Here is a 56,988-nt window from a genome sequence, read left to right as displayed (position 1 = left end):
CGGAGGCGTTCGCGCGCCGGCTGCGGGAGATCCTCGACGCCTGACCGGGCTCAGGCCCGGCGCACCTCGGTGAGCATCGCGGGATAGGGCCCGGCCGGTGTGCCGGGCCCGGCCTGGTCGGCGGGGACCACGTTCTCCATCCGCAGCCGCAGGACGGCCGGGTCGGCGGTGTCGAGGACGATCCGCCACTCCCAGCCGCCGCCGTACCCGGCGGTCAGCTCGACCGCCGCCGCTCCGCCCGCCGCGCCGGTGAGCGTCATCGGTGTCGGCTGCTGGTGCCACGAGTCGCCCCACCAGGCGACGAGCGAGCCCGGCCGGTCACCGGAGGCGATCACCAGCAGGCCGTCCTGCGGGCCGTCGTCGGGGTGGCTCCACGAGTACGACACGGTGGTCAGGTGCCCGCCGGCCGCGGTGGCGACGGTGAGCGCGGCCGGCGACTCGGCGAGCAGGTCGGCGGGCATCAGCCGGAAGCCGTTGGTGCCCGTCCAGGCTCCGGTGACGTCGGTGAGAAGCATCGCCCCAGGATAGGAACCACCCCCGACACTGCTTCTCCACGCAGGATCTCCGGTGACACCGGGTCAGGTGGAGAAGTCGTCGTCGGCGTCGCGGGCGTCCGCCTGGATGTGCTCGCCGGGGCGCTTGCCCCGGATCTCGTCCTGTTCGCGTACCCGGTCCGCTTCGGCGTGTTCGTCCTGGTTCAGGTCACCGAGCCGCGCCCGGGCCGGGCCGGCCAGGTCCTCCAGGTCGTTCTTCGCGCGCTCGACGCTCATGCCGCCTCCCCGGATCGTCGCGTGGCGGCGCTCGCCGCCTGCCGCGTCGCGTCCCCGCTGACCGCTACGGCAAACCGTCGCCGCCAGTCCGTCGTGCGGTCACGCGGGCGGCAGGGCGGTGAGCAGGTCCTCGGCGTGCCGCATCGTGTCGGCCAGCGCGTCGCGTGAACCGTCGTCCAGCGGGATCGAGCGCGCCTGCCGCACCAACTCCCGCGCGGACTCCGGCTCGTCGAGTTGCAGCGCCAGCTCCGCCCGGTAGACCAGTGCCTCCACGTGGACGGCCGGGTCGTCGGCGGCCCCCGGGCGGGCGAGCGCGCCGTCGAGGATCCGCGCGGCCTGCGTCGGATTGCCGCGCGAGTCGGCCTGCACCACCGCGTTGCGCAGCGTACGGGCCAGCCCACCCCTGTCGTCGGTCTCCGGCGGGGTGGCCCGGCCGACGAACCGGATCCAGTTGCCGCCGGGGTCGACGATGCTGAACCCGAAATGACCCTCCTGGTTGTGGCGGGGCCGGGGCCGGGTCATCCGGGGTACGCCGGAGACGAGCACCTTGCCGTATGCGGACCGCATGCCGTCGGCGAAGGCGCGGTGGATGTCGACCAGGTCGTCCACCACGACCAGGCAGGAGCCGTACGAGTCGGCGGGATCGAACTGCGGCATCCCGAAGAAGTGCAGGTGCAGATCCTCCCGCCGCAGCGTCACGTACGGGTTGGGGCGCTCCTGCCGGTACGTGACCTCGAAGCCGAGGGCCTGGTAGAAGGGCGCCACGTCGTCCAGGGACCGGCACGGCAGCAGCGGGATCGTCGTCTCGTTAGCCATGCTCCGAGCCTGGCGACCGGGGGCCGGCACGCGCACATGGAAATGGCCGATCGGCTGCCGGCGTCACCCGAACGGACACGGGGGCCGGTCCGCTGTGGACCGGCCCCCGTGCGGGGTCGCGCGTGGGTCAGGGCTTCCAGGACCCGGCGGGACGGAAGAGGTGCCGGTACTCGACGACGCCGTTCTGGTCCGTCACGTCGAAGATGAGCTGGCCGCTGCGCTTGGAACCCACGGGCAGGTTGGTGCCCGAGGTCATCAGCTTGCCGCAACCGGAGAAGGCGCCGCCGATGCCGCTCTCCTCGGTGCCGTCCGCGGCGACCCAGGTGAAGTAGAACGGGTTGATCGAGCCGGTGCCCTTGGTGATCTCGGCGGTCACGTCGGCGATCAGGAACATGCCGTTCTTCGGTCCGGGCATGACCTCGTTGCAGGCGGCGTTCCGGGTCCGGAAGTTGCCGACGGTGATCTCGATGGTGCCGCGGTCGTCGTTGACGACCAGCCTGTCGCCGGCCGGCATGTTGAACGTCTTGTCGTCGGTGTTGCCCGGCTGCGGCGTGCCGGTGGGAACGCCCGTCGGGGCGTCAGCCGTCGGCTGGCCGTAGGTGACGCCCGGGGTGGGCAGCGAGTCGATCGCATCCTGGGTCTTCTTCGCGCCGCTGTAGATGGCGAAGATGCCGCCACCGCAGCACAGCAGCAGCAGGATCACGGCGACGATGCCGATCGTGATCCAGACGTTCTTGTTCGACTTCTTCGCCGGCGGCCCGAACGGCGCTCCCGGCGGCGGGTACGCCCCACCACCCGGCGGCGGGTAACCGCCCGGCGGCGGATAGGCCCCCGGCTGCTGGTACGCCCCACCCGGCGGCTGGTACTCGGAGCCCGGCGGCTGGTAGGCGGCACCCGGCTGCTGGTACTCGGAGCCCGGCGGCGGGTACGCGCCGCTCGGTTGGTACGCGCCGCCCGGCGGCTGGTACTCGCTGCCCGGCGGCGGGTACGGCGCGCCCGAGGTGGGCGGCGGGGGCGGGAACGCCTCGGTGGGAGCGGGCGCGGGCGGGTACTGCTCGCCCGGACCCGGCTGCGGCGGATACGGCACCCCGGAGGCCGACGACTGCGGCGCGCCGGACACGGGCGGCTGCGGCGCACCCGAGGTCGGAGCGGGCGGCGGCGCGTACGGGCTGTCCGGCACCGGCGGCATCGGTGCGGTGGGGAACGCCTGGGTCGGCGGTTCCGGCGGCTGCTGGTTCGGGTCCGGTGAACCGGACGGAGGCTGAGGGTGGCTCACCGTACTCCTTGGGGCGCCTTCGGGATTTTCCGTCGCAACGACGGTACAAGCCGGGCACAAGCCGGCCGGTAGTGCCTCATCGACGTGGCAGGACGGCCGCGGTGCGGACCAGGTCGTCGTCCACGGCGAACCGTCCGGTGACCGCCGACGGCGGATCGGGCACCGGGGCGGCGGCGAGCCGGGCCGGTGCGATCTCGGCGTGGAACGTGCCCGCGTCCGGGTCCAGCGTGACGCGCGCGTCGGCGAAGCCCAGCCACGTACCGACCAGCGGGTGCCAGACCTTGTAGACGGTCTCCTTCGCGCTGAACAACACCGTCGGCCAGGGCGTGCCGGCCGGCAGCCGGGCCAGGTCCGCCTCCTCGTCGGGACGGCACACCTTTCGGCGTACCCCCGGGGAGAGCGGCCGGTAGCGTTCCGCGTCGATGCCGACGGCGCGCACGTCGGCGGCCCGGGCGGCGGCTGCGGCGCAGTAGTCCCGGGTGTGGGTGATCGCGCCGACCACGCCGGGCGGCCAGATCGGGGCCCGGTCGGCGCCGGCGGGTACCGGCGTGGGGGGCAGGCCGAGCGCGGCGAGCGCCCGGCGGGCGCAGACGCGCCCGGCGGTGAAGTCGCGGCGGCGGCCGGGGACCGCGCGTTCGCCGAGGGCGCTCAGTTCGGCCGGGAGCAGCTCACCGGTCCAATCGGCCGGGCCGGCCAGCGCGACGGCGACAGTGGCCGGGAGCAGATCACGCACGAGTGGTGGATGACGGGGACACGCGGTGAACGTACCGTAACGCTTGGGCGTGCTGCGGCGCTGAAGGAACGTTGCGGGGGAGCAACCGGTCCATCACCACCAATCCTGACTCGGAAGGAGCGGCCGATGACGCCTGGCGCGGAGGTTCCGGGGAGTACCGGCGGCGAACACGTGCCGGTGACCCCGGACTGGACCTGCGACTCGTGCGGTGACGAGTGGCCCTGTGCCACGAAACGTCACCATCTGCTGAGCGAGTACCAGGTGGACCGGGCGTCGTTGAGCGTCTATCTCGGGTCGTGCCTCGCCGCGGCGACGCAGGATCTGCGCTCCGTGCCGGTCACCGCGCTCCAGGACCGGTTCATCGGCTGGGTGCCGCGCGGTCCGCGTATCGCCGAGGCGTGAGCGCGTCCGGTGGCCGCCGCGTCGGGTTCGCGGCGGCCACCGGCTGCGGTCTCAGGGACGGCGGTTCTCAGGGACGGCGGTTCTCAAGGGCGGCGGTTCTCAAGGGCGGCGGGGCCGCCGGGTGAGCCCGAAGCCGACCACGCCGGCCACGGCGGCGAGCACGCCGCCCACAGTGGTCCACACCCAGCGCGAGCCGGCCTCGGGGAGCCAGCCGGTCAGGTCGATCTCCTCGTCGGCCACCGGTTCGGGCGTCGGCTCGGCGGCGAGCACGGTGCCGGCCCGGGTGTTCGGCACCAGCGGCGCGGCCAGTTCGCCGTCGTCGCCGGACGCGCCGCCCTCGTCGGTCGCGCCGACGAGCATCTCCACCTCGATCGGCAGACCGAGGTCGGGCTCGGGCAGGTCGGTGACGGAGAGCCGGATGTAGTAGGTGCCGGGCAGCGGGTCGCCCGACCAGGGTTCGGCCCACGGCCGTACCCGGCGCAGCGTGCAGCCGAGCGCGACGCTCGTCGCCGACGCGCCGGCGGTCGGGGTCTGCGCGCCCGCGGTGCACGCCTGCCGGCGGCGCAGCCCGTCGAAGACGTCGACGGTCCAGGTGGACGCGCCGCTGCGTGACTTCGGGAACGTGACGGTGGCGGTGATCTCGTGCACCTGCCCGGCGTCGGCGCGGAACGACCAGTACAGGTGGTCGCCTGTGGACGCGCCCACCTGCACCGGCTGACCGGCGGTGACGGTGGTGGCGGTGAGGAACGAGGTGCCGGCCTTGGTCACCGTGGTCGCGCCCGGTGACGGGCTGGGCGCGGCCAGGGCCGCCGCCGGGGTGAGGGCGAGACCGACGGCGGTGGTCGCCGCCGCGGCGCGGATCAGCGTACGCATGCTCAGTTCGTCCTCCACGTGTGCACCCACCAGCGGGTGAGCAGTCCGGCGACCAGCCCGGTGAGCAGTCCGGCGAGCGTGAGCAGGAGCAGCAGCACCCAGCCGCGGCCGAGGTCCGGCCCGTCCGGCGCGGGGGAGGCGGCCACCACGTCCACCGTCAGCTCGACCGGCATGCCGGGCCGGGCCTGGGTGCCGGGCTTGGCCGCGAACGAGTTGCTGACCACCAGGCAGACGGTCCGTACGGCCTGCTCCGTGCCCGGCGTCGGCTCGGCGCTCGGGCCGTCCTCCTTCTCCTCTTCGGCGGCCGACCAGCGCAGCCCGGCGGAGACCACGTCGGTACGCCCGCTGCCCGCGTCGACGCCCCGCACCAGTTCCCGCCCGTCCGGCGCGGTGGCGCGCAGGAGCACGCCGTAGTCCGGGTTGACCGGGCGATCCAGCGCCACGCTGACCGAGGCGCGCAGTTCCTGCCCGGGGCGCACCGGCACCCGGTACCAGCGGTGCTCGGAGAACGCCTCCCGGTCGCTGTAGACGCCGGGGGCGAGCAGCGGCGCGCCCTCGCAGGCCGAGCCGCCGCCGACCACCGCCGGGGCGGCGGTGTACGTGTCCCGGGCGCGGTCGACCAGCTGCTTGATCCGGCCGGTCAGCTCGTCGGCGCTCTGCGCGGCGGTGTAGGTGCCCCCTGTCGCGCCGGCGATGCACAGCAGCTGCTTGCGTACCTTCTCGTCCGGCGCCAGGCCGAGCGTGTCGACGACCAGCCGGGTGCCCTGGGCGGCCAGCTCGCGCGCCACCTCGCACGGGTCGGGCGGGGCGCAGGTGTCCTCACCGTCGGTGATCAGCACGATCCGGCGGGCGGTGCTGCCGGTGCCCAGGTCCTGCGCGGCGGAGCGCAGCGCCAGCCCGACCGGGGTGAAACCGGTCGGGCGCAGTCCGGCGACGGCGGCCTTGGCCTGGGTACGGTCCACCGGGCCGACCGGCACGATCTGCTGGGTGTCCAGGCAGCCCTGCTTCTTGTCCTTGCCCCGGTAGGTGGCGCCGAGCACCCGGATGCCGAGCTGTGTCTCGTCCGGCAGGGCGTCGACGACCTCGTTGAACGCCTGCTGCGCGACGGAGATCCGGCTGCGCCCGTCGATGTCGCGGGCCCGCATCGATCCGCTGACATCGAGGACCAGCTCGACCTTGGGTGGTTCGGCGACGGGTTCGGTGGTCTCGTCGTCGGCCCCGGCGGGGCTCGGCCCGATCATCGCGGCCGCCGCCAGCAGTCCGATGAGGACGGCCGTCGATCGTCTCTTGTTGATCACCGGGCGAAGTGTAGTGAGATCCACTTTGGAAGATCATCCGGGTCGCGGGTGCCCGCCGGAGGCCCGTTTCCGGCGTCCGCCGGGGCCGTCACCGTCGCGCTCGGCCACCCACCGTTAGCTGCACCATGTAAACCTTTCGGCCGGTGGTGCACTCGTCGGAAATCTGACCGGCCCGCACCCGTTGTGCCGTTGCCGGAGTGTGGTTAAGCTCTGTCTTGCGCGCCCCAATCGCCCGCTTCCCCCGTGGCAGGCGATCGGGGCGCGCTTTCTTTGTGCCCGGCGCCGGGCAGTGCCGGGCGCCGCGCAGGCGCCCGGCGCCCCGCCTCAGATCCAGCGGCCGTCCAGCCACATCCGCGCCGACCAGTCCGCGTACGGCAGCACCCGGCCCACGAAGATCGGGTAGAAGTAGGCGAAACAGAGCGCCACGAGCAACACGTACGCGCCCGCGATGATCCCGCCCACCAGCCGCCTGTCGTGGACCTGTTGCGGGTCCGGTGGCGCGGCCGTGTTCGACACCGGCGCGGGAGTGGCGATCGCGCCGAGCACGTAGACCACCGCGAGCACCAGGAACGGCACCGCCGGGGCGGCGTAGAAGGAGAACATCGTCCGGCCGTCGAGGGCGAACCAGAACCACGGCAGCAGGCCGGCGGCGGCGCTGAGCAGGATCGCGCCCGCCCGCCAGTCGCGCCGGGCCAGGCCGAGCCAGGCGGTCGCGGCGATCGCCGGCAGGAACGACCACCACAGCAGCGGCGTGCCCAGCAGCAGCACCTCCGAGGCGCAACTCGGCGCGCCGCAACTGCCGTCCCCGGACCAGTGGAACGCCACCGGGCGGCCGAGCAGCAGCCACTGCCAGGGCCAGGACTGGTACTTGTGCGGATCGTCGAGCTGGGTGTGGAAGCCGTACGCGGCCTTGTGGTACTCCCACAGATTGATCAGCGCCCCGATGAACGGGGTGTCGCTCAGCTCCGGGTTGTTCGGGTAGCGCTCCGCCAGGCGGTAGTAGCCGTCCTGCCCGAGCAGCCAGCCCGACCAGGTCGCCACGTAGGTCACGACCATCAGCACGCCGGCGGCGAGCAGCCAGGGCAGCTCGTCGAGCACGGCGTCGCGCCACGGCCGGCGTACCCCGGACGAGCGGCGGACACCCACCTCCCAGAGCAGCACCAGCAACGCGAACGCCGGTACGAAGTAGAGCGCGCTCCACTTCACCGAGCAGGCGCAGCCGAGCAGCACCCCGGCCGCCAGCCGCCACCACGGCCAGTCCCGCCAGCCCGACGACGGCCGGCCGGCCCGGCCCGGCTGCGTCGGGTCGAGCCCGCCCTCCAGCGCCCGCGCCCAGCGCCGCCGCCGGGCGTCCCGGTCGAGCACCAGCGCGCCGAACGCGGCGAGCACGAACAGCAGCAGGAAGATGTCGAGGATGGCCGTGCGGGACAGCACCAGGTGGTAGCCGTCGAGCGCGAGCAGCAGGCCGGCCGCGCAGCCGAGCACCGTGGAGCGGAACATCCGCCGCCCGATGCGGACAAGCAGCAGCACCGACAGGGTGCCCGCCACGGCCGCGCCGAAGCGCCAGCCGAACTCCGGCGAGGTGGTGATCAGGTGGCCCGGCACCGAGACGCCGCTGTCCGCGTCCTGGTAGCCGAAGGCCCACTCGCCGATGCCGATCATCCACTTGCCCAGCGGCGGATGCACCACGTACGAGGGGCCGTTGTCCTTGTAGTTCCACTCGAAGCCGCGGTCGATCAGCCCGTACGCGTCCTTGGCGTAGTAGGTCTCGTCGAAGACCTTCCCGGGCGGGAAACTGAGCCCCACGAAGCGCAGGATCGCCGCGACGCCCACCACCACCGCTGTCGCCAGCCACGCCTGACCTCGGCCGATGCGATCATCGACGGTGGCGAGGCGGCGCCGCACGGCGGCGGGAAGCCCGCGCCCGGAGCCGTCGCCCCGGTCGGTGGTGGAAGGGTCCGGGTTCGCGCTCTGTGCTGTCGACGCACTCGTCACCCGGCGATCGTAGGCTGCGAAGGTGCCCGGTGGCGTCTGTCGTCTCCGAAATTGGTACGACCGTCGATGAAGGAGCGCACGTCGTGGGGGAAATGTCCGAGGTAGGGCGGCTCGTGTTGCTCGGCGCGCCGCTCGGCAACCCGGCCGACGCGTCCGCCCGGTTCCGCGAGGTGCTGGCCGCCGCCGACGTGGTCGCCGCCGAGGACACCCGGCGGCTGACCCGGCTGGCCCGCGACCTGGACGTGACCGTGCCCGGCCGGATCGTCTCGTACTTCGAGGGCAACGAGGAGCGGCGCACGCCGGAACTGGCCGAGGTGCTCGTCGCCGGCTACACGGTCGCGCTGGTCACCGACGGCGGCATGCCGAGCGTCTCCGACCCCGGCTACCGGCTGGTCCGGGCCGCGCTGGACGCCGGAGTGCCGGTCACCGCGGCGCCCGGGCCCAGCGCCGTGACCACCGCGCTGGCGCTGTCCGGGCTGCCCTGCGACAGGTTCTGCTTCGAGGGCTTCCTGCCGCGTACCCCCGGAGCCCGCCGCTCCCGGCTGCGCGCGCTCGCCGCCGAGGACCGCACGCTGGTGTTCTTCGAGGCGCCGCACCGCATCGCCGGCGCGCTCGCCGACCTGGCCGAGGCGTTCGGCGCCGACCGGCCCGCCGCGCTGTGCCGCGAGCTGACCAAGACGTACGAGGAAGTGGTCCGCCGGCCGCTCGGCGAGCTGGCCGAGTGGGCCGCCGAGGGCGACCCCCGTGGCGAGATCACGCTCGTCGTGGCCGGCGCACCGGCCACGCCCGCGGTCCGGCCGGACGACGAGACGCTGCGCGCGGCGGTGGCCGAGCGCGAGGCGGCCGGGCTGTCCCGGCGGGACGCGATCACCGAGGTCGCCACCGCGTACGGGCTGCGGCGGCGCGAGGTGTACGCGGTGGTGCACAGCTGAGGCGCCGGGCACCTACCAGGCGGCGGCCAGGAAGCCGACGGTGATCAACGCGGGCCCGGCCAGCGCCAGGCCGACCGCCCAGCGCCGCTGCCGTTCGTCAGCGAGCCGGGTCGCCCCGGTCCACCTGGCGATCCCGGCGGCGCAGCCGGCCACCAGGGCCAGCCCCAGCAGCCAGCGCAGGTGCCGCCCGACCCCGGTGTCCGCGTAGGCGGTGGACCCGTCCGGCCCGGTCATCCGCGCCCGCAGTGAACTACCCGTGTCGGTGCGCCCGGCCGGTACGCCGCTGACCCGTACCCCATGGGCCTGGAACCGGTCGCCGTCGGCGGAGAAGATGCCCCGGCAGCGCTGGGTGAGCCCGCTCCCCGCGCATTCGGTGATCATCACGGTGCCGCCGGTCGAGTGACCGGCCGCCAGCCAGAACGGCCCGGCGCTCACCCAGGCGAAGAACGCGGCGAGCAGGCTCAGCGTCAGCAGCACGGCCAGCCCGGCGGGCGGACTCGGCGGCGCGACCGGGCGGATGCGTTCCCGCCGCGCCGGGTGCCGGGCGGGACGTGGGCGCGGCTCGTCGCGCAGCGGCGTGCCGTCCCAGTGCACCTCCTCGATCGGCGCCCAGCCGCCGGACGGGGCGGACTCCCGCTGCCAGCGCGGCTGGCGTACCGGCACGCGGTTCGGCACCGCGTCCACCGGCGCTCCGGTGGTCGGCTCCACCTCCACCGGCGGGTCCGCCGGGTCCAGCCGTGGCTGCGGGGCGACGGGCCCGCCGGGCGGCGCGGGCCGCGCCGCGCGCCGGGTGGCGGCGGCCGACGGCTCGGGCGCCGCTGGTCTGCTGGTCACGATGTTCATTTCACACCGGTACGTCGGGCTTGTCGGGCAGCTCACGCCGCGTGTCGGCGACAAATCGGACGTACGGTCGGAGCGCGCACCCCATTGGTTCGCGGCGCACCCACGGCAATCACTAGGCTTGCTGCTCATGAGTCACGTTCTCGCCGCGGTCGCCTGGCCCTACGCCAACGGCCCGCGCCACATCGGCCACGTATCCGGATTCGGCGTTCCCTCCGACGTCTTCGCCCGGTACATGCGGATGGCCGGTCACGACGTGCTCATGGTCTCCGGCACCGACGAACACGGCACCCCGATCCAGGTGCAGGCCGACGCCGAGGGGGTCACCCCGCGCGAGCTGGCCGACCGCTACAACCGGGTGATCGCCGAGGACCTGCGGGCGCTGGGCCTGTCGTACGACCTGTTCACCCGCACCACCACGCGCAACCACTACGCGGTGGTGCAGGAGCTGTTCACAGGTCTCTACCGCAACGGCTACATCGTCCCGAAGGTCACCACCGGCGCGATCTCCCCGTCCACCGGCCGGACGCTGCCCGACCGCTACATCGAGGGCACCTGCCCGATCTGCGGCTACGACAGCGCGCGCGGCGACCAGTGCGACAACTGCGGCAACCAGCTCGACCCGATCGACCTGATCGACCCCAAGTCGAAGATCAACGGAGAGACGCCGGAGTTCGTCGAGACCGAGCACTTCTTCCTAGACCTGCCCGCCCTGGCCGAGGCGCTGCGGCAGTGGCTGGACACCCGCGACGGCTGGCGCCCGAACGTACTGCGGTTCTCCCGCAACCTGCTCGACGACCTCCAGCCCCGAGCCATCACCCGCGACCTGGAGTGGGGCGTGCCGATCCCGCTCGACGACTGGCGCGACCGCCCGGACAAGCGGATCTACGTCTGGTTCGACGCGGTCATCGGCTACCTGTCCGCGTCCATCGAGTGGGCCCGGCGTACCGGCGACCCGGAGGCCTGGCGCAAGTGGTGGTCGGCGGACGGGGAGGGGAAGGACGCCCGCTCCTACTACTTCATGGGCAAGGACAACATCGTCTTCCACTCGGTGATCTGGCCGGCGCTGCTCGGCGGCTACTCCGGTGAGGGCACCCGCGACGGCGAGCCGGGCGAGCTGGGCCGGCTCAACCTGCCCACCGAGGTCGTGTCCAGCGAGTACCTGACCATGGAGGGACGGAAGTTCTCCTCCTCCCGCAAGGTGGTCATCTACGTCCGGGACTTCCTGGAGCGCTACGACGCCGACGCGCTGCGCTACTTCATCGCGGTGGCCGGCCCGGAGAGCAACGACACCGACTTCACCTGGGCCGAGTTCCTGCGCCGCAACAACGACGAACTGGTCGCCGGCTGGGGCAACCTGGTCAACCGGTCGGTGTCGATGGCGGCGAAGAACTTCGGCGCCATCCCGCCGGTCGACCCGGCCGGGCTCACCGAGGCCGACCAGGCGCTGCTGGACACCGCGAAGGCCGGCTTCGGCGTGGTCGGCGACCTGATCGCCCGGCACCGGCAGAAGCAGGCCATCGGCGAGGCCATGAAGGTCGTCGCCGAGGCCAACAAGTACCTCTCCGAGCAGGCGCCGTGGAAGCTCAAGGGCGATGACGACAAGCCCCGGATGGGCACCATCCTGCACGTCGCCCTCCAGGTGGTCAGCGACGCCAACACGCTGCTCACCCCGTTCCTGCCGCACTCCGCCCAGAAGATCCACGAGCTGCTCGGCGGCACCGGCACGCACGCCCCGATGCCGGTGATCGAGGAGGTCGACGACCTCGACGGCGGGCCGTCGTACCCGGTGCTGACCGGTGACTACACGGTCGGGGCGCGCTGGGAGTCCGTACCCCTGGAAGTGGGCCGGCCGCTCGCGGCGCCGAAGCCGGTGTTCCGCAAGCTCGACCCGTCCATCGTCGAGGAGGAACTGGCCCGCCTGGCCGGCTGACCACGCACGTGTGACCGCGGCCCCGGGGAGATCCCCGGGGCCGCGGTCGTCCGCCAGGTCAGGCGGTCGCCATGCTCGGCTTGCCGATGAACTCCATGATGGCCTTGTTGACCTCGGTGGGATGGGTCCACGGCGTCCCGTGCGGCGCGCCCTTCAGCGTGACCAGCTTGGCGTCGGACAGCATGTTCACCAGCCGCTGGCCCGTCACCGGGAACGGCAGCACGTTGTCCTTGTCGCCCTGGATGATCAGCACCGGCACGTCGATGTTCGGCAGGTCGGCGCGGAAGTCGGTCTGCCAGGCGTCCACCGAGTCGTGGGTGCCCTTGGCCGACGCCTGCGCACCGATCTGCCAGTGCGCGTGGTACGCCTCGTCGCTGACCAGTTTCCCCCGGTTCTCGCTGGCGTTGAAGAACGCGTCGCAGAACTGGGTCAGGTAGGCGAACCGGTCCTGGATGATCGCCTTCTGGAACCCCTCGAACATGCTCTTGTCGACGCCCTCCGGGTCGTCGGGCGCCTTCAGCAGGTACGGCGCCAACGGGGCCATCAGGACCGCCCGGTCCACCCGGTCCGACCCGTACGCGCCCAGGTAGCGGGTCACCTCGCCGGTGCCCATCGAGTGCCCGACCAGGATGGCGTTGCGCAGGTCCAGCTCGGTCATCAGCACGTCCAGATCGGCGGCGAACGTGTCGTAGTCGTAGCCCATGGCCGGCTGGGCGGAGTTGCCGAACCCTCGCCGGTCGTACGTGATCACCCGGTATCCGGCGTTCAGCAGCGGACCGCTCATCTTCTCCCAGGTCGCCCCGTTGAACGGGAAACCGTGGATCAGCACGATCGGCTGACCGGAACCGTGATCCTCGTAGTACAGGTCGATGGGTGCGGAGTTCTCCGTACCGACGGTGACGAAAGGCATGTCGGGATTCCCCCTCGCGCGGGCTTCTCGGACCCACCACGCCTTCCCGACCTGCCCTCGTCTATTCGTGGCGGGCCGGATAGGGCAGGTCCACCACCCGGTCGTCGGTCAGCTCGGCACCCGGCGCCCAGACCTCGTACACGCCGCGTTCCAGACACTGCGCGCCGGTCGCGGCCACCCCGTCCGGATCCGGGCGGCGCAGCCGCAACCGCAGCCAGCCGCCCTCCTCCCGCAGCACCAGGCACGGCACCCCGCGCCAGGCCGCCGTGCGTACCCGGCGGGCCGGCGCGTCCACCGGGTACCGGGCCGCCCGGGTCATCGCCAGCACCCGGAACCCGCCCGGCTGGTCGGCCACCGCCTCGTACTCCGAACCCGCGTACGTGCCGACGAGCCGGGTGGAGCGCGGCGCGTCGCCGGTCGGCACGTACTCCTGGTCGGCGGCCAGACCGGGCACCGCGGCGAGCAGGTGCCGCCACTGCGGCCCGGCCAGGCGCAGCCAGCCCCGCTGCTCCGCCTGGTAGGTGTAGAGCACCACCTCCACCCCCTCGGCAGGGTAGGCCAGCAGCGTGGCGTTCGCCGGCATCGGCAGGTCGGCGAACTCCCGGGTGACGAACTCCGGTACGAGCTGCCCGTTGCTCGGCACGAACCCGGTACCCAGCACCGGCGGCCCCAGCCGGTCCCGGGGCGGCAACGCCATGAGCCCTTGGTGCGCCGGGCCCACCGGCACGTCGTAGTCGGCCGGGTCGGCGGCCCGCCAGCGCAGCGCGTACGCCACGTCGCCGCCCTCGGAATCGCCCCGCAGCACCGCCATCCCGGCCGGTGTCCGCAGGTGCGCCACATCGTGCTCCCGGTAGCAGAAGCCGTGCGGCAGCACGCCCCGCACGTAGCCGGCGAGCTGCCGGGCGGAGAGCACCTTCACCATCCGGGTACCGGGCCGGACCACCGCCGACGCCCGCACCGCGGCGAGCGTCGGATCGGCCGCCGCGCCCGGCTGCTGGCTGAGCCGGTGTACGTACGCCCAGCCGCGGTCCCGGTGCACCGGCATCAGCAGCGGCGCATCCGTGTCGTCGCCCGGCCCGGCGCCCCCGTCCACCGCGTCCACCTCGGTCGCGTGCACGAACCGGCGCCACGGATAGCCGCTGCCGGGCCGGGGACACCACTCGAACCCGGGTGCCTCGTCGGCGCTGAACAACTCGTACGCCGCGCCCCGGGCGATCTCCTCCGCCGGATGCACCCGGCCGCCGTACGTCACGCGCAACCCGGCCCGGTCGGAGGCGGGCCCGCCGGCCTGGTCGGTGACTGTCACTCCGGGACGCTAAGCCCGCCAGATGTGGGGCACGTGAACAGCCGGTGGCGGTCCGGGAACGCCGTACCGGGCCGGTGTGTGATGCTGGCCGCGATGACCGAGAAGACCGAGACCCGCAAGCAGCGCGCCGCCCGCCGGGCCGGGGAGTTCCCGCCCGCCCCCGAGCCGCTGCCCGTGCCCGTGCCGGACAGCCACACCCACCTCGACATCACCGTCGGCGAGTTCGGCACGCCTCCGGGCGGCGCCCCCGGCGACGACCCGGTGGCCGCCGCGATCGACGTCGCCGCCAGGGCCGGCGTGGACCGGCTCGTCCAGGTCGGGGTGGACGTCGACTCGTCCCGGTGGGGCGCCGACGTCGCCGACCGGTACGCCCCGGTGCTCGCCACCGTCGCGCTGCACCCGAACGAGGCGCCCCGGCTCGCCGACCTGGACGAGGCGCTGCGCGAGATCGAGACGCTCGCCGGCCGGGACCGGGTCCGCGGCGTCGGCGAGACCGGGATGGACTTCTTCCGTACCGGCGACGACGGGCGGGCCGCGCAGGAGGAGAGCTTCCGGGCGCACATCGCCATCGCCAAGCGGCACGGCAAGGCGCTGGTCATCCACGACCGGGACGCGCACGCCGACGTGCTGCGCATCGTCGACGACGAGGGCGCCCCGGACACCGTGGTCATGCACTGCTTCTCCGGCGACGCCGGCTTCGCCCGCGAGTGCGTCCGGCGCGGCTTCCTGCTCAGCTTCGCCGGCACCGTCACGTTCGGCAGCGCCGCCGCGCTGCGCGAGGCCGCCGCCGTCACCCCGCCGGAACAGATGCTCGTGGAGACCGACGCGCCCTACCTGACCCCGATGCCGTACCGGGGACGGCCGAACGCGTCGTACCTGATCCCGCTGACGGTCCGCTTCCTCGCCGAGACCACCGGCACCGACCTGGACGAACTCTGCGCCACCATCTCCGCGACCGGCGACCGCGCGTTCGGGCCGTGGTGAGAGGATGCCCGGCGTGACCGGACTCCTCGGCCCGGCGGAGATCCGGGAACTCGCCGCGCGCCTCGGCGTCACGCCGACCAAGAAGCTCGGCCAGAACTTCGTGCACGACCCCAACACCGTGCGCCGCATCGTCACCACCGCCGGGCTGACCCCCGACGACGTGGCACTGGAGGTCGGCCCGGGGCTCGGCTCGCTCACGCTCGCCCTGCTCCCGGTCGCCGCGCACGTGCACGCTGTGGAACTCGACCCGGCGCTCGCCGCCGCGCTGCCGGAGACCGCCGCCCGCTTCGCCGGGTCGGCCGCCGAGCGGCTCACCGTCCACCCGGCCGACGCGCTGCGGGTCACCGCCGCCGACCTGGCCGGCCCGGCGCCGACCGCGCTGGTGGCGAACCTGCCCTACAACGTCGCCGTGCCGGTCGTGCTGCACCTGCTCGCCGAGCTGCCCACGCTGCGCCACGGCCTGGTGATGGTGCAGAAGGAGGTAGCCGACCGGCTCGTCGCCGGTCCCGGCTCCAAGGTGTACGGCATCCCGTCGGTCAAACTCGCCTGGTACGCCCGCTCCCGCGCCGCCGGCAAGGTCCCGCCGAACGTGTTCTGGCCGGTGCCGAACGTCGACTCCGGCCTGGTCGCGTTCACCAGGCGCGAGCCACCCCGGCCGGACGTACCCCGGAAGGCCGTCTTCGCCGTCGTCGACGCCGCGTTCGCGCAGCGCCGCAAGACGCTGCGCGCCGCCCTCGCCGGCTGGGCCGGCGGCGCGGACCGGGCCGCCGCGGCGCTCACCGCCGCCGGCGTGGACCCGTCCGCGCGGGGCGAATCGCTCACCGTCGAGCAGTTCGCCGCCATCGCCGCGTCGGCCCCGGACGCCCCCGGCGGCGAGCAGTAGGCTGGCGCCGTTGCCCGACCCCTCGCCGAGGAGCTGACCGTGCCGAAGCCGCTCGACATCCGCCCACGTCCGGTGGAGTCCACCCGGTGACCGAGGCATGGCGACCGGGGGACGAGGACGGGCAGCGGCGCGGGTCCGGCGGCCCGGTCAAGGTGCGGGTGCCCGCCAAGGTCAACCTGCATCTCGGGGTCGGACCGCTGCGGCGTGACGGCTACCACGAGCTGAACACCGTCTACCACGCGATCTCCATCTACGACGAGCTGACCGCCCGTCGCGGCGACACGCTCACCCTCACCATGGAGGGCGAGGGCGCCGGCGAGCTGGCGCTGGACGACACGAACCTGGCGCTGCGCGCCGCGCACGCGCTCGCCGGTTACGCGGGCGTCGCCCCGCACGCCCGGCTGCACCTGCGCAAGCAGATCCCGCTCGCCGGCGGGCTGGCCGGTGGCAGTGCCGACGCCGCCGCCGCGCTGGTCGCCTGCGACACGCTCTGGGGCACCGGGCTGTCCCGCGACGAACTCGCCGGCATCGCCGCCGACCTCGGCTCCGACGTGCCGTTCCTCATCCACGGCGGCACCGCGCTCGGCACCGGCCGGGGCGAGGCGGTCAGCCCGGTACTGGCCCGCCCCACCTCCTGGCACTGGGTGGTGGCGATCGCCGACGGCGGCCTGTCCACCCCGGCCGCGTACCGGGAACTGGACCGGCTGCGCGACAGCGGAGCCGCCGGCACGCCGCTGGGCAGCACCGACGCGCTGCTCGCCGCGCTGCGCCAGCGCGACCCGCGGGTGCTCGCCGCCACGCTCGGCAACGACCTCCAGGACGCCGCGCTGACCATGCGCCCGTCGCTTGCCGAGACGCTCAAGGCAGGCGAGGCCGCGGGCGCGCTCGCCGGCATCGTCTCCGGCTCCGGGCCCACCTGCGTCTTCCTCGCCACCGGCGAGGCCGACGCGGTCCGGATCGCCGCCGAGATCACCGCCGCCGGGGTGTGCCGGGAGGCCCGCGTCGCGCACGGTCCGGTCGCCGGCGCCCGCGTGGTCTGACGCCCCGTACCCTTGACTCAGGCGTCCCGGGCCCCCGGGACGCCTGAGTCGTGAGGGGTGGGTCAGTGGCCAACATCGTCAACCTGGACCGGGTGTCCAAGGGGTACGGCGCCGCGGGGCCGCTGCTCACCGACGTCTCGCTCGGCCTCGACGACACCGACCGGGTCGGTGTGGTCGGTCTCAACGGCGCCGGCAAGTCGACGCTGCTGCGGCTGCTGACCCGTACCGAGGAACCCGACGACGGCCGCGTCACGCACCGCCGCGACCTGCGGGTGGCCTGGCTGCCGCAGCGCCTGGACCTGGCCCCCGAGCTGACCGTGCGGGACGTCGTGCTCGGCACCGCCTGGCTCGGCGAGAGCATGGGTGCCGAGCACGAGTGGGCCGGCGACGCGGGTGTGCGCGCCATCCTCGACGGCCTCGGCATGCCCCACCTCGGCCTGGACACGCCGGTCGGCCCGATGTCCGGCGGGGAACGCCGCCGCGTCGCGCTCGCCGCGCTGCTGGTCCGCGACGCCGACCTGCTCGTCCTCGACGAGCCCACCAACCATCTCGACGTCGGCGGCGTCGACTGGCTGGCCCGGCACCTCGTCACCCGCAAGGGCGCGCTCGTCGTGGTCACCCACGACCGCTGGTTCCTCGACGCCGTCTGCACCACCACCTGGGAGGTCGCCGACCAGACCGTCCGGGCGTACGAGGGCGGCTTCGCCGCGTGGACGCTCGCCCGTGTCGAACGGCAACGCGTCGCCGCCGCCACCGAGGCCCGCCGGCAGAACCTGCTCCGCAAGGAGATCGCCTGGCTGCGCCGGGGCGCCCCCGCACGCACCTCCAAGCCCAAGTTCCGCATCGACGCCGCGAACGCGCTCATCGCCGACGTGCCGGAACCCCGCGACACCATGTCGCTGCAACGGCTCGCCACCGCCCGGCTCGGCAAGCAGGTGTACGACCTCGACCACGTCCGGCTGCACGCCGGCCCGAAGGAGATCCTGCACGACACGACCTGGCAGGTCGGTCCCGGCGACCGGGTGGCGATCCTCGGCCGCAACGGCGCCGGCAAGACCACGCTGCTGCGGATGCTCGCCGGGGTGACCGGCCCCGACGGCGGGCGCTTCGCCGCCGGGCAGACCGTCCGGCCCGCGTTCCTGTCCCAGGAACTCGCCGAACTCCCCGGCCACCTGCGCGTGCTGGAAGCCGTCGAGGAGGTGGCCCGGCGCGTGCAGTTCGGCGACCGGGAGATCAGCGCCGCCCAACTCGCCGAGATCTTCGGCTTCGACGACAGGCGGCTCTGGACCCCGGTGAGCGACCTGTCCGGCGGTGAGCGCCGCCGCCTGCAGATGCTGCGGCTGCTCGCCGGGGAACCCAACGTGCTGCTGCTCGACGAGCCCACGAACGACCTGGACACCGACACGCTCGCCGCGCTGGAGGACCTGCTCGACTCGTGGCCCGGCACGATCGTCGTGGCCAGCCACGACCGCTACCTGATCGAGCGGGTCACCGACGTCGCGTACGGCATGTTCGGTGACGGCCGGCTGGTGCACCTGCCCGGCGGCGTCGACGAGTACCTGGTGCGCGCCGCCGCGTCCGGCGGCCCGGCGCCCGCCGATCTCACCCCGGCCACGGCGGCGCCGGCGCGCGAGGGCATGTCAGCGGCCGAGGTACGCGTCGCGAAGAAGGAACTGAACCGGCTGGAACGGCAGATCGCCAAGCTCGAACAGAAGGAGGCGGGCCTGCACGAGCAGCTCGCCGCGAACGCCACCGACTACGCCCGGGTCGCCGAGCTGGACGCCCAGCTCAAGGAGGTACGAGCCGAGCGGGACCGCACCGAGGAGACCTGGCTGGCCCTCGCCGAGGAGCTCCCGGGCGGCTGACCTGCCGCCGGGGTGGGGGGTGTGCGGCGTCACTGACCGGCGTACGGGACAATCACCGGTGGAACCCTCGTCCGAACGGTCTTTTGGAGACGCAGAGATGGCCCACACCCCCGTCAACCACCCCGCGCGGCCGATCTACCGGGCGATCGGCGGGCTCGTTGGTCTGTACTTCGTCGTCTTCGGCGGCCTCGGCATCATCGCCAGCGCCGGCAACGACTTCCTCGCCCAGGACGACACGAAGGTCCTCGGCCAGGGCACCAACATGGCGTTCTCGCTGCTGTCGGTGCTGGTCGGCGTCGTGATCCTGGTCGGCACCGCGATCGGCCGCAACCTCGACGTGGCGATCAACCAGTGGCTGGCCTACACGCTGATGGTGATCGGCCTGGCCGCCCTGGCGTTCCTGCAGACCGACGCCAACATCTTCAACTTCTCGATCATGACCGATGTCGTGGTCCTGACCCTGTCGCTGGTGCTCCTGATGGTCGGCATGTACGGCAAGGTCGGCTCCGACGACGAGCACGAGGCCTGGCAGAAGGCCCGCCTGGTGCTCTGATCCCGTCTCGTACCCGAAGGCCCGGCGCGCTGCGCCGGGCCTTCGGTGTTTTCCGGACGCCGACGGACATCCCAAGCGACAATTGGCCCGAATCAGTCACACGGCTGGAGGGCATCATGGCGCACTTCCCGGTGAACCACCCCGCACGGCCGCTCTACCGGGTGCTGTCCGGGCTCATCGGCCTCTACATCCTGGTCTTCGGCGTCTTCGGCGTCTTCCAGACCTGGGGCGAAGGACTGTTCGGCCGGGACAGCGACTGGGCGCTCGGCCTGCGCACCAACCTGGCCTTCTCGCTGGTCTCGGTGGTCTTCGGCGCGGTCCTGCTGGTCGGGGCGTCCCGCCGCGACAACCTCGGCCACTACATGAACCTCACCGCCGGCGTGGTCTTCCTGGTCACCGGCATCCTGATGATGTCGGTGCTGCAGACCTCGGCGAACTTCCTGAACTTCTCCATGTCGACGGTCATCGTGTCGCTGCTGTTCGGGCTGGTCCTGCTCGCCACCGGCCTGTACGACAAGGTCGGCACCGCCGAGCACGCCGAGGAGGAGCGGCAGCGCCGGTACCACCCGATCGGCGAGCGCTGACGCGGCTGTTGCGCTGACGCGGCGTCAGCCCCGGGGAATCGGCCCCGGTTTCGACTCCAGGTGCGACAACCCGTTCCAGGCCAGGTTCACCAGGTGCGCCGCCACCGTCTCCTTGCGCGGCTTGCGCACCTCCAGCCACCAGCGGCCGGTCAGCGCCACCATGCCCACCAGCGCCTGCGAGTAGAGCTCCGCCAGCTTGGGGTCGTAGCCCCGGATGGAGAACTCGCCCGCCAGGATGTGCTCCACCTGGTGCGCCACGTCGTTCATCACGCTGCTGAAGTTGCCCGTCGCGGACATCAGCGGTGATTCGCGGACCAGCACCCGGAAGCCGCTGGTCTCCTCCTCGATGTAGGTCAGCAACGTCAGCGCGGCCTGCTCCAGCAGCTCCCGCGGGTTGCCCGCGGTCAGCGCGGTGGTGATCCGGTCCAGCAGGGCGCGGACCTCCCGGTCCACCACCACCGCGTAGAGGCCCTCCTTGCCGCCGAAGTGCTCGTAGACCACCGGCTTGGAGACCTTGGCGCGCGCCGCCACCTCCTCGATCGAGGTCGCGTCGAAGCCCTTCTCGGCGAAGATCTGCCGGGCGATCGAGATCAACTGCTCGCGTCGCTGCGTCGCGGACATCCGTACCCGGGAGGGCTTCGCCGCCGGCACGGGCCGCCGCCGGGCGCGGTCGCTGCCGGAAACGTCGGTCACCCGTCCATCCTGCCAGGCGCGACGCTCACGGTCAGACCGGCCACTGTCGTACGTACGTCCTAATCTGCGCGGGTGACCGTCGGTGATGAGTCTGGTACCCGTCCGCCGTCTTATCGAGGGTGGAAGCCGGAGCTGCATGCGCGGGCGCTGGCTCTGCGGCGAGCCGGCTCACCGGTGGGGGAGATCGCGCGGGTGCTCGACGTCTCGAAGTCCACGGCATACCTGTGGACTCGGCATCTGCCGCTGGATCCGGCGCTGGTGCGCCGGCGGCGGCGGGTCGCCCAGCAGGCGCGTGCTGACGCGCAGTGGAGCGCGCACCGGGCGGCGCGGGACGCGGCCCGGGCCGAGGTGGTGGCCGCGTCGGCGGACTGGGTTCGGTGCCTCGACCGGCGCGAGTTGTTGCTGATCGGCGCGGCGATCTACTGGTGTGAGGGTGGCAAGGCGAAGCCCTGGCGTCCGAACGACTGCCGGATCAAATTCGTCAACAGTGATCCGTTGCTGGTGATGCTCTTCCTTCGCTTCCTGGACGCCGTCGAGGTGCCGGTCGAGGACCGGAGGTTTCGGGTGAGCATCCACGAGACGGCGGACGACGCGGCTGCGGTGCGGTGGTGGGCGGCTCGGGTGGGCGTGCCGGCGGAGGACTTCCAGCCCACCACGATCAAGAGGCACCGGCCGCTGACCAGGCGCAAGAACGTCGGGGCCGACTACCACGGCTGCCTGACCGTGCACGTCGTGAGTGGAACCCGTCTCTATTGGAGGATCGAAGGGATCATGAAAGGAATGAGCAATGAAGATCCACGTCGTGACCGGTAAGGTGTAGGCAGCCGGCGGGCGTAATACTATTTGCCCGTTTTCGACCATCCCGGGTCGTCTAATGGCAGGACGTCAGGTTTTGGTCCTGATTATAGGGGTTCGAATCCTCTCCCGGGAGCTTCTGCTGTTTGCCCTCCGTCGCGTGGTTAGCATGACCGCGAGACTGTCGCCGTCCCGACGGGAGCCACGTCGTGTCCCAGCCCCACCTCCGCACCGTTGTCGTGCTCGCCGCCGGTGAGGGCAAGCGGATGAAGTCGTCCCTGCCCAAGGTGCTGCACCCGCTGCTCGGCCGTACCCTGCTCGGTCACGTCCTCGCCGCGGCCGGCCCGCTCGGCGCGGACCGCACCGTGGTCGTGGTCGGCCACGGCGCCGACCAGGTCCGGGAGCACCTGACCGAGGTCGCCCCGGGTGCCACGCCGGTGCTCCAGGAGCGCCAGCTCGGCACCGGGCACGCGGTCCGCATCGCGCTGGACGCGGTGCCCGACGCGACCGGCACCGTCGTGGTGATCAACGGGGACGTGCCGCTGCTGCGGCCGGAGACGGTCCAGGCGCTCGTCGAGGCGCACGAGGACGCCGCCGCGGCGGCCACCGTGCTGGCCGCCGAGGTGCCGGACCCGACCGGCCTGGGCCGGATCGTGCGGGACGTGCAGGGGCACCTGGAGCAGATCGTCGAGGAGCGCGACGCCACCCCCCAGCAGCGCGCGCTGCGGGAGATCAACGCGGGCATCTACGCGTTCGACGCGGCCCGGCTGCGGGAGGCGCTGGGCAAGCTCTCCACCGACAACGACCAGGGCGAGGAGTACCTGACCGACGTCTTCGCGCTGCTGCGCGACGCCGGCGAGCCGGTGGCTGTGCACTGCGCCGCCGACCACGTGGAGACGCTCGGCTGCAACGACCGGGTCGAGCTGGCCGCGCTGCGCCGGCTGCTGCGCGACCGGGTCAACGAGGGCTGGATGCGTACCGGCGTCAGCATCCTCGACCCGCACACCACCTGGATCGACGTGACGGTGACCGTCGAGCGGGACGCGGTGATCGACCAGAACACGCAGCTCCAGGGCGCCACGACGGTCGGTGAGGGCGCGCTCGTCGGCCCGGACACCACGCTCGTGGACACGGTGGTGGGGGCGGGCGCGAGCATCGTGCGCAGCCACGCGCTCGGCGCCGAGGTGGGCCCGCAGGCGAGCGTCGGCCCGTATGCGTACCTGCGGCCGGAGTCTCGGCTGGGCCGCAAGGCGAAGGTCGGCACGTTCGTGGAGACCAAGAAGGCGTCGATCGGTGACGGCTCGAAGGTGCCGCACCTGTCGTACGTGGGCGACGCGACGATCGGTGACCACAGCAACATCGGCGCGGCCACCGTCTTCGTCAACTACGACGGGGTACGCAAGCACCACACCACCATCGGCAGTCACGCCCGTACCGGGGCGGACAACATGTTCGTGGCGCCGGTGCGGGTGGGCGACGGCGCGTACACGGCTGCGGGTTCGGTGATCACCGGGGACGTGCCGCCGGGTGCGATGGCGGTGGCGCGTGGTCAGCAGCGCAACGTGGAGGGCTGGGTGCTGCGCAAGCGCGCCGGTACGGACGCCGCGGAGGCGGCGCGGCGGGCCGGTGAGGGTGCGTCGGACACGGGCGGCGCCGCAAGCGAAGGTGACTGAATCCACGGGGATCGCCGGGCCGTGGGTGGATCGCTGAACCGGGGGCATACTGCAACCGAACAGTCCCCGGCCCCACCGCCGCCGGGCACCACCGACATACGGGAGCAGACGGGCCCATGGGCAGCATCGTCGCCGAAAACCGCAAGAGCCTGATGCTCTTCTCCGGGAGGGGTTTTCCGGAGCTGGCCAAGGAGATCGGTGAGGTGCTCGGCGTCGCGCCGACGCCGGCCGACGCGTACGACTTCGCCAACGGCGAGATCTTCGTACGGTACAAGGATTCGGTCCGTGGTTCGGACGCCTTCGTGGTGCAGTCCGTGACGCACGGCGTGAACACCTGGGTCATGGAGACCCTGATCATGGTCGACGCGCTGAAGCGCGGCTCGGCCAAGCGGATCACCGTGGTACTGCCGTTCTACCCGTACTCGCGGCAGGACAAGAAGCACCGCGGCCGGGAGCCGATCTCGGCGCGGCTGATCGCCGACCTGCTGAAGACCGCCGGCGCGAACCGGATCCTGACCGTCGACCTGCACACCGCGCAGATCCAGGGCTTCTTCGACGGCCCGGTGGACCACCTGTTCGCGATGGACGTGCTGGCCGAGTACGTGGAGCACAAGTACGCGGGCCGGCCGATGACCGTGGTGGCGCCGGACTCGGGCCGGGTACGCGTGGCGGAGCGCTGGACCGACCGGCTGGGCGGCTGCCCGCTGGCGTTCATCCACAAGACCCGCGATCCGCTCAAGCCGAACCAGGTGGTGGCGAACCGGGTGGTCGGTGAGGTCGAGGGCCGGGTGTGCCTGATCGTGGACGACATGATCGACACCGGTGGCACGATCACCAAGGCGGCGGACATCCTCAAGGAGCAGGGCGCGGCGGAGATCGTGGTCGCCTCGACCCACGCGCTGCTGTCCGACCCGGCGACGGAGCGGCTGAAGAACAGCCCGATCAGCGAGGTCGTGGTGACTAACACGCTGCCGCTGCCGTCGGAGAAGCAGCTGGACAAGCTGACCGTGCTGTCGATCGCCCCGCTGCTGGCGCGGGCGATCCGGGAGGTCTTCGACGACGGCTCGGTGACCACCCTGTTCGGTGGCCTGAGCTGAGCGTGCGGTCCGGTCGCCGGGGGTTCCCGGCGGCCGGGCCGATGCCCTGCGGAACCGGCGGGGCGGTGATATGGGGGACTGCCGGAGAGCCGGGAATCCCCTCGGGTAGACTGGTGCGGTTGCCACGGCGAGGGTGCCCGGCGGGCTGCTGACAAGCACCGCACGGAGGCGCCGTCATCGACGCGGTGCTCCGGGCGGTCGTTCATGACCCTAGCCCCAGCGAGCCCCTCGCCCCAGCACCGCCAGACGACAAGCCGCCGCAGCGAAGCATCAGGAGTTTCCCCGTGTCCGAGGTAAAGATCAGCGCCGAGCCCCGTACCGAGTTCGGCAAGGGTGGTGCCCGTCGTACCCGCCGGGCCGGCAAGGTGCCCGCCGTGCTGTACGGCCACGGCGAGAAGCCCAAGCACATCGCGCTTCCGGCGCGGGAGTTCGCCGCCGCGATCCGCAAGGGCGGCGCGAACCAGCTCTTCGCGATCGAGGTCAGCGACGGCACCCAGGTGCTGGCGCTGCCGAAGGCGATCCAGCGTGACCCGATCAAGGACACCTTCGAGCACGTGGACCTGCTGCTGGTCCGCCGCGGCGAGAAGGTCACCGTCGAGGTCCCGGTCCAGCTGACCGGTGAGGCCGCGAAGGACACCCTGATCGTGCACGACCACGACACGCTGTCGGTGACCGCCGACGCGACCAAGGTGCCGGACCACCTGGAGGCGTCGATCGAGGGCGCCGAGGTCGGCACCCAGATCACCGCCGCCGACGTCGAGCTGCCGGCCGGCGTCGAGCTGGCCACGGACGCGGAGACGCAGGTCGCCTCCGTGACCGCCGCCCCGACCGCCGAGCAGCTCGAGGCCACCCTCCCCGAGGTCGAGGAGGCCACCGAGGAGGCCGAGGCCGAGGCCGGCGAGGAGACCGCCGAGGGTGCCGAGGGCGCTCCGGCCGCCGAGGGCGAGGAGGCCCCGGCCGAGGCGAAGACCGAGGCCTGACCGGTCCGCAAGGCTGTGCGACAGGCGTCCCCGGTGCCCGGGGGCGCCTGTCGGCGTATCGGGACGGCTGGTCGGGCGAGCGAGCGGGAAGGGGCGTCGGGTGACGGACGAGGCGGGGCCGTGGCTGGTGGTCGGCCTGGGCAACCCCGGCCGGGAGTACGCGGGCAACCGGCACAACGTCGGGTTCATGGTGGCCGACCTGCTGGCGGCCCGGGTGGGCGCGAAGTTCGGGCGGCACAAGCGCGCGATGGCCGAGGCCGCGGAGGGGCGGCTGGGGTTCGGCGGCCCGAAGCTGGTGCTGCTGAAGCCGTTGACGTACATGAACCTCTCCGGCGGTCCGGTGGCCGGGCTGGCGCAGTTCCACAAGATCCCGCCGGCGCATGTGATCGCGGTGCACGACGAGCTGGACATCGCGTACGGGCAGGTGCGGGTGAAGTGCGGCGGCGGCGAGGGCGGGCACAACGGCCTGCGCTCGATGTCGAAGTCGCTCGGCACGAAGGACTACGTACGGGTGCGGTTCGGCATCGGCCGGCCGCCGGGCCGGCAGGACCCGGCTGACTACGTACTCTCGGATTTCTCCCCGTCGGAGCGCAAGGAGCTGGAGTTCCTGGTGGATCGCGCGGCGGACGTGGTGGAGTCCGTGGTTCTGAAGGGCGTGGAGCCGACGCAGAACCTGTACCACGGGGGTTGACCGGCGGGGCGGAGCCCGGCCGGTAGCCTCGGGCGGCGGGAGCGAAGGCGGGTGACGGGAGCATCATGGGCAGTCCTCCGATGATCGACGGCGGGTTCGCCCGGTGGCTGGCGTCCCGGGCCGGTCAGGCGCTGACGGCCCTGCGCGCGGAGATGGGCTTCGCCGACGTGGGCGCGCTCCGGTCGGCCGGTGACAAGGTCTCGCACGATCTGATCCGCACCGAGCTGGCGAAGTGGCGGCCGGCGGACGCGGTGCTGTCGGAGGAGGACGAGGGTTCGCGGCTGGCCTGGACGGCGGAGGTGACGGACGCGGCGTTGTCGCGCCTGAACGCGGACCGGGTCTGGATCATCGATCCGCTGGACGGCACCCGGGAGTACGCGGAGGAGGGGCGCGCGGACTGGGCGGTGCACGTGGCGCTGTGGTCGCGTAACGCGTCGAGGCCGCACGGTCTGGTGGCGGGCGCGGTGGCGCTGCCGGCCCAGCACCGGGTGCTGGGCACGGACCACCCGCCGGCGTACCCGCCGATGACTGTGGAGGCGGCCACCGGGAGCGGAGCGCGGGTCATCCGGTTGGCTGCCAGTCGTAGCCGTCCGCCGGTTTTCCTGACCGACCTGGCAGAGGACGTCGGCGCTCATCTGGTTCCGATGGGCTCGGCGGGCGCGAAGATCGCCGCCGTGGTCACCGGTGAGGTCGACGCGTACATCCACGCGGGCGGTCAGTACGAGTGGGATTCGGCCGCTCCGGTCGCTGTGGCGACGGCCACCGGTCTGCATGCTTCCCGGATCGACGGTTCTGCGCTGAAATACAACGGGGCCGACCCGCGTCTACCGGATCTGCTGGTCTGCCGCAAGGATCTCGCGAGTCGGTTGCTTGCAGCGTTGCAGCGGCATTCCGGGTAACCTGAGCGTTCTTCTTCACGAGTCCGACCTGAAAGGTCTGGAATCCGATGTACGGATCCGTGCGAATCGAGTTCGTGTCATGACGTCCCCCGCCGCGTACCAGGTGTCGCACCTCGACGCGCTCGAGGCGGAGAGCATCTTCGTGATGCGCGAGGTCGTCGCCGAGATGGAACGGCCGGTGCTGCTGTTCTCCGGCGGCAAGGACTCGATCGTGATGCTCCGGTTGGCACAGAAGGCGTTCGCGCCGGCCAACATCCCCTTCCCGGTGATGCACGTGGACACCGGGCACAACTTCCCCGAGGTGCTCGACTACCGCGATCAGCGGGTGGCCGAGCTGGGCCTGCAGCTCATCGTGGCGAGCGTGCCGGAGGCGCTGAACAAGGGCCTGGTCCGCGAGTCGGCCGACGGCATGCGCAACCGGATCCAGACGCCGGTGCTGCTGGAGGCGGTGGAGAAGCACCGCTTCGACGCGCTGTTCGGCGGCGCCCGGCGCGACGAGGAGAAGGCGCGGGCCAAGGAGCGGGTGTTCAGCTTCCGCGACGAGTTCGGCCAGTGGGATCCGAAGAACCAGCGTCCGGAGCTGTGGGCGCTCTACAACGGCCGGCACCACCCGGGCGAGTCGATCCGGGTGTTCCCGCTGTCGAACTGGACCGAGCTGGACGTCTGGCACTACATCGAGCGGGAGCGGATCCCGCTGCCGTCGATCTACTACGCGCACGAGCGCGAGGTGATCGAGCGCGACGGCATGCTCTACGCGGTGAACGAGTTCTTCCGGGCGCGCGCCGGTGAGCAGCCGTTCAAGGCCCAGGTGCGGTACCGGACCGTGGGTGACGCCTCCTGCACCGCGGCGGTCCGCTCGGACGCCGACACGGTGGAGAAGGTGATCGAGGAGGTGGCCGCCACGCGGATCACCGAGCGCGGCGCGACCCGCGGCGACGACCGGGTCAGCGAGGCCGCCATGGAGGACCGCAAGCGAGAGGGCTACTTCTGATGAGCGTCGAGACCCTGGCCCCGGCCGAGAGCGAGACCGCGCGGCCGATGGACCTGCTGCGGTTCGCCACCGCGGGCAGTGTCGACGACGGCAAGTCGACGCTGATCGGCCGTCTGCTCTACGACACCAAGTCGCTGTTCAGCGACCAGCTCGCCGCCGTCGAGGCGGTCAGCGCGGCCCGTGGCGACGAGTACACGAACCTGGCGCTGCTCACCGACGGCCTGCGCGCCGAGCGGGAGCAGGGCATCACGATCGACGTGGCGTACCGCTACTTCGCCACGCCGCGGCGGAAGTTCATCATCGCCGACACCCCGGGGCACATCCAGTACACCCGGAACATGGTCACCGGCGCCTCCACCGCCGACCTGGCGCTGATCCTGGTGGACGCGCGTAAGGGCCTGGTGGAGCAGTCCCGCCGGCACGCGTTCCTCTGCTCGCTGCTGCGGGTGCCGCACCTGGTCCTGTGCGTGAACAAGATGGACCTGGTGGACTGGTCGCAGGAGGTCTACGAGCGGATCGCGGACGAGTTCACCGCGTTCGCCGCGAAGCTCGACGTGCCGGACCTGACAGTGGTGCCGGTCTCCGCGCTGCAGGGCGACAACATCGTCACCCGCTCGGAGAACATGCCCTGGTACGAGGGCCCGTCGCTGCTGCACCACCTGGAGCGGGTGCACATCGCCTCGGACCGCAACCTGGTCGACGTGCGGTTCCCGGTGCAGTACGTGATCCGGCCGCAGTCCACCACAGTCACCGACTACCGGGGTTACGCCGGTCAGGTGGCCTCGGGTGTGCTCAAGCCGGGCGACGAGGTGATGGTGCTGCCGTCGGGCTTCACCAGCCGGATCGCGGCGGTGGAGACCGCCGACGGCCCGGTGGACGAGGCGTTCCCGCCGATGTCGGTGACGGTCCGGCTGACCGACGAGCTGGACATCTCCCGCGGCGACATGATCTGCCGGCCGAACAACGCCCCGATGGCCGTGCAGGACATCGAGGCGATGGTCTGCTGGATGGACGAGACGCGGCCGTTGCAGGTCGGCGGCAAGTACGCGATCAAGCACACGACCCGTTCGGCGCGGGCGATCGTGCGCGGGCTGCACTACCGGCTGGACATCAACTCGCTGCACCGCGACGAGTCGGCCGGTGAGCTGAAGCTCAACGAGATCGGCCGGGTCCGGCTGCGCACCACGGTTCCGCTGCTGGCCGACGAGTACCGCCGTAACCGCACCACCGGCGGCTTCGTCATCATCGACGAGTCGACGAACCGTACGGTCGGCGCCGGCATGATCGTCGAGGCCGGCTGACGCACGTGACGAGAAGGCCCCCGGCGCTGCGCCGGGGGCCTTTCGCGTTCAGTCCAGGCGGGTGACGCCGCCGGCCGGGAGCACCGTGAGCGTGCCGGGGGCGGTGAAGCCGCGCTCGGCGTACGCCGCCGTGACGGCGGCGGCCACCGCGTCGGCGGCGTCCGCGTCGACGAGGGCGAGCACGCAGCCGCCGAAACCACCGCCGGTCATCCGCGCGCCGTACGCCCGGGCGGCCAGCGCCGCCTCGACCGCGGTGTCGATCTCCGGCACGGTGATCTCGAAGTCGTCGCGCATGGAGGCGTGCGAGGCGGTCAGCAGCGGACCGGTGTCGCGGACCCGCCCGGCGCGCAGCAGCGCGACGGTGTCGAGCACCCGCTGGTTCTCGGTCACCACGTGCCGGACCCGGCGGCGGGTCTCGTCGTCGAGGCGCGCCAGCGCGGCGTCGAGGTCGGCGACCGTCACGTCGCGCAGCGCGGTCACCCCGAGCGTCGCGGCTGCCCGCTCGCAGCTGCGGCGGCGGGCCGCGTACTCGCCGTCCGCGTGCCGGTGCGGCGCCCGGCTGTCGATCACCAGCACGGCCAGCCCGGCGTCGTCCAGGTCGAACGGGATCTGCTCGACCTCCTCGGTGCGGCAGTCGAGGAACAGGGCGTGCCCGGCCCGGCCGCGGATCACCGCGGACTGGTCCATGATCCCGGTGGGCGCGCCGACGTAGTCGTTCTCGGCCCGCTGGGCGAGCCGCGGCCACCGCCCGGCGGGCAGGTCGAGCCCGCCGAGGTCGACCAGGGCGGCCAGCACCGCCGACTCGATCGCCGCCGACGAGGAGAGCCCGGAGCCGACCGGCACGTCGGAGGCGACGGCGAGCCGCGCGCCCGGCACGTCGTGGCCGTCGGCGCGCAGCGTCCACACCACCCCGGCCACGTAGGCGGCCCACCCGTCGACCCGGCCGGGCTCGTCGGCCTCCGCCGCGCCGAACTCGACCGGTTCGTCGCCGAGCTCCGACCAGACGGTCCAGCGTGCGCCGGGGGCGGGCGCGGCGGCGACCACGGTACGCAGCGGCAGCGCGAAGGGCAGCACGAAGCCGTCGTTGTAGTCGGTGTGCTCGCCGATCAGGTTGACCCGGCCGGGAGCCGCCCAGCGGCCCGCCGGCTCGGTGCCGTACCGCTGCCGGAAGCCGGCGGTGGCGCGGTCGGCGACGTTCATGAGGGCTGTCCCGCGACGTGCTCGCGGTAGAACGCCCAGGCGTCGCCGACCATGTCGTGCAGGGTCGGCTTGGCCGGCGTCCAGCCCAGCTCGTCGCGGGCCAGCGCGGAGGACGCGACCAGCTCGGCCGGGTCGCCCTCGCGGCGGGGGGCCACCTCGACCGGCACCGTGTGCCCGGTGACCTCGCGGACCACGTCGACCACCTGCCGGTTGGTGAAGCCGTTGCCGTTGCCGAGGTTGTAGATGCGGTGCCGGCCGGGGGTGGCCGCGTCCAGCGCGAGCAGGTGGGCGCGGGCCAGGTCCTCGACGTGGATGTAGTCGCGTACACAGGTGCCGTCGACTGTGGGGTAGTCGTCGCCGAAGAGCTGGAGCTTGTCCCGCCGCCCGGCGGCCACGTCGAGCGCGATCGGGATGAGGTGCGTCTCCGGGTCGTGCCGTTCGCCGATGGCCAGCCCGTCGCGCAGGTACGCCCCGGCGACGTTGAAGTAGCGCAGCGAGACGGCGGCCAGGTCGTGCGCGATGGCCTCGGAGGTCAGCGCCATGTCGACGGCCAGCTTGGTGGCGCCGTAGGTGCTGGTGGGGGCCTTGACGGCGGTCTCCGGGATGGGCAGCTCGGTGGGGTTGCCGTAGACGGCGGCGGTGGAGGAGAAGACCATCCGGGGCACCCGGGCGGCGCGGACCGCGTCGATGAGCGCGATCGAGCCGACCGTGTTGGTGTGCCAGTACAGCTCGGGGCGGATCATCGACTCGCCGGCGGCGATGAGGGCGGCGAAGTGCAGCACGCCGTCGAACCCGGCGTCGGGGGTGAGCACCTGGGCGGCCTCGTGCACCGGCAGCTCGACGTGGGTGGCGTCGGGGGCGAGGGCTTCCCGGTGACCGGTGCGCAGGTCGTCCAGCACGGTCACCTGGTGGCCGTGGTCGAGCAGCATCCGGGTCACCACGCTGCCGATGTAGCCGGCGCCGCCGGTGACGAGCAGTTTCACGTCGGTCCTCCTGCCTGGGCCGCGTCCCGCGGCGGCCGTTCCGCGATCACCCTACGGCCGAGGGCTGTGTCGCGGCTGTCGAGTTGAGTCCGCCTCCATTCCACCATAATCCTTCATGATTGAACAGATCCGAACATCGGGCCGAGCGTGCGGTGGCCGCTGTCTACCATCCTTCTCATGCGGGAGGGTGGTGGTCCCGGGCCCCGGCGGCGACCGTCGGGGCGGCCCCGACGCGAACCCGGCCCGCTGGCCCGCACCGTGGCCCGTCTCGTGGTGCGCGGCGCAGACGGCGCCACCCGCCTGGTCACCGCCCTGCTCGGGGCCAGCCCCACCGCCGGGCGGGAACGGATCAGCGAGGCCGAGCTGCGGGACCTGGTCGCGGCGAACACGCTGCTCGACCCGGACGAACGGCGGATCATCGACGAGGTGCTGGTGGCCGGCGCCCGGCTCGTCCGCGAGGTGATGGTGCCCCGCACCGAGGTGGTCTTCCTCAGCGCGGCGCTTCCGCTGACGCAGGCCCAGCGGCTGGTCCGGGACGACCCGCACACCCGCTACCCGGTGGTCGACGGCACCCACGACGACGTGGTCGGCCTGGTGCACCTGCGGGACGTGCTGCTGCGCCCGGACGCGGACCGGCTGCTCCTGGTCGGCGACCTGATCCGGGAGGTGAAGCGCCTGCCGGACAGCAAGCGCGTGCTGGCGGCGCTCACCGAGATGCGCCGGGAGGGCCACCACCTGGCCGTCGTCGTCGACGAGTACGGCGGCACGGCCGGCATCGTCACCTGCGAGGACCTGGTCGAGGAACTGGTCGGGGAGATCCGCGACGACGAGCACGGCCCGCTCGAACCGGAACCCGCCGGCCTGCCCGCGGTCGTCGACGGCCGGCTCAACCTGACCGACTTCGCCGAGCGCACCGGGGTGTCGCTGCCCGCCGGGCCGTACGAGACGGTGGGCGGGTTCGTGATGGCCGCCCTGGGCCGGCTGCCGGTGGCGGGCGACGAGGTGCCGGTGGCTGTCGACCCGGCCACCGGATCGGTTCCGGCCGATCCGGCGGGCTGGCTGCTGCGCGTGCTCACGCTCGACGGCCGGCGCGTGTCCCGCCTGGCGGTCTCCGCCGCGCGGCTGCCCGAGCCCCGGCGTGAGGTGAACGGTCCGCTTCCGCCCGTACCCGCCCGATCCACCGGCCCGTCATGACGGACGCCGGGGCTTGCTGACAGAATTGCCGCCATGTCCGACGTACCCGCCCGCCCGCGCGTCTTCTCCGGCATCCAGCCGACGGCCGACTCGTTCCACCTCGGCAACTACCTGGGCGCGCTGCGGCACTGGGTGGCGTTGCAGGACAGCCACGACGCCTACTACTGCGTGGTCGACCTGCACGCGATCACCGCCGGACACGACCCCAAGGTGCTCAAGCGCCGCAGCCGGGTGGCCGCCGCGCAGCTGTTCGCGCTCGGCCTGGACCCGGAGCGCAGCACGCTGTTCGTGCAGTCGCAGGTGCCCGAGCACTCGCAGCTGGCCTGGGTGCTCGGCTGCATCACCGGCTTCGGCGAGGCCGGCCGGATGACCCAGTTCAAGGACAAGTCGCAGAAGCAGGGCAGCGAGCGGGCCAGCGTCGGCCTGTTCACGTACCCGATCCTCCAGGCCGCGGACATCCTGCTCTACCAGGCGAACGCGGTGCCGGTCGGCGAGGACCAGCGGCAGCACCTGGAGCTCTCCCGCGACCTGGCGCAGCGGTTCAACTCGCTGTTCGGCAGCACCTTCACCGTGCCCTCCCCGCACATCGTGAAGGACACCGCGAAGATCACCGACCTGCAGGACCCGACGGCCAAGATGTCGAAGTCGTCGTCCTCCCCGGCCGGCATCATCGACCTGCTGGAGGACCCGGCCCGCTCGGCCAAGAAGATCCGCTCGGCGGTCACCGACACCGGCCGCGAGATCGTCTTCGACGCCGAGGGCAAGCCGGGCATCACCAACCTGCTGACGATCTACTCCGCGCTCTCCGGCCGGTCCATCGACGACCTGGTCGCCGCGTACGACGGCAAGGGCTACGGCGACCTGAAGAAGGACCTCGCCGAGGTGGTGCGGGAGTTCGTCACGCCGATCCAGGAACGCACGAACGCCTACCTGAACGACCCGGCCCAGCTCGACAAGCTGCTGGCGCGGGGCGCGGAGAAGGCCCGGTCGGTGGCCGCGGGGACGCTGCGGGACGCGTACGAGCGGGTCGGCTTCTTCCCGCCGGTGCGGTTCGAGTAACGGCCCGGACGGGCGGAGACGGGTGACGCAGCCGGTGGCCGGAGGGGTGGCGCGCGACGTGGCGGGCAGTGACACGGCGCCGGGCGGCGCGGACACGATCCAGATCGGGATCGCTGTCGACGTCCCCGAGCCCTGGGGCGGGATGCTCACCCGCCGCCGGGTCGAGGCCGGCGACCCGCTCGCCGTCCCCGCGCACGTCACCCTCCTCGGGCCCACCGAGATCCCGGTACGCGCGCTGCCCGCCGTCGAGGCGCACCTGGACCGGGTCGCCGCCACGCACCTGCCGTTCACGCTGCACCTGCGCGGCACCGGTACGTTCCGGCCGGTGACCCAGGTGGTCTTCGTGGCGGTGGCGGCCGGGATCAGCGAGTGCGAACTGCTCGCCGCCGCTATCAACTCGGCCCCCGAGCTGCGGCGCGAGCTGCGCTTCCCGTACCACCCGCACGTCACAGTGGCGCAGGACGTGCCGCCCGAGGTGCTCGACAAGGCGTACGAGGATCTCGCTGACTTCTCCGCGTTGTTCCAGGTGGACGCGTTCACGCTGTTCTCGCACAGCGGGGCGACCCGGTGGCAGCCCCGCCGCGACTTCCGGCTCGGCGGCCACAGCTGAACATCCGACCGGCCGGGGCCCCTCCGCCACGGGCGGAGATCGGCGAGGATGACGGGGTGAACGTCTTCGGCCGGATCGAGGCGGCGGTGGGGCGCCGCATCGACGCGGCCCGGAGCCGCTCGTCGGTCTTCGACCACGTCTGGCGGGCCGGGACGCTCTACGCCGACCTGCTCGCCGGGCGGCTCGCCGCCGCCATCGCGTACTACGGCTTCTTCGCCGTGTTCGCGCTCGCGCTCGTCGCGTACTGGATCTTCGGCGCGGTGCTGCGGGACAACGAGGAGGTCAGCCGCGGTGCGGCCCACTTCCTGGAGGAGAACCTGCCCTTCCTCGACCCGGCGCAGATCGCCGAGAGCAGCGGCACCGTCGGCGTGGTCGGCCTGGTCATCCTGGTCTTCACCGGCATCGGCTGGGTGGAGGCGATCCGCTCCTCGCAGCGGCTGATGTACGGCTTCAACCAGCAGCCCGGCAACCTGGTGGTGCGGCGCCTGGTCGACCTGGGCGTGCTGGTCGCGGTCTTCGTGCTGCTGTTCGTCTCGGTCGCCGCCGTGGACGCGCTGGAGTCACTGCTGCGCTTCCTGCTGCGCAGCACCGGCTCGGTGGGCCTGACCACGATCAGCGCGGTGCTGAGCGTGCTCGTCAACGCCGTGCTCGCCGCCGCGCTGCTGCTCGCAGTGCCCCGGCTTCGGATGAGCCGGCGCCGGCTGCGCCCGGCGATCCTGACCATCGCCGTCGGTATCACCCTGCTGAACACCGTGGGGCGCTACTACGTGGTACGCACCGAGCGGAACCCCGCGTACACGGTGGTCGCCACCGCCGTCGGCCTGTTGCTCTACCTCTACCTGCTCAACCAGCTGGTGCTCTTCGGCGCCGCGCTCGCCGCGACCAGCCGGTACGGCCGGGTGGTGGACCTGGCCGAGGGCGGGGCCCGGGAGGTGGACGTGGAGGCGGACGTGCTCGACGAGGAGACCGAACCGGGCACACCGGGAGGGGCGGGATGAGCGCGCGGATCCGGATCGACGCCGAGTCGGCGGTGCCGCCGTACGAGCAGGTGCGGGCGCAGTTCGCCGCGCGCATCGGCGACGGGCGGCTGCCGGTGGGCACCCGGCTCCCGGCGGTGCGGCAGCTCGCCGCCGACCTGGGGCTGGCGGTGAACACCGTGGCGCGGGCGTACCGGGAACTGGAGGGTGCCGGGCTGGTGGAGACGCGGGGCCGGCACGGCACGGTGGTGGCCCCCGGCCGGGACGACGCCACCGACCGGCTGCAGCGAACCGCCGCCGAGTACGCCGCCGAGGCGCGTCGCCTGGGTGTCCCGCCGGAGCGGGCGGTCGCGCTGGTCCGTGCGGCGCTGGACGCCGGTACGCGTGGCTGAGCGTGGTCCCCGAAGCGGGGAGAGTCCGATGATTGCGTTCCCCGGTCCGGCACGCGGCGACCATGATGGGCCGGTGGGCGCACTCGTGACTCTGGACCTGCCGGACGACTCCCCGATCCGGGGTCTGCCGTGGATCATCACGTTCGGCCCGCTCGGCGCCGAGGACGACTGGGAGCCGGTGGTCTGCGGCCCGTACGAGCGACAGCACGCGCTGGCGCTCGCCGAGGCGGTGGTGGCCGACGAGCAGCTGATGGCGGTGGTGGAGCCGCTGCTGCCGGCGCTCACGCCGGAGGAGATCCGCGGCGAGATCGCCGCCGCGCAGATCGCCGCCGAGGACGAGGCGGCCGAGATCGACCAGGCGGACCTCTACGGCGACTTCGAGGACGTCATCGACGAGGAGCTGGAACGCGCCGCCGACCGCGAGCCGGAGCCCGAGCCGGCGAAGGCGCCCGACCGGGAGGAGATCCGGGCCGGGTTCGCCCGGATCGCCGCGCTGCTCACCGCCAAGGGCGGCTGAGAGCGGGCTCGCTCCCCGATGGACACCGGCCCCCCGGGAGCGTGCTCCCGAGGGGCCGGGGCCACCTCACCCCCCACCACAAGGGGTCGGCAGCCCAGCCGCCCGTCGGCGCGGGGCACAACGGACGGCCAGGTCGTTGGCGGGTTACCCGGCTCAGCGCCGTTCGAACCACGCAGCCGCGTCCACCGGCAGGACGTACCCGTCGCCCCGCTCGGTGAGGTCGGCGCTGGCGACGAGCGGGCGGCCGTGGCCGCTCACCGTCACGTCGGCGCCGCTGATGTTCACCACGCACGTCACCTCGGCGTCGCCGGTGGTGCGGCGGAACGCGAGTACGCCGGGCTCGGTCTCCAGCCAGGTGATGCCGTCCAGGCCGGCCAGCGCCGGGTGCTCGTGCCGGACGCGCAGCGCGGTCCGGTACAGCTCCAGCGTCGAGCCGGGCGTACCGGCCTGGGCGGCCACCGACAGCTCCCGCCAGGTCGCCGGCGCCGGCAGCCAGCTCAGCTCGCTGCCGTCCGGCCCGAAGCCGTACGGGGGCAGGTCGCCACCCCACGGGATCGGCACGCGGCAGCCGTCGCGGCTCTCCCCGGTGCGCCGGAACGCGGGGTCCTGACGCAGCTCGTCCGGGAGGTCCAGCACCTCCGGCAGGCCCAGTTCCTCGCCCTGGTAGACGTACGCGCAGCCGGGCAGCGCGAACATCAGCAGCGCGGCGGCGCGGGCGCGGCGCAGGCCGACCTCGCCGTCGCCGTACCGGGTGACGTGCCGCTGCCGGTCGTGGTTGGAGAGCACCCAGGTGGTCGGCGCGCCCACGATCGTGGACTCGGCCAGCGCCGTGTCGATCACCTTGCGGAACGAGTCGGCCGACCAGGTGGCGTCGAGGAAGTCGAAGCTGAACGCCTGGTGCAGCTCGTCCGGGCCGATGTAGCGGGCCAGGCGCTGCGGCGTCTCGGCCCACGCCTCGGCGACCGCCATCCGGCCGCCCGGGTAGCTGTCCAGGATCGGCCGCCAGGCGCGGTAGATGTCGTGCACCTCGTCCTGGTCGAAGTACGGCAGCCGGCCCTTGCCCAGCAGCTCGGACTGACGCTGGCCGGTGGTCATCGAGTTGAAGCCGACGTCCGGCAGGCCCTCGGCCTTGATCATTCCGTGCGCCACGTCGATCCGGAAGCCGTCCACGCCGCGGTCCAGCCAGAAGCGCAGCACGTCCTCGAATTCGGCCCGCACCTCCGGGTGGCGCCAGTTCAGGTCGGGCTGGGCCGGGTCGAACAGGTGCAGGTACCACTGGCCGTCGACAACGCGCGTCCACGCCGGGCCGCCGAAGATGCTCTCCCAGTCGTTCGGCGGCAGCTCGCCCTGCTCGCCCTTGCCGTCGGCGAACAGGTAGCGCTCCCGCTCCGGCGAACCGGGTCCGGCGGCGAGCGCGGCGGTGAACCACGGGTGCGCGCTGGAGGTGTGGTTCGGCACCATGTCGACGATGATCCGCAGGCCGAGCGCGTGCGCGTCGGTGATCATCTCGTCGAAGTCGGTCAGGTTGCCGAACAGCGGGTCGACGTCCCGGTAGTCGGACACGTCGTAGCCGGCGTCGACCTGCGGCGAGGTGTAGAACGGCGTCAGCCAGAGCGCGTCCACGCCGAGGTCGCGCAGGTACGGCAGGCGCTGCCGGATGCCCTGGAGGTCACCCACGCCGTCGGCGTTCGCGTCGGCGAAGCTGCGGACGTACACCTGGTAGACGACAGCGGACCGCCACCAGTCGTCGTCGGCGGTGCGAGGGGTGGTGCTGGGGGCGGAGGTCATCGCTGTCGATCCCGTTCTGTGGCGGCTTCTGGTGCGGCGCAGGGTGTCTGAGCAGAATGCCGCCACTAGACTGCAAGAGTCAAGCATTCCTTGCGCAAGAAATGACAGCCATCACCCGCGCCGGCCCTGACCTCGTCTCCCGCATCCCGGGACGGCCACCCCGCCGGCCCTTCCGGCCGGCGCCGTCGTTTCGACGTCGATCATGAAGTTAACCCCGACATTCCGGACCCCAGCCCCCGCCAACCTCATGATCGCCACTCTCGGCCCGGCCGCCTCCTGCCCGCCCTGACCCGCCCCGCGGGCGTTGATCAAGGAGTTTGTGTCCCGAGTGGAGATCAACCCGGACACACCCCTTGATCAACGGGGGGGTCCGTGGGGTGAGCCCGGCCGGGGTGGCTCGGGTGATCATGAGGTGGGCGGCCTTTGCCGTCCGATTTGTCGCCGTCAACTTCATGATCGACGCGTCGGAGGGCCGGGGGAGAAGGGGGTGCGGCGGGGGTTAGGCGGGGATGGGGAGGGACGGGGTGGGGGAGGAAGGGGTGGCGGGGCGCTGGCGGCTGGGGGGAGTTGCGGGCTTCGCCACCGCTGTGGAGCCGCGTACCACCAGCTCGGGGCGGAACAGGTACTCGGAGTTCGGGGACGGGTGACCGTTGATCTCGTCGACCAGGGCCCGCACCGCCGCCACCGCCATGGCGGCCACCGGCTGGCGCACTGTGGTCAGCGGCGGGTCGGTGAACGCCATCAGCGGGGAGTCGTCGTACCCGACCACGGAGATGTCGCCGGGCACCGACAGCCCGCGCTGGCGGGCGGCCCGGATCGCGCCGAGCGCCATCAGGTCCGAGCCGCAGACGAGCCCGGTGACGCCGCGCTCGATGAGCCGGCCGGCGGCCGCCTCGCCGCCCTCGACGCCGAACAGCGACAGCTCGGTCAGCTCGGTCAGTTCGTCGGAGGTGATGTCGGTCAGGCGCTCCATCGCGGCCTTGTAGCCGGCGACCTTGCGCTGCACCGGCACGAACCGGTCCGGGCCGGTGATCAGGCCGATCCGGCGGTGCCCGAGCGCGACCAGGTGGGCGACGGCGAGTTCGGCGGACTCCCGGTCGTCGCAGGAGACGAACGGCGCGGGGATGCCCGGCGCGTACCCGTTGATCATGACGATCGGCAGCGGCCGGGCCAGGAGCGTGCGGTAGCGGTCGTGGTCGGCGGCGGTGTCGGCGTGCAGGCCGGAGACGAAGACGATGCCGGAGACCTGGCGGTCCAGCAGCATCTCCACGTACTCGTCCTCGCGGACGCCACCCGGCGTCTGCGTGCAGAGCACCGGTGTGTACCCGGTGGGGGCGAGCGCGGACTCGATGATCTGGGCGAACGCCGGGAAGATCGGGTTGTCCAGCTCCGGCACGACCAGGCCGACCAGTCCGGCGCTGCGCTTGCGCAGCCGGGCCGGTCGTTCGTAGCCGAGCACATCGAGGGCGGTGAGGACGGCCTGCCGGGTCTCGGGGGCCACACCGGGGCGGTCGTTGAGCACCCGCGACACCGTGGCCTCGCTGACTTCAGCCTGTTGGGCGATGTCGGACAGTCGAGCGCGCATGTGCGGCACTTTAGCCCAACGGCAAAGTCTTGCGTACACTTCTGCAAGCCCTTCCATTCTCTGCAACCTCTTGCTAACGTCCCCGCAACATGCGAGAGCAGCGGCGCAGCATCTCGGCGCCGGTCAGCAAGAACTTTCAGAGGTTTCCACTGGCGGGCCGCCCTTCCCCCGGCGGGCCGCCATGACGACAGGAGTACCGATGCGCATCCGTACCGCGGGTGTGGTCGCCGTCCTCGGCCTGGCGCTCGCCGCCTCCGGCTGTGGTGACAGCGGCAGCGACGACAAGCCGGCCGCCGGCGAGTCCAAGGCGACCGGCGGCAAGCTGGTCATCTGGGCCGACGACAAGCGCACGGCCGCCCTCAAGCCGTTCGCCGAGGAGTTCGGCAAGGAGAACGGCGTGACCGTCGAGGTCCAGGCCGTCTCCAAGGACCTGCAGACCAACTTCGTCACCGCCTCGCAGCAGGGCAGCGGCCCGGACGTCGTGGTCGGCGCGCACGACTGGATCGGCAACCTGGTCCAGAACGGCGCCATCGACCCGGTGCAGCTCGCGGCCGAGCAGAAGTCCGGCTTCAACGAGACCGCGATCAAGGCCGTCACGTTCAACGGCCAGCTCTACGGCGTGCCCTACGCCACCGAGAACGTCGCGCTGATCCGCAACACCGAGCTGGCCCCCGAGGCGCCGAAGACGATCGAGGACCTGGTCGCCACCGGCAAGAAGCTCAAGGCCGAGAAGAAGGCCAGCGAGATCCTCTGCCTGCAGTCCGGCCAGAACGGCGACGCGTACCACATCTACCCGCTCTACACCTCGGGCGGCGGCTACCTGTTCGGCACCGCGGCGAACGGCGACTACGACCCGAAGGACCTGGGCGTGGGCAAGCCGGAGTCGATCGCTGCCTTCCAGAAGATCGCCAAGCTGGGTGAGAAGGGCGAGGGTGCGCTGAAGCGCTCCATCACCGGCGAGAACTCCATCGCCACCTTCACCGGCAAGAAGTGCGCGTTCCTGGTCTCCGGCCCGTGGGCGGTGGCCGACGCCAAGAAGGCCAACATCGCGTACGACATCTCCCCGGTCCCCGGCTTCGCCGGTGGCAAGGAGGCCCAGCCGTTCGTGGGCGTCCAGGCGTTCTACGTGGCCGCGAAGGGCAAGAACAAGGCCCTGGCGCAGGAGTTCGTCACCAACTACGTGACCAAGCCCGAGCTGGCCGTCGCGCTGTACAAGGCCGAGCCGCGCCCGCCGGCGCTGACCGCCGCCTTCGACCAGGTCAAGGGCGAGGACCCGGACCTGGCCAAGTTCTCCGAGGCCGGTAAGAACGGCCAGGTCCTCCCGGCGATCCCGGCCATGGCCGCGATCTGGGACCCGTTCGGCAAGGCGGAGGCCGCCATCATCGGTGGCGCCGACCCGGCCAAGACGATCACGGCCGCCGGCAAGACCATCCAGGGTCAGATCAAGTAATGAGCGCGCCGCTGTCCGGCCCGGGGTCTGCACCGCAGGCCCCGGGCCGGGAGCCCGTACGCCGTGGGCTCCCGCGCACGTCCCGTACCGCGCGGCAACACGCGCCGATCACCGCGACCGGCCTCGTCGTCAAGGTGGTCCTGCTCGGCCTGGTGGCCGGGATCGCGATCTGGGCGGCCTTCCCGCTCATCGAGGCCGAGCACTGGCTCGCGCTGGGCGTCCTGGCGGTCACCACCGCCGGCCTGTTCTACCTCTACCTGAGCCGCCGGCACATCCCGGCCAAGTACCTGGTCCCCGGCACGCTCTTCCTGATCGCGTTCCAGATCTTCCCGGTGCTCTACACCGCGAGCACCGCGTTCACGAACTTCGGCGACGGCCACCGCGGCAGCAAGGACGACGCGATCGTCGCCGTGCAGACCTCCTCGGTGAAGCAGGTGCCCGGCTCGACCGAGTACAACCTCACCATCGCCACCGAGGGCGACCCGGCGACGGGTGATCTGGTCTTCCTGCTCAGCGACCCGAAGACCAAGGAGGTCTACGCCGGCGACGCGGACGGGCTGCGCAAGCTCGACGCCGCCGACGTCGAGCTGAGCAGCCTCAGCGGCAAGATCACCGCCGCGGACGGCTACACCCTGCTGAACATCGGGCAGGCCAGCAGCCGCAGCGACGCCGTCACCGCGCTCGTCGTGCCCACCGACGAGGGCGCCATCCGCTCCAACGGCCTGACCCGGGCCTACGAGGGCAAGGCGATCCGGGCGTACGACGCCGCGTGCGACTGCGTCAAGGACAGCGAGACCGGCAAGACGTGGACCGCCGACGAGAAGTCCGGCTCCTTCGTCGCCGCCGACGGCGAGCGCCTCGCCCAGGGCTGGAAGGTCGACGTCGGGCTGAAGAACTTCAGCACCGTGCTGACCGACCCGAACATCTCCGGCCCGTTCTTCGGCACGCTGGCCTGGAACTTCGCGTTCGCGATCGGCTCCACCGGCCTGACGTTCCTGCTCGGCATGGCGATCGCGCTCGCGCTGCACTCACCCCGGATGCGCGGCACCAACTTCTACCGGATCCTGCTGATCCTGCCGTACGCCATGCCGTCGTTCGCCATGCTGCTGATCTGGCGGGACATGTTCAACACCGACTTCGGCCTGCTCAACAACCTGTTCGGGCTGAACGTCGACTGGTTCGGCGGCAACTGGTCGGCAAGGATCGCGGTGCTGCTGGTGCAGTTGTGGCTCGGCTACCCGTACATGTTCCTGGTGGCCACCGGCGCGTTGCAGGCCATCCCGCGGGAGCTGACCGAGGCCACCTCGGTCGACGGCGCGTCACCCTGGCAGTCGTTCCGCGCGGTCACCCTGCCGCTGCTGCTGGTGGCGCTCTCGCCGCTGCTGATCGCGTCGTTCGCGTTCAACTTCAACAACGTCAACGCGATCCTGTTCACCACCGAGGGCGGCCCGTTCGCGCCGGACAATCCGCGTAACGGCGCCACCGACCTGCTGATCACCTACACGTACCGGCTCGCGTTCGGCGCGCAGGGCGCCGAGTTCGGCCTGGCCGCCACCGTCTCGATCTTCATCTTCGCGATCGTGGCGACGGTGTCGGCGATCAGCTTCCGGCGGACCCGCAAGCAGGAGGAGGTGTACTCGTGACCACCATCGCGGAGACGCCCGCACCCACTGCGACCCGTAAGCCGGCCCGCCGCTCGCGTGGCCGCTGGTTCGCCCAGGTGGGCTGGCGGCACCTGGTCGGGGTGCTGGCGGTGGCGTTCAGCCTCTTCCCGATCCTGTTCGTGATCTCGGCGGCGTTCAACCCGCTCGGCACGCTCTCCTCCACCGAGCTGCTGCCGACCGGGGCGTCGCTGGAGAACTTCACGAACCTGTTCGACAACACCGCGTTCGGCCACTGGTTCCTCAACTCGCTGCTGCTGGCGGGCGTGGCCAGCTTCGCGTCGATCTTCCTGTCGTCGCTCGCGGCGTACGTGTTCTCCCGGATGCGTTTCGCCGGGCGCCGGGTCGGCCTGCTCGCGTTGCTGCTGATCCAGATGTTCCCGCAGTTCCTGGCGATCGTGGCGATCTTCCTGATCTTCACCACGCTCACCGACCTCTACCCGTCGATCGGGTTCAACACCCCGTGGGGCCTGTTCCTGCTCTACATGGGTGGCGCGCTCGGCGCGAACACCTGGCTGATGAAGGGCTTCTTCGACACGCTGCCGAAGGAGCTGGACGAGTCGGCGACCATGGACGGCGCGTCGCACGTGCAGGTCTTCTTCCGGATCATGCTGCCGCTGGTGGCCCCGATCCTGGCGGTGACCGGCCTGCTCGCGTTCATCGGGTCGATCAACGAGTTCATCATCGCCAACGTGTTCCTCACCGAACCCGAGGCGAAGACCCTCGCGGTCGGCATGTACGGCCTGGTGGCCGGCGAGCGCAACAACAACTTCGGGATGTTCGCGGCGGGCACGCTGCTCACCGCGATCCCGACGGTGCTGGTGTTCCAGCTGCTCCAGCGCTACATCGTCTCCGGACTCACCTCCGGAGCGGTAAAGGGCTGAGCCTCCTCGGCTCACGCTGCGGCAAGGGCGTCGTGTCGGCGTACACCGGAGCGGTTCTCGGGCGGACCGCCGCGGTCGGGTGAACCGGCCGCGGCGGGTGCCCGCCCCCTCTCCCTGTCGGTAGACGCGAAAGGCAGCACCATGTCCCTTCAGCCGCACCACGACGGCTCCGCCACCTACGTCCCGGAGCAGGAGCCCGCGCTCGGGCAGACCGTGCCGGTCTTCGTCCGGGTACCGGCCGGAACCGGCGTCTCCCAGGTACACGTGCGCACCACCGGCGACGGTGAACCCCGCTTCGCCGAGGCACGGGTCGACCGCACCGACGGCGACGACGTGTGGTGGCGGGCCGACGTCGAGGTCCGCAACCCGGTCAGCAACTACCGCTTCCTGCTCGACGGCGAACGCGGCACCCGCTGGCTCAACGCGGCCGGGCTGTCCGGCCACGACGTGCCGGACAACGGCGACTTCAAGCTGGTCAGCTACGCCCCGCCGCCGGCCTGGGCGCGGGACGCGGTGATCTACCAGATCTTCCCGGACCGGTTCGCCCGCTCGGCCGCCGCCGACGGCCGGACCGTGCCGGACTGGGCCATCGGATGCGACTGGGACACCCCGGTCGTCGGCCGCGGCCCGGAGACGCCCCGCCAGTTCTACGGCGGCGACCTCGACGGCGTCACCGAGCACCTGGACCACCTGGACCGGCTCGGCGTCAACACCGTCTATCTCACGCCGGTCTTCCCGGCGCGCTCCAACCACAGGTACGACGCGTCGAGCTTCGACACCGTCGACCCGCTGCTCGGCGGCGACGCGGCGCTGGCCCGGCTCGCCGACGCGGTGCACGCCCGGGGCTGGCGGCTGCTCGGCGACATCACCAGCAACCACACCGGCGACGCCCACGACTGGTTCACCGCCGCCGTCTCCGACTTCAACGCGCCGGAACGCGAGCTGTACTACTTCGACCTGCCCGGCTCGGACTACGAGTCGTGGAACGGGGTGAAGTCGCTGCCGAAGCTGAACTGGGGCAGCGCGGAACTGCGCCGCCGGTTCGCCACCGCCGAGGACTCGCTGCTGCGCCGCTGGCTGCGCCCGCCGTACGGGCTGGACGGCTGGCGGGTCGACGTGGCGAACATGACCGGGCGGCGGGGTGCGGACGCGTACACCCACGAGGTGGCGCGGCTGCTGCGCGAGGTGGTCGCCGAACCCCGCCCCGACGGGCTGCTGCTCGCCGAGCACGGCCACGACCACACCGGTGACCTGGACCGCGACGGCTGGCACGGGACGATGAACTACGTCGGCTTCACCGACCCGGTCTGGTCCTGGCTGCGCCACGGCGACGACCCGGTGCCGAACTTCCTCGGCACCCCGGGCGGGGTACGGCGGCGCGACGCGGACGCGGTGCTCGCCACCATGAACACCTACCGGTCGCTGGTGTCGTGGCGCTCGTACACGCACTCGTGGCAGCTGCTCGGCTCGCACGACTCGGCCCGGATCCGCACCGTGGTCGGCGACGCGGCCCGGCAGGAGGTGGCGGCCGGACTGCTCGCCACCATGCCCGGCACGCCAGTGGTCTTCGCCGGGGACGAGCTGGGCCTGACCGGTACGAACGGGGAGGGCTCACGTACCCCGATGCCGTGGCACCGGCCGGAGAGCTGGGACCGGCGCACGTTCGAGGCGTACCGGTCGTTGCTGACGCTGCGCCGCGACGAGCCGGCGCTGCGGCACGGCGGCCTGCGGTGGGTGCACGCGGACGCGGACACGCTGGTCTTCCTGCGCGAGGCGCCCACGTCGACGGTGCTGGTGCTGGCGAGGCGAGCCGCAGGCACCCCGGTCCACCTGACTGGCGTGGGAGCCGGAGAGAACGTCTACGGCGACGCCCCCGCCCTTCACCCCGACGCCGAGGGCGCGGTAACGCTCCCCGCGGACGGCCCCACCTTCCAGGTCTGGCGCCTGCGCTGATCCCGCGCCCCCGCCCCGTCGATCTTGCGGTTTCGGCCCGTGTCGTGCGGCTTTCGTCCCTTATATCGGGGCGGAGACTGCAAGATCGCGGGGAGGGGGGTCACGGTATGACGGCAGGTCGGCGGGGTGACTACTACGTTGCGTCGTTGGTGAGGGAGGATGGGGCGCGTGGAAGCTCTTCGACTGATTCTTCTCTACGTCCATCTGATCGGGTTCGCGCTGCTGCTCGGTGGTGGGATCGCCCAGTACGTCACCGGCCGGCTGCGGATCAACGCCGCCATGCTCTGGGGCGCGATCATCCAGGTCCTCACCGGCATCGGGCTGTCCGCTCCGCTGCGCGACGGGGACGAGCCGGCCCCGGCGAAACTTGTTACCAAGTTGGTGCTCGCGCTGCTCATCTTCGTCATGGTCTTCTTCTCCCGTAAGCGGGAGACCGTCAACCGTGGCCATTTCCTCGCGATCGTCGGGTTGACGCTGGTCAACGCAGCCGTCGCGGTGTTCTGGCGTTAGTTCGCCAGCAGTCGGGGAAGCTCGGGAAAACGGACGTTCGCGACACCTACCGCGCACGCCCACCGGCCGGATAGTGACCTGCCCCACCCAAGGGTTACGCCGGGGTAACGGACGCTCAACAGTCGTGCACGATTGGCGGCCGGTGGGTGGGCGCGGGCGTACGCTCCCGTCCGTAACGTGGGACGCCGGCGGCACACCGCAGGCCGGCGAAGGGCTGTGCACCGCGCACGACGCGGTGCGCAAGGGGAAGGAGACGTCTTGCGCTCTGTGCGTGGGATGCGGATCGCCTCCGCCATCGTGGCGGGTGGACTCGTGCTGGGCGCTGCCGCGTGTGGTGAGGCTCCGGACGACGACAACAACGCCGGCGGCGACGGTGGCAAGAAGTTCAGCGCCTGCATGGTGACCGACGTCGGCGGCATCGACGACAAGTCCTTCAACGCCTCGGCCTGGAAGGGCCTGCAGCAGGCGCAGAAGGAGAACGACAAGATCGAGATCAAGAACGTCCAGTCGAAGGCCGAGGCGGACTACGAGGTCAACCTGACCGGGTTCGTCAACCAGAAGTGCGACTTCATCCTGGCCGTCGGTGGCCTGATGTCGGACGCCACCAAGGCGGCGGCTGAGAAGAACCCGAACCAGCAGTTCGGCATCGTCGACGCCAACCCGGGCGTGTCGAACGTCTACCCGATGCAGTTCGACACCGCGCAGGCCGGGTTCCAGGCCGGCTACCTGGCCGCCGGGATGAGCAAGACCGGCAAGGTCGGCACCTACGGTGGCCTGCCGATCCCGCCGGTCACCATCTTCATGGACGGCTTCGCCGACGGCGTCGCGTACTACAACAAGGCCAAGAGCAAGAACGTCCAGGTCCTGGGCTGGGACAAGGCCGCCCAGAAGGGCTCCTTCGCCAACTCGTTCGAGAAGCAGGACGAGGGCAAGAAGGTCTCCGACGCGCTCGTCGCGCAGGGCGCCGACATCGTGATGCCGGTCGCCGGTGGCGCCGGTCTCGGCACCACCTCCGCGGCCAAGGCCTCGGGCGGCAAGTACTCGGTCGTCTGGGTCGACATCGACGGCTGCGAGAGCACCCCGGACTGCTCGGCGATCCTGACCACGGTCGTCAAGAACATCCCGGAGGCCGTCAAGGAGGCCGTGCTGAAGGCCGCCGGTGGCGAGAAGCTGCAGTCCACCCCGGGCTTCGTGGGCACGCTCGCGAACACCGGCGTCTCGATCGCCCCGTACCACGACTTCGAGAGCAAGGTCCCGGCGGACCTGAAGGCCGAGGTCGACAAGATCAAGGCGGACATCGCCGCCGGCACCATCACCGTCACCTCGAAGGCCCAGCCGACCAAGTGACAGTCCCGCCGGCCGCCGCGGTGCGATCATCGGCAGCGGGGGCCGGCGGACACCAGGTTTGACGATCCGGCCGTCCCGGCGCAACGGGGAAGGTACCCCCGGCGCCGGGGCGGCCGATCAGCTTGACTCCCCCCGACATCCCCACCCGGCGTGGTGGCGGCGCGGCAGGTCGCTACGCTGCACCATCGCTCGCACTCCAGGAGGTTGCGCTGAGACTCGAACTGCGCGGCATCACCAAACGGTTCGGTGATCTGGTCGCCAACGACCAGATCGACCTGACGGTGGAGCCTGGAGAGATCCACGCCCTGGTCGGCGAGAACGGCGCCGGCAAGTCGACCCTGATGAACGTGCTCTACGGCCTCTACCAGCCGGACGAGGGCGAGATCCTGGTCGACGGCAAGCCGCTGAAGCTGAAGGGCCCGTCGGACGCGATCGCCGCCGGGATCGGGATGGTGCACCAGCACTTCATGCTGGTGCCGGTCTTCACCGTGGCCGAGAACGTGATGCTCGGCGCCGAGCAGGTCAAGGGGCCCTTCGCCGGGATCCTCGACCGGCGGCGGGCCCGGCGCGAGGTCGCCGAGGTCTCCGAGCGGTACAACCTGCGGGTCGACCCGGACGCGGTGATCGAGGACCTGCCGGTCGGCATCCAGCAGCGGGTGGAGATCGTCAAGGCCCTCACCCGCGACGTCGACCTGCTGATCCTCGACGAGCCCACGGCCGTGCTCACGCCGCAGGAGACCGAGGAACTGCTCACCGTCATGCGGTCGCTCAAGGCCGCCGGCAAGTCGCTCGTGTTCATCACCCACAAGCTGGGTGAGGTGAAGGCGATCGCCGACCGGATCACGGTGATCCGGCGCGGCAAGACCGTCGGCACCGCCGAGCCGAGCGCCAGCCGGGACGAGCTGGCCGCGCTGATGGTGGGACGCAGCGTCCGGCTGACCGTGGACAAGAAGCCGGCCACCCCCGGTAAGCCGGTCCTGGAGGTCGCCGGCCTGGTCGTGGACGACGACCGGCAGGTACGCGCGGTCGACGGTGTCGACCTGACCGTGCACGCCGGCGAGGTGCTCGGCGTCGCGGGCGTGCAGGGCAACGGCCAGACCGAGCTGATCGAGGCGATCATGGGCCTGCGCCCGGTGCTCGCCGGCACGATCACCCTCGACGGCCAGCCGACGCACGGCTGGTCGACCAAGAAGGTGCTCCGCGCCGGCGTCGGCTACGTGCCGGAGGACCGCAGCGTGGACGGCCTGGTCAAGGAGTTCTCCGTGGCGGAGAACCTGGTGCTTGACATCTACGACCGGCCGCCGTTCGGCAAGGGCCTGTCGCTCAAGCCCGAGGCCATCGCGAAGTCGGCGCGGGAGCGGATCGAGCAGTTCGACGTCCGTACCTCCTCGGCCGACGCGGCGGTCGGCACGCTCTCCGGCGGCAACCAGCAGAAGGTGATCGTGGCCCGGGAGCTGTCCCGGCCGCTGAAGCTCTTCATCGCCGCCCAGCCCACCCGGGGCGTGGACGTGGGCTCGATCGAGTTCATCCACAGCCGGGTGATCCGCGAGCGCGACATCGGCACCGCGGTCATGGTGGTCTCCAGCGAACTGGACGAGGTGATCGGCCTGGCCGACCGGATCGCGGTCATGTACCGCGGCCGGATCATCGGGATCGTCGGCCCGGACACCCCGCGCGAGGAGATCGGCCTGCTGATGGCCGGCATCACCCCGGACGCCGCCACCCCGGACGCCGCCACCGCGACCGAGGACGGCCCTGGCAACGAGGACGAGGCATGACCAACCCGAACCCCGTCTCGGGCTCGCCGGACAAGGAGCCGGCGACCGAGGCGCAGGAGTCGCTGAGCGAGGCGCGGGCGACGCCGACGCAGCCGGCCGGTGACACCGAGCAGACGGTGCCCGCCACCGCGACCGCGAAGAAGCCGGCCCCGGCCGGAGAAGCCCGTCCGAGCATGGGCCGGATGTTCCTGGAAAACCTCTGGGCGGCGAACACGTTCACCGTGACGGTGCTCGCGGTGCTGCTGGCCATGGTGGTCGGCGCGGTGCTGATCATCGTGTCCGACCCCGAGGTGCTCGCCACCTACAGCTACATCACGGCTCGCCCCACCGATGCGCTGAACGCCAGCTGGACGGTGGTCAGTGAGGCGTACGCGAACCTGTTCAAGGGCGCGATCTTCGACCCGGACGCGGTCGGCTTCACCGCCGCCCTGAGCCCGATCTCGGAGACGCTCACCTACGCCGCGCCGCTCGTCTTCACCGGCCTGTCGGTGGCGCTGGCCTTCCGCGGCGGCCTGTTCAACATCGGCGCCCAGGGCCAGGCCACGATCGCCGTCATCCTGGCCGCCGTGGCCGGCTTCGCGCTGCCGCTGCCGCCCGTCGTGCACCTGCTGGTGGCGCTGATCGCCGGCGCGCTCGGCGGCGCGCTCTGGGGCTTCATCCCCGGCATCCTCAAGGCACGGGCCGGCGCGCACGAGGTGATCAACACGATCATGCTCAACTACGTGGCGGTCTACTTCCTGTCCTGGATCATCGTCCAGAACGGGGTGCAGAACCCGAACCGGGCGGACGCGATCAGCAAGCCGGTCGAGTCCACCGCACAGCTGCCCCGCCTGCTCGGCGACGACCTGCGGGTGCACGCCGGCATCCTGCTCGCGGTGGCGGCCACCTGGTTCATCGCCTGGCTGCTCAACCGCTCCACGCTCGGCTTCGAGCTGCGGGCCGTGGGTGCGAACCCGGACGCGGCCCGGACCGCCGGCATCAGCGTCACCAAGACGTACGTGCTGGTGATGGTGTTCGCGGGCATGCTGGCCGGTCTCGGCGGCTCGACCATGGTGCTCGGCACCACCGCCACCGCGCTGACCCCGCTGGTGATCGCGCAGATCGGCTTCGACGGCATCCTGGTCGCGCTGCTCGGCCGCGTGAAGCCGTGGGGCGTGCTGCTGGCCGCGCTGCTGTTCGGCGCGCTCCAGGCCGGCGGCAACCGGATGCAGTCGTACTCCGGCATCTCGCTGGAACTGGTCACCGTGCTCCAGGCGCTCATCGTCATCTTCATCGCCGCGCCTGCCCTGGTGAAGACGATCTTCCAGCTCCGGGCGGCCCGCGCCGCCCGGTTGCAGACGAGCCTCGCGAAGGGCTGGTGAGCATGTCCACCACCGCTGTCCCCGAGGTCGCCGTTACCGCGGTCGACGAGGGTTTCTGGACCCGTAACCGGAAGATCGGCGCGGTCCTGCTGGCGCTCGGTGTGCTCGCGGCGGTGCTGTTCGGCGCGCTCGCGACCGACCAGCACGCGCGGTTCACGCTCAGCGAGACCGAGGGCGGGGCCGCCCTGGAGATCAACGGTACGGTCGGCGCGATCCTGTTCGGGCTGATCACCGCCGCGGCCGGAGGCGCGCTGCTGGCCGGGGTGCCGAAGCGCTGGTTCACGCTGCTGCTCGGCGCCGGGCTGGTCGCCTTCGTGCTGAGCTTCCTGTGCTGGCAGGTCTCGGCCGCGCCCGAGGGCCGCAACTTCATGCCGCTGGTGAACGTCGTCCGCGGCACGTTCATCCTGGCCCTGCCGCTGATCTTCGGCGCGCTCGCCGGTGTGCTCTGCGAGCGTTCCGGCGTGGTGAACGTGGCGATCGAGGGCCAGCTCCTGATGGGCGCCTTCTCCGGTGCGCTGTTCGGCAGCATGTCCGGCAGCGTCTGGGTGGGCCTGGTGGCCGCCGCCATCGGTGGCGCGTTCATCTCGTTCCTGCTGGCCGTGTTCTCCATCCGCTACCTGGTCGACCAGGTGGTCATGGGCATCGTGCTCAACCTGCTGGCGGTCGGCATCACCGGCTTCCTGTACGAGCGGCTGATGCAGACCGACGCGGCGAAGTACAACAGCGCCCCCCGGTTCGGCAACTGGGAGATTCCGCTGCTGTCCGACATCCCGCTGCTCGGCCCGGCGCTGTTCCGGGGCAACATCTTCCTCTACGTCGGCCTGCTGCTGGTGCTCGTCATCCACCTGGCGCTGTTCCGTACCCGGTGGGGCCTGCGGACCCGCTCGGTCGGCGAGCACCCGACCGCCGCGGACACGCTGGGCGTGAAGGTGCTGCGGCTGCGCTACCGCAACGTGATCCTGGCCGGTCTGGTGGCAGGTGTCGGCGGCGCCTCGTACACGCTGGCGCTCTACTCGTTCACCAAGAACATGATCGGCGGTAAGGGCTTCATCGCCCTGGCCGCGCTGATCTTCGGCCGGTGGAGCCCGACCGGCGCGCTGCTGGCGGCGCTGTTCTTCGGCTTCGCCGACCAGCTCGCCACCTACCTGGGCGCGATCGGCAGCAGCATCCCGAGCCAGTTCCTGGCGATGCTGCCGTACCTGGCGACGATCCTGGCCGTGGCCGGGCTGGTCGGCAAGGTCCGGGCGCCGGCCGCCGACGGCAAGCCGTACATCAAGGGCTGACCGCCCGCCGCGACACCGTGCCCGGCGGGGCGACCCGCCGGGCATCGTCGTCTCCGGCCGCACCCGCGACCGATCGGCGTTGATTGGGCAGAATGGGGGTTGTGATGGAGATCGACTGGGAGCGGCTGCGTACCGCCGCCACCGAGGTCATGCGGCACGCCTACGTGCCGTACTCGAAGTTCCCGGTGGGTGCCGCCGCGCTCGTCGACGACGGCCGGGTCGTGGTCGGCTGCAACGTGGAGAACGCCGGCTACGGCGTCACGCTCTGCGCCGAGTGCGGCGTGGTCTCGCAGCTGCACGCGACCGGCGGTGGCCGGATCGTGGCGCTGTCCTGCGTCGACGCCACCGGTGAGCCGCTGATGCCGTGCGGCAGGTGCCGGCAGCTGCTCTGGGAGCAGGGTGGGCCGGAGTGCCTGGTCGAGGCGAAGGGCGGACCGCTGCGGATGGCGGAGCTGCTGCCGCACGCCTTCGACGTGGCCGACATCGAGGCGGTGACCGGTGAGCATCCGGTGCCTGTGGTGCCGGACCGGCTGGCCGCCTGGCGGGGCCGGGGCACCGTGTTCGTGCACCCGGACCTGTCCGCCGGGCAGCAGGTCTGGACGACGTACTGGGAGCGGTCGTCCGGTGACACCACTGATGCCGAGACCGGCGTGCTGGAGGAGGGCTCGACCTGGGACGACCCGGCCGAGGCGATCGAGTGGGGGCTGGCGCGGACGCCGCGCGTGGTCGTGGTGGACGCTTCGGGGACGATCTTCTGGGCTGGTGAGGGTGAGCCTCCTTCGGAGATTCCGTCCCGTTGGGGTGGTTGAGGTGGGGGAATCGGGCCGACCGTGCCCGGCTCCGGGCAGTCAGGCTTGATCCCTCCGCCGGTCACGGTCGGCCCGATTCCTCGACGGTCACCGTTCGCGGGTCGGTGCGGCCACGCGCGATCAAATTGATTGGATCTTGAGAAGTGAGTGCTTTTACGGCGGTTGACGTCATCCGGGCGAAGCGGGACGGGGGTGTGCTGAGCGACGGGCAGATCGACTGGGTGGTCGACGCGTACACCAAGGGCCTGGTCGCCGACGAACAGATGTCGGCGCTGGCCATGGCGATCCTGCTGCGCGGCATGACCGCGCCGGAGATCGCCCGGTGGACGGCCGCCATGATCGCCAGCGGCGAGCGGCTCGACCTGTCGCCGGTGTCCCGGCCGACCGTCGACAAGCACTCCACCGGCGGCGTCGGTGACAAGATCACCCTGCCGCTGACCCCGCTGGTGGCGGCGTGCGGCGCGGCGGTGCCGCAGCTGTCCGGCCGGGGCCTGGGCCACACCGGCGGCACGCTGGACAAGCTGGAGTCGATCCCGGGCTGGCGGGCGGCGCTCACAAACGACGAGTTCATCGCCCAGCTCCGCGACGTGGGCGCGGTGATCTGCGCGGCCGGCGACGGGCTCGCCCCGGCCGACCGCAAGCTGTACGCGCTGCGCGACGTCACCGGCACCGTCGAGGCGATCCCGCTGATCGCCAGCTCGATCATGAGCAAGAAGATCGCCGAGGGGACCGGCGCGCTGGTGCTCGACGTGAAGGTCGGCTCCGGCGCGTTCATGAAGAACGTCGACGACGCCCGCGAACTGGCCCGCACCATGGTCGAGCTGGGCGGCGCGCACGGCGTCCGGACGGTCGCCCTGCTCACCGACATGTCCACCCCGCTCGGCCTGGCCGTCGGCAACGCGGTCGAGGTGACCGAGTCGGTGGAGGTGCTCGCCGGTGGCGGTCCGGCCGACGTGGTGGAGCTGACGCTGGCGCTGGCCCGGGAGATGCTCGACGCGGCCGGCCTGCCGGACGCCGACCCGGAGGCGGCACTGCGGGACGGCCGGGCGATGGACTCCTGGCGCACGATGATCCGGGCGCAGGGCGGTGACCCGGACGCCCCGATGCCGACGGCGAACGAGGTCGAGCTGTTCACCGCGACCGAGGACGGCTGGGTCGCCGAGATCGACGCGTACGCGATCGGGGTGGCCGCGTGGCGGCTCGGCGCGGGCCGGGCCCGCAAGGAGGACCCGGTGAGCATCCCGGCCGGTGTGGTGCTGCACAAGCGACGCGGTGACCGGGTACGTGTCGGCGACCCGCTGTTCGAGCTGCGGGCCGAGCACGCCGAGCGGATGCCCGCCGCGCTGGACGAGGCGCGCCGCGCGGTGCGGGTGGCGCCGGACGCGCCGGACGCGACGCCGCTGGTCGTCGAGCGGATCGGCTGACCGGGGACGGCCGTGGTGCCGGCCCGGCGGGAGCCGCTATCCTCCCAGGCCAGGGGGGATCGGCCGGCGACGAGCCGAGGTGAGCAGACAGGGGCTTGACCGTGCGCGTACCCGCTCCCGATCCCCGGGCCGTCCGGGAGGCGAGCCTGGACGAGTTGTCCCGGCTGGGTCTTCCGCTGCCACCGCCGCAGTTCCCGCTGGTGTGGGAGCCGGGCGACGAGATCGAGCTGCGTCCGACCCCGGAGATCGAGGCCCGGATCGCGGTGCTGCACGTGATCCTGGCCCGCTGCTTCGGGATGCCCGCGCAGGCGGCGATGAGCTGGCTGCTGGAGTCGCACCTGGTCGACTCGGTGACGCCGCCGGAGTGGCAGTTCGTGATGGGCGGCCGGGGTGACCACAGGTCGTTCGTGCTGCACCACGACGCGCTGTTCTCGCTGGCCTGGGTGCTCGGGCTGGCAAAGGAACTGGACCCGACGGTGCCGGTGGACGAGCGGCTGGTCGAGCGGATGCCGAACCTGGTCGCGGGGGAGACGTTCGGCCAGTGGCGGGCTCGGATCCTGGCCGCGCCGCAGCATCCCGGTGACGCCGCGGCGCTGCTGGACCTGCACTACTGCCTCGACTGGGCGTACCTCGAGACCGAGAAGGCCGGCGGCGCGCTGCCGGGTCTGGTGGACGCCAACGCGATCGGGCAGCGCCGGTGGGCGCTGGAGTGGGCGGTGGTGCTGCGCGGGCCGTACCACGACGAGCCGCCGGGCTGGGAAGAGGTCGACCTCTCCACCTGAGCCGCGTCAGCGCGGGCGGTGCACGCCGAGCCGGACGGAGAGCGTGACCGGCACCGGGTCGGGCAGCGCGGCGATGCGCGCGGCGAGCCGTTGCGGGTCGGCGTGCCAGGCGCTCGGTCCCATCCCGACGAGCGTGGTGACCTCGGCGCGGGTCAGCGCGAGCCGGGCCCGGTGCCCGGTCGCGGACTCCTCGGCGAAGTGGGCGCCGAGGCTGCCGGCGACCCGGTCGGCCTTGTCCGGGTCCACCCGCAGCAGGTCCAGCGCGTCGACGAGTTCGGTCAGGTGGTCGGCGGCCGGGGTGACCACCAGCAGCGCGCCGCCGGGGTCGAGCACCCGGTGGAACTCCGGGCCGTTGCGCGGCGCGAACACGTTCAGCAGTACGGCGGTGGACCGGTCGGCCAGGGGCAGCCGCTGCCAGGTGTCGGCCAGCGCGGCGGCGGCCCGCGGGTGCGCCCGGGCCGCGCGGCGCAGCGCCGGCTTGGAGACGTCCAGGGCCAGGCCGGCGGCGTCCGGCAGCGCCGCCAGCACCGCCGCGAGGTAATGCCCGGTCCCGGCGCCGGCATCGACCACCAGGGGGTACGGGTCGACGCCCGCGACGCGTACCGCTGTGCTCGCCAGCGCGGCGGCGACGGCGTCGTAGTGACCGGCGGCGAGGAACCCGGCGCGGGCGGCGACCATCTCGGCGCTGTCCCCGGTGTGCGGGGCGCGGCCGGCGAGCAGGTTCACGTACCCCTGCCGGGCGATGTCGAAGCTGTGCCCGCGCGGGCAGCGCAGCGCGCGTGCGGTGCCGGCGGTGGTCTCGGTGAGCGGCTCGGCGCAGACCGGGCAGCGCAGCCGGGAGAGGACGCGGTCGTCCACGGCTCAGTCCTCCGTCTCCGGTCGGCCGGGGAGGCGGCCGGTGAGGTGGCCGATCACCCGCTGGCTGAGCGTGCCGAGCGCGGCCACCTCGGCCGGGGTGAGCCGGTCGATCAGGTGCCGGCGGACGGCCGCCACGTGCCCGGGCGCGGCGGCCTCGACGGCCCGGCGCCCGGCCGGGGTGAGCACGACGACCGAGCCGCGGCCGTCGGTGGCGCACTCCTCCCGGGTGACCAGGCCGCGTTGCTGCATGCGGGAGATGTGGTGGGACAGGCGGCTGCGGGACCAGAGCATCCGGTCGGCCAGTTCGCTGAGCCGCAGCCGCTGTTCCGGGGTCTCGGAGAGGTCGCTCAGGACGTCGTAGTCGGGCTCGGAGAGGCCGGCGTCCTGCATCAGTTCCCGGGCCAGTTCCAGGTCGAGCAGGCGGCGCATGCGGCGGTAGCCGCGCCAGGCGCGGTCCTCCTGCTCGTCCAGCCAGCGCGGTTCGTCCACGGACCGATCCTATCGGTTTGGTTGACATGTCACCAAGTCGCGGCCTAGGTTGATGACATGTCAACCAAACTGCCGTCCCGGCTGGTGCGGCTGTTCGCCGGCCTGGCCCTGTTCGGCGTCAGCGTCGCGCTGATGGTCCGCGCCGACCTCGGGCTCGCGTCCTGGGACGTGCTGCACCAGGGCCTCGCCGACCGCACCGGCCTGCCGATGGGCCTGCTGGTCAACGGCGTGGCGCTGCTGGTGCTGCTGCTGTGGATCCCGCTGCGGCAGCGCCCGGGCGTCGGCACGGTGGCGAACGTCGCGCTCGTCGGCCTGGCCCTCGACGCGACGCTGGCGCTCCTGCCGCCGGTCGCCCCGCTCGCCGGCCGGATCGGCCTGCTGGCCGCGGGCGTCCTGCTCAACGGCCTCGCCACCGCGCTCTACCTCGGCGCCCGCCTCGGCCCCGGCCCGCGGGACGGGCTGATGACCGGCCTGGCCGCCCGCGGCCTGCCGCTCGGCCCGGCCCGCACCGCGATCGAGGTGACGGTGCTGGCCGTCGGCTGGCTGCTCGGCGGCGCCGTCGGCCCCGGCACCCTGCTCTACGCGATCGGCATCGGGCCGATCGTCGCCTGGTTCGTTCCCCGGCTCACCACGCCGGCCCCGGCCGCCGCCCCGACAGGAGTGACCTCACCATGCCCCGCCTGAACGTCGTCGTCGCCAGCACCCGCCCCGGCCGGGTCGGCCGCCGCATCGGTGACTGGGTCACCGCGGCCGCCGTCCGCCACGCCGGCTTCGACGAGGTACGCCTCCTCGACCTGGCCGAGATCGGGTTGCCCTTCCACGACGAGCCGCACCACCCGTCCGAGCGGGTCTACCTGCACGAACACACCCGCGCCTGGAGCGCCGAGATCGACGCCGCGGACGCCTTCGTCCTGGTGATGCCGGAGTACAACTACGGCTTCAGCGCGCCGCTGAAGAACGCGATCGACTACCTCTACCACG

Annotated in this window: 55 protein-coding genes, 1 tRNA gene and 1 pseudogene (2 of these 57 running past the window's edge); 39 read left to right on the top strand and 18 right to left on the bottom strand. The window is 72.2% G+C overall.

Going from position 1 to position 56,988, the window contains the following annotated elements:
- Nucleotides 1-44 carry the 3' portion of an alpha/beta fold hydrolase gene (locus tag OC439_RS06390; protein ID WP_262012634.1) on the top strand. Its footprint begins 820 nt before the window's first position, so only the last 44 of its 864 coding nucleotides appear in the window; its start codon lies off the left edge, out of view; it ends in the stop codon at nt 42-44.
- Nucleotides 45-50: 6 nt separating this feature from the next.
- Here OC439_RS06390 and OC439_RS06385 read toward each other — a convergent pair whose 3' ends face one another.
- The 5 genes from OC439_RS06385 to OC439_RS06365 all read right to left on the bottom strand — a co-directional run bounded on the left by OC439_RS06385 (nt 51) and on the right by OC439_RS06365 (nt 3,595).
- Nucleotides 51-515: a hypothetical protein gene (locus OC439_RS06385; RefSeq protein ID WP_262012633.1), complete on the bottom strand. Its 465-nt coding sequence runs from the start codon at nt 513-515 to the stop codon at nt 51-53.
- A gap of 63 nt (nt 516-578) precedes the next feature.
- Entirely contained in the window at nt 579-770 is a 192-nt protein-coding gene (locus OC439_RS06380) for a general stress protein CsbD (RefSeq protein ID WP_262012632.1), read from the bottom strand.
- Nucleotides 771-869: 99 nt separating this feature from the next.
- A complete protein-coding gene (locus OC439_RS06375; protein ID WP_262012631.1) occupies nt 870-1,586 on the bottom strand; it encodes a VOC family protein in 717 nt (238 codons plus the stop codon).
- Nucleotides 1,587-1,713: 127 nt separating this feature from the next.
- Nucleotides 1,714-2,862 (bottom strand): hypothetical protein, encoded by a 1,149-nt coding sequence (locus tag OC439_RS06370; protein ID WP_262012630.1) that lies wholly within the window; start codon nt 2,860-2,862, stop codon nt 1,714-1,716.
- Nucleotides 2,863-2,938: 76 nt separating this feature from the next.
- Nucleotides 2,939-3,595: a 4'-phosphopantetheinyl transferase gene (locus tag OC439_RS06365; protein ID WP_262012629.1), complete on the bottom strand. Its 657-nt coding sequence runs from the start codon at nt 3,593-3,595 to the stop codon at nt 2,939-2,941.
- Between the two features lie 126 nt (nt 3,596-3,721).
- Here OC439_RS06365 and OC439_RS06360 point away from each other — a divergent pair, with 126 nt between their 5' ends.
- Nucleotides 3,722-3,997, top strand: coding sequence for a hypothetical protein (locus OC439_RS06360; RefSeq protein ID WP_262012628.1), 276 nt, complete (start codon nt 3,722-3,724; stop codon nt 3,995-3,997).
- 99 nt (nt 3,998-4,096) lie between these two features.
- Here OC439_RS06360 and OC439_RS06355 read toward each other — a convergent pair whose 3' ends face one another.
- The 3 genes from OC439_RS06355 to OC439_RS06345 all read right to left on the bottom strand — a co-directional run bounded on the left by OC439_RS06355 (nt 4,097) and on the right by OC439_RS06345 (nt 8,163).
- Nucleotides 4,097-4,870 carry a peptidase gene (locus OC439_RS06355; RefSeq protein ID WP_262012761.1) on the bottom strand — a complete coding sequence of 258 codons (774 nt, stop codon included), beginning with the start codon at nt 4,868-4,870 and terminating at the stop codon, nt 4,097-4,099.
- 2 nt (nt 4,871-4,872) lie between these two features.
- Nucleotides 4,873-6,168, bottom strand: coding sequence for a VWA domain-containing protein (locus tag OC439_RS06350; RefSeq protein ID WP_262012627.1), 1,296 nt, complete (start codon nt 6,166-6,168; stop codon nt 4,873-4,875).
- 324 nt (nt 6,169-6,492) lie between these two features.
- Complete coding sequence (locus OC439_RS06345) at nt 6,493-8,163, bottom strand: dolichyl-phosphate-mannose--protein mannosyltransferase (protein WP_262012626.1); 1,671 nt, start codon at nt 8,161-8,163, stop codon at nt 6,493-6,495.
- A 92-nt stretch (nt 8,164-8,255) separates the two neighbouring features.
- On the opposite strand from OC439_RS06345, the gene rsmI reads away from it, so the two are divergent.
- Entirely contained in the window at nt 8,256-9,095 is an 840-nt protein-coding gene (rsmI, locus tag OC439_RS06340; RefSeq protein ID WP_396880388.1) for a 16S rRNA (cytidine(1402)-2'-O)-methyltransferase, read from the top strand.
- A 12-nt stretch (nt 9,096-9,107) separates the two neighbouring features.
- Here the strand turns inward: rsmI and OC439_RS06335 are convergent, their stop codons facing one another.
- Nucleotides 9,108-9,938, bottom strand: coding sequence for a hypothetical protein (locus OC439_RS06335; protein WP_262012624.1), 831 nt, complete (start codon nt 9,936-9,938; stop codon nt 9,108-9,110).
- A 127-nt stretch (nt 9,939-10,065) separates the two neighbouring features.
- On the opposite strand from OC439_RS06335, the gene metG reads away from it, so the two are divergent.
- Nucleotides 10,066-11,868, top strand: coding sequence for a methionine--tRNA ligase (gene metG / locus OC439_RS06330; protein ID WP_262012623.1), 1,803 nt, complete (start codon nt 10,066-10,068; stop codon nt 11,866-11,868).
- A gap of 58 nt (nt 11,869-11,926) precedes the next feature.
- Here the strand turns inward: metG and OC439_RS06325 are convergent, their stop codons facing one another.
- Both OC439_RS06325 and OC439_RS06320 read right to left on the bottom strand, forming a co-directional pair.
- On the bottom strand, nt 11,927-12,778 hold the full coding sequence (locus OC439_RS06325; RefSeq protein WP_262012622.1) for an alpha/beta fold hydrolase: 852 nt from the start codon (nt 12,776-12,778) through the stop codon (nt 11,927-11,929).
- A 61-nt stretch (nt 12,779-12,839) separates the two neighbouring features.
- Nucleotides 12,840-14,084: a hypothetical protein gene (locus tag OC439_RS06320; RefSeq protein ID WP_262012621.1), complete on the bottom strand. Its 1,245-nt coding sequence runs from the start codon at nt 14,082-14,084 to the stop codon at nt 12,840-12,842.
- Between the two features lie 81 nt (nt 14,085-14,165).
- Here OC439_RS06320 and OC439_RS06315 point away from each other — a divergent pair, with 81 nt between their 5' ends.
- The 6 genes from OC439_RS06315 (at nt 14,166) to OC439_RS06290 (ending at nt 19,993) form a co-directional block, all read left to right on the top strand.
- The gene (locus OC439_RS06315) at nt 14,166-15,068 is read left to right on the top strand and encodes a TatD family hydrolase (RefSeq protein WP_262012760.1); all 903 of its coding nucleotides are present in this window, start codon (nt 14,166-14,168) and stop codon (nt 15,066-15,068) included.
- A 13-nt stretch (nt 15,069-15,081) separates the two neighbouring features.
- Nucleotides 15,082-15,951 (top strand): 16S rRNA (adenine(1518)-N(6)/adenine(1519)-N(6))-dimethyltransferase RsmA, encoded by an 870-nt coding sequence (gene rsmA, locus OC439_RS06310; protein WP_262012620.1) that lies wholly within the window; start codon nt 15,082-15,084, stop codon nt 15,949-15,951.
- Between the two features lie 86 nt (nt 15,952-16,037).
- Nucleotides 16,038-16,991 (top strand): 4-(cytidine 5'-diphospho)-2-C-methyl-D-erythritol kinase, encoded by a 954-nt coding sequence (locus OC439_RS06305; RefSeq protein WP_262012619.1) that lies wholly within the window; start codon nt 16,038-16,040, stop codon nt 16,989-16,991.
- 65 nt (nt 16,992-17,056) lie between these two features.
- The gene (locus OC439_RS06300; RefSeq protein WP_262012618.1) at nt 17,057-18,856 is read left to right on the top strand and encodes an ABC-F family ATP-binding cassette domain-containing protein; all 1,800 of its coding nucleotides are present in this window, start codon (nt 17,057-17,059) and stop codon (nt 18,854-18,856) included.
- Nucleotides 18,857-18,953: 97 nt separating this feature from the next.
- On the top strand, nt 18,954-19,409 hold the full coding sequence (locus OC439_RS06295; protein WP_194798671.1) for a DUF4383 domain-containing protein: 456 nt from the start codon (nt 18,954-18,956) through the stop codon (nt 19,407-19,409).
- A gap of 116 nt (nt 19,410-19,525) precedes the next feature.
- Complete coding sequence (locus tag OC439_RS06290; RefSeq protein ID WP_262012617.1) at nt 19,526-19,993, top strand: DUF4383 domain-containing protein; 468 nt, start codon at nt 19,526-19,528, stop codon at nt 19,991-19,993.
- A 24-nt stretch (nt 19,994-20,017) separates the two neighbouring features.
- Here the strand turns inward: OC439_RS06290 and OC439_RS06285 are convergent, their stop codons facing one another.
- Nucleotides 20,018-20,686, bottom strand: coding sequence for a TetR/AcrR family transcriptional regulator (locus tag OC439_RS06285; RefSeq protein WP_013473950.1), 669 nt, complete (start codon nt 20,684-20,686; stop codon nt 20,018-20,020).
- A 72-nt stretch (nt 20,687-20,758) separates the two neighbouring features.
- Here OC439_RS06285 and OC439_RS06280 point away from each other — a divergent pair, with 72 nt between their 5' ends.
- The 9 genes and pseudogenes from OC439_RS06280 to OC439_RS06240 all read left to right on the top strand — a co-directional run bounded on the left by OC439_RS06280 (nt 20,759) and on the right by OC439_RS06240 (nt 29,113).
- On the top strand, nt 20,759-21,499 hold the full coding sequence (locus tag OC439_RS06280; protein ID WP_262012616.1) for a helix-turn-helix domain-containing protein: 741 nt from the start codon (nt 20,759-20,761) through the stop codon (nt 21,497-21,499).
- A gap of 47 nt (nt 21,500-21,546) precedes the next feature.
- Nucleotides 21,547-21,617, top strand: a tRNA-Gln gene (locus OC439_RS06275).
- A gap of 73 nt (nt 21,618-21,690) precedes the next feature.
- A pseudogene (glmU, locus tag OC439_RS06270) lies at nt 21,691-23,214 on the top strand (bifunctional UDP-N-acetylglucosamine diphosphorylase/glucosamine-1-phosphate N-acetyltransferase GlmU); the annotation flags it as partial.
- Between the two features lie 56 nt (nt 23,215-23,270).
- Nucleotides 23,271-24,251, top strand: coding sequence for a ribose-phosphate diphosphokinase (locus tag OC439_RS06265; RefSeq protein WP_013283956.1), 981 nt, complete (start codon nt 23,271-23,273; stop codon nt 24,249-24,251).
- A 284-nt stretch (nt 24,252-24,535) separates the two neighbouring features.
- Nucleotides 24,536-25,231: a 50S ribosomal protein L25/general stress protein Ctc gene (locus OC439_RS06260; RefSeq protein WP_262012615.1), complete on the top strand. Its 696-nt coding sequence runs from the start codon at nt 24,536-24,538 to the stop codon at nt 25,229-25,231.
- A gap of 100 nt (nt 25,232-25,331) precedes the next feature.
- Nucleotides 25,332-25,922: an aminoacyl-tRNA hydrolase gene (gene pth, locus OC439_RS06255; protein ID WP_262012614.1), complete on the top strand. Its 591-nt coding sequence runs from the start codon at nt 25,332-25,334 to the stop codon at nt 25,920-25,922.
- Between the two features lie 65 nt (nt 25,923-25,987).
- On the top strand, nt 25,988-26,821 hold the full coding sequence (locus OC439_RS06250) for an inositol monophosphatase family protein (RefSeq protein WP_262012613.1): 834 nt from the start codon (nt 25,988-25,990) through the stop codon (nt 26,819-26,821).
- Nucleotides 26,822-26,900: 79 nt separating this feature from the next.
- Nucleotides 26,901-27,812 (top strand): sulfate adenylyltransferase subunit CysD, encoded by a 912-nt coding sequence (cysD, locus tag OC439_RS06245; RefSeq protein ID WP_013283960.1) that lies wholly within the window; start codon nt 26,901-26,903, stop codon nt 27,810-27,812.
- Nucleotides 27,812-29,113, top strand: coding sequence for a sulfate adenylyltransferase subunit 1 (locus tag OC439_RS06240; RefSeq protein ID WP_262012612.1), 1,302 nt, complete (start codon nt 27,812-27,814; stop codon nt 29,111-29,113). Before cysD ends, OC439_RS06240 begins: the two co-directional genes overlap by 1 nt.
- Nucleotides 29,114-29,161: 48 nt before the next feature.
- On the opposite strand, the gene galK is transcribed toward OC439_RS06240, so the two are convergent.
- Complete coding sequence (galK, locus tag OC439_RS06235; protein WP_262012611.1) at nt 29,162-30,313, bottom strand: galactokinase; 1,152 nt, start codon at nt 30,311-30,313, stop codon at nt 29,162-29,164.
- A complete protein-coding gene (gene galE, locus OC439_RS06230; protein WP_262012610.1) occupies nt 30,310-31,296 on the bottom strand; it encodes a UDP-glucose 4-epimerase GalE in 987 nt (328 codons plus the stop codon). Before galE ends, galK begins: the two co-directional genes overlap by 4 nt.
- 177 nt (nt 31,297-31,473) lie before the next feature.
- On the opposite strand from galE, the gene OC439_RS06225 reads away from it, so the two are divergent.
- The 6 genes from OC439_RS06225 to OC439_RS06200 all read left to right on the top strand — a co-directional run bounded on the left by OC439_RS06225 (nt 31,474) and on the right by OC439_RS06200 (nt 36,045).
- The gene (locus tag OC439_RS06225) at nt 31,474-32,490 is read left to right on the top strand and encodes a hemolysin family protein (RefSeq protein ID WP_262012609.1); all 1,017 of its coding nucleotides are present in this window, start codon (nt 31,474-31,476) and stop codon (nt 32,488-32,490) included.
- A 33-nt stretch (nt 32,491-32,523) separates the two neighbouring features.
- The gene (gene trpS, locus OC439_RS06220) at nt 32,524-33,549 is read left to right on the top strand and encodes a tryptophan--tRNA ligase (protein ID WP_262012608.1); all 1,026 of its coding nucleotides are present in this window, start codon (nt 32,524-32,526) and stop codon (nt 33,547-33,549) included.
- 22 nt (nt 33,550-33,571) lie between these two features.
- A complete protein-coding gene (locus OC439_RS06215; protein WP_410054890.1) occupies nt 33,572-34,159 on the top strand; it encodes a 2'-5' RNA ligase family protein in 588 nt (195 codons plus the stop codon).
- Nucleotides 34,160-34,215: 56 nt separating this feature from the next.
- Complete coding sequence (locus OC439_RS06210) at nt 34,216-35,157, top strand: YhjD/YihY/BrkB family envelope integrity protein (protein WP_262012607.1); 942 nt, start codon at nt 34,216-34,218, stop codon at nt 35,155-35,157.
- Complete coding sequence (locus OC439_RS06205; protein WP_262012606.1) at nt 35,154-35,528, top strand: GntR family transcriptional regulator; 375 nt, start codon at nt 35,154-35,156, stop codon at nt 35,526-35,528. Before OC439_RS06210 ends, OC439_RS06205 begins: the two co-directional genes overlap by 4 nt.
- Before the next feature lie 73 nt (nt 35,529-35,601).
- On the top strand, nt 35,602-36,045 hold the full coding sequence (locus OC439_RS06200) for a hypothetical protein (protein WP_194798657.1): 444 nt from the start codon (nt 35,602-35,604) through the stop codon (nt 36,043-36,045).
- 153 nt (nt 36,046-36,198) lie between these two features.
- Here the strand turns inward: OC439_RS06200 and OC439_RS06195 are convergent, their stop codons facing one another.
- Together OC439_RS06195 and OC439_RS06190 are read right to left on the bottom strand one after the other, a co-directional pair.
- A complete protein-coding gene (locus OC439_RS06195; RefSeq protein ID WP_262012605.1) occupies nt 36,199-37,833 on the bottom strand; it encodes a glycoside hydrolase family 13 protein in 1,635 nt (544 codons plus the stop codon).
- Between the two features lie 499 nt (nt 37,834-38,332).
- Nucleotides 38,333-39,418, bottom strand: coding sequence for a LacI family DNA-binding transcriptional regulator (locus OC439_RS06190; RefSeq protein WP_262012604.1), 1,086 nt, complete (start codon nt 39,416-39,418; stop codon nt 38,333-38,335).
- A 199-nt stretch (nt 39,419-39,617) separates the two neighbouring features.
- Here OC439_RS06190 and OC439_RS06185 point away from each other — a divergent pair, with 199 nt between their 5' ends.
- The 12 genes from OC439_RS06185 (at nt 39,618) to OC439_RS06130 (ending at nt 54,660) form a co-directional block, all read left to right on the top strand.
- A complete protein-coding gene (locus tag OC439_RS06185; protein WP_262012603.1) occupies nt 39,618-40,868 on the top strand; it encodes a maltose ABC transporter substrate-binding protein in 1,251 nt (416 codons plus the stop codon).
- A complete protein-coding gene (locus tag OC439_RS06180; protein WP_262012602.1) occupies nt 40,868-42,511 on the top strand; it encodes an ABC transporter permease subunit in 1,644 nt (547 codons plus the stop codon). Before OC439_RS06185 ends, OC439_RS06180 begins: the two co-directional genes overlap by 1 nt.
- A complete protein-coding gene (locus OC439_RS06175) occupies nt 42,508-43,413 on the top strand; it encodes a sugar ABC transporter permease (RefSeq protein WP_262012601.1) in 906 nt (301 codons plus the stop codon). Before OC439_RS06180 ends, OC439_RS06175 begins: the two co-directional genes overlap by 4 nt.
- A 141-nt stretch (nt 43,414-43,554) precedes the next feature.
- Entirely contained in the window at nt 43,555-45,366 is a 1,812-nt protein-coding gene (locus tag OC439_RS06170; RefSeq protein ID WP_262012600.1) for a glycoside hydrolase family 13 protein, read from the top strand.
- Between the two features lie 168 nt (nt 45,367-45,534).
- The gene (locus tag OC439_RS06165) at nt 45,535-45,876 is read left to right on the top strand and encodes a hypothetical protein (RefSeq protein WP_128136717.1); all 342 of its coding nucleotides are present in this window, start codon (nt 45,535-45,537) and stop codon (nt 45,874-45,876) included.
- Between the two features lie 276 nt (nt 45,877-46,152).
- Nucleotides 46,153-47,223, top strand: coding sequence for a BMP family protein (locus OC439_RS06160; protein WP_262012757.1), 1,071 nt, complete (start codon nt 46,153-46,155; stop codon nt 47,221-47,223).
- Nucleotides 47,224-47,345: 122 nt separating this feature from the next.
- The gene (locus tag OC439_RS06155) at nt 47,346-49,001 is read left to right on the top strand and encodes an ABC transporter ATP-binding protein (protein WP_315985911.1); all 1,656 of its coding nucleotides are present in this window, start codon (nt 47,346-47,348) and stop codon (nt 48,999-49,001) included.
- 173 nt (nt 49,002-49,174) lie between these two features.
- Nucleotides 49,175-50,362 carry an ABC transporter permease gene (locus OC439_RS06150; protein WP_402809812.1) on the top strand — a complete coding sequence of 396 codons (1,188 nt, stop codon included), beginning with the start codon at nt 49,175-49,177 and terminating at the stop codon, nt 50,360-50,362.
- Between the two features lie 2 nt (nt 50,363-50,364).
- Nucleotides 50,365-51,645: an ABC transporter permease gene (locus OC439_RS06145; RefSeq protein ID WP_013283980.1), complete on the top strand. Its 1,281-nt coding sequence runs from the start codon at nt 50,365-50,367 to the stop codon at nt 51,643-51,645.
- A gap of 104 nt (nt 51,646-51,749) precedes the next feature.
- A complete protein-coding gene (locus OC439_RS06140; RefSeq protein ID WP_262012598.1) occupies nt 51,750-52,454 on the top strand; it encodes a cytidine deaminase in 705 nt (234 codons plus the stop codon).
- Nucleotides 52,455-52,597: 143 nt separating this feature from the next.
- Entirely contained in the window at nt 52,598-53,878 is a 1,281-nt protein-coding gene (locus OC439_RS06135) for a thymidine phosphorylase (protein ID WP_262012597.1), read from the top strand.
- A gap of 101 nt (nt 53,879-53,979) precedes the next feature.
- Complete coding sequence (locus tag OC439_RS06130; protein WP_135243271.1) at nt 53,980-54,660, top strand: DUF4272 domain-containing protein; 681 nt, start codon at nt 53,980-53,982, stop codon at nt 54,658-54,660.
- A gap of 6 nt (nt 54,661-54,666) precedes the next feature.
- Here the strand turns inward: OC439_RS06130 and OC439_RS06125 are convergent, their stop codons facing one another.
- Both OC439_RS06125 and OC439_RS06120 read right to left on the bottom strand, forming a co-directional pair.
- A complete protein-coding gene (locus tag OC439_RS06125) occupies nt 54,667-55,518 on the bottom strand; it encodes a putative RNA methyltransferase (protein WP_262012596.1) in 852 nt (283 codons plus the stop codon).
- 3 nt (nt 55,519-55,521) lie between these two features.
- Nucleotides 55,522-56,007: a MarR family winged helix-turn-helix transcriptional regulator gene (locus tag OC439_RS06120; protein WP_135243273.1), complete on the bottom strand. Its 486-nt coding sequence runs from the start codon at nt 56,005-56,007 to the stop codon at nt 55,522-55,524.
- Between the two features lie 57 nt (nt 56,008-56,064).
- On the opposite strand from OC439_RS06120, the gene OC439_RS06115 reads away from it, so the two are divergent.
- Together OC439_RS06115 and OC439_RS06110 are read left to right on the top strand one after the other, a co-directional pair.
- The gene (locus tag OC439_RS06115; protein ID WP_262012595.1) at nt 56,065-56,691 is read left to right on the top strand and encodes a YczE/YyaS/YitT family protein; all 627 of its coding nucleotides are present in this window, start codon (nt 56,065-56,067) and stop codon (nt 56,689-56,691) included.
- On the top strand, nt 56,679-56,988 hold the 5' portion of the coding sequence (locus tag OC439_RS06110; RefSeq protein ID WP_262012594.1) for an NADPH-dependent FMN reductase. The gene runs 260 nt beyond the window's last position; 310 of the gene's 570 nt are visible here — the first part of the coding sequence; its start codon is at nt 56,679-56,681; the stop codon falls past the right edge of the window. The genes OC439_RS06115 and OC439_RS06110 overlap by 13 nt, the downstream gene beginning before the upstream one ends.

The organism is Micromonospora sp. Mcm103 (assembly GCF_024519755.1).
GTDB classification, from domain to species: domain Bacteria; phylum Actinomycetota; class Actinomycetes; order Mycobacteriales; family Micromonosporaceae; genus Micromonospora; species Micromonospora aurantiaca.
This window is presented reverse-complemented; position numbering and strand designations above follow the sequence as displayed.

Coding starts and splice junctions, on each gene's coding strand:
- OC439_RS06325 (WP_262012622.1), bottom strand. CDS start 12,778: ATGCCTTTCGTCACCGTCGGTACGGAGAACTCCGCACCCATCGACCTG.
- OC439_RS06335 (WP_262012624.1), bottom strand. CDS start 9,938: ATGAACATCGTGACCAGCAGACCAGCGGCGCCCGAGCCGTCGGCCGCC.
- OC439_RS06315 (WP_262012760.1), top strand. CDS start 14,166: ATGCTGGCCGCGATGACCGAGAAGACCGAGACCCGCAAGCAGCGCGCC.
- OC439_RS06295 (WP_194798671.1), top strand. CDS start 18,954: ATGGCCCACACCCCCGTCAACCACCCCGCGCGGCCGATCTACCGGGCG.
- OC439_RS06385 (WP_262012633.1), bottom strand. CDS start 515: ATGCTTCTCACCGACGTCACCGGAGCCTGGACGGGCACCAACGGCTTC.
- OC439_RS06380 (WP_262012632.1), bottom strand. CDS start 770: ATGAGCGTCGAGCGCGCGAAGAACGACCTGGAGGACCTGGCCGGCCCG.
- cysD (WP_013283960.1), top strand. CDS start 26,901: ATGACGTCCCCCGCCGCGTACCAGGTGTCGCACCTCGACGCGCTCGAG.
- OC439_RS06170 (WP_262012600.1), top strand. CDS start 43,555: ATGTCCCTTCAGCCGCACCACGACGGCTCCGCCACCTACGTCCCGGAG.
- OC439_RS06240 (WP_262012612.1), top strand. CDS start 27,812: ATGAGCGTCGAGACCCTGGCCCCGGCCGAGAGCGAGACCGCGCGGCCG.
- OC439_RS06195 (WP_262012605.1), bottom strand. CDS start 37,833: ATGACCTCCGCCCCCAGCACCACCCCTCGCACCGCCGACGACGACTGG.
- OC439_RS06115 (WP_262012595.1), top strand. CDS start 56,065: ATGTCAACCAAACTGCCGTCCCGGCTGGTGCGGCTGTTCGCCGGCCTG.
- OC439_RS06355 (WP_262012761.1), bottom strand. CDS start 4,870: ATGCGTACGCTGATCCGCGCCGCGGCGGCGACCACCGCCGTCGGTCTC.
- OC439_RS06225 (WP_262012609.1), top strand. CDS start 31,474: ATGCGGGAGGGTGGTGGTCCCGGGCCCCGGCGGCGACCGTCGGGGCGG.
- OC439_RS06375 (WP_262012631.1), bottom strand. CDS start 1,586: ATGGCTAACGAGACGACGATCCCGCTGCTGCCGTGCCGGTCCCTGGAC.
- OC439_RS06185 (WP_262012603.1), top strand. CDS start 39,618: ATGCGCATCCGTACCGCGGGTGTGGTCGCCGTCCTCGGCCTGGCGCTC.
- OC439_RS06150 (WP_402809812.1), top strand. CDS start 49,175: ATGGGCCGGATGTTCCTGGAAAACCTCTGGGCGGCGAACACGTTCACC.
- OC439_RS06160 (WP_262012757.1), top strand. CDS start 46,153: ATGCGGATCGCCTCCGCCATCGTGGCGGGTGGACTCGTGCTGGGCGCT.
- rsmI (WP_396880388.1), top strand. CDS start 8,256: ATGTCCGAGGTAGGGCGGCTCGTGTTGCTCGGCGCGCCGCTCGGCAAC.
- OC439_RS06145 (WP_013283980.1), top strand. CDS start 50,365: ATGTCCACCACCGCTGTCCCCGAGGTCGCCGTTACCGCGGTCGACGAG.
- OC439_RS06265 (WP_013283956.1), top strand. CDS start 23,271: ATGGGCAGCATCGTCGCCGAAAACCGCAAGAGCCTGATGCTCTTCTCC.
- metG (WP_262012623.1), top strand. CDS start 10,066: ATGAGTCACGTTCTCGCCGCGGTCGCCTGGCCCTACGCCAACGGCCCG.
- OC439_RS06250 (WP_262012613.1), top strand. CDS start 25,988: ATGGGCAGTCCTCCGATGATCGACGGCGGGTTCGCCCGGTGGCTGGCG.
- OC439_RS06190 (WP_262012604.1), bottom strand. CDS start 39,418: ATGCGCGCTCGACTGTCCGACATCGCCCAACAGGCTGAAGTCAGCGAG.
- galK (WP_262012611.1), bottom strand. CDS start 30,313: ATGAACGTCGCCGACCGCGCCACCGCCGGCTTCCGGCAGCGGTACGGC.
- OC439_RS06140 (WP_262012598.1), top strand. CDS start 51,750: ATGGAGATCGACTGGGAGCGGCTGCGTACCGCCGCCACCGAGGTCATG.
- OC439_RS06180 (WP_262012602.1), top strand. CDS start 40,868: ATGAGCGCGCCGCTGTCCGGCCCGGGGTCTGCACCGCAGGCCCCGGGC.
- trpS (WP_262012608.1), top strand. CDS start 32,524: ATGTCCGACGTACCCGCCCGCCCGCGCGTCTTCTCCGGCATCCAGCCG.
- OC439_RS06360 (WP_262012628.1), top strand. CDS start 3,722: ATGACGCCTGGCGCGGAGGTTCCGGGGAGTACCGGCGGCGAACACGTG.
- OC439_RS06290 (WP_262012617.1), top strand. CDS start 19,526: ATGGCGCACTTCCCGGTGAACCACCCCGCACGGCCGCTCTACCGGGTG.
- OC439_RS06205 (WP_262012606.1), top strand. CDS start 35,154: ATGAGCGCGCGGATCCGGATCGACGCCGAGTCGGCGGTGCCGCCGTAC.